The sequence below is a fragment of the Chitinophaga pinensis DSM 2588 genome (assembly GCF_000024005.1).
Classification (GTDB): domain Bacteria; phylum Bacteroidota; class Bacteroidia; order Chitinophagales; family Chitinophagaceae; genus Chitinophaga; species Chitinophaga pinensis.
This window is the reverse complement of record NC_013132.1, coordinates 747,868-805,538: the sequence shown is the minus strand read 5'-3', so window position 1 is coordinate 805,538 and position 57,671 is coordinate 747,868. Positions and strand designations below refer to the sequence as shown.

The window sequence follows — 57,671 nt, the reverse complement described above, 5'->3', positions numbered from 1 at the left end:
ATTCTGTAGTGCCGGCGTCCATGGGATCAGATTTAAGGACTTTTATCTGATAAAGGTAAACCATCACCACCTGAAGACCGTTATTAAGAAAGTGGCCAGCTATTGAGAGCCATAAATTGCCGCTCAGGTAATAGATGGCGCCAAGGAGAAATCCCAGTAGTAAACGGGGTATGAAGTCCATCCATTGCATATGGATGGCGCTGAAACAGGCAGCCGTGATTACTATCGCCAGCCAGGGAACTTTAGGGCGCATTTCGATAAACAGGCGTTGCATGACCCCGCGAAAAAAGAATTCTTCTGCTATTGCGGGCGCGGCAGCAATGATCAGCAGATTGATCAGCAGACTGGCAAAATCCGGCATTGTCAACAGCACGCGGGTGAGCGCTTCTGCTTCCTGTTCCGTCTTTTCCAGGTCCGGAGAAAATGGCCAGGTATGGTTCCAGTCGGCCGTAAAACTGACAAAAGGCAATGCCAGGAACATGATCAAAAGTGCTAATATAATGCCTGTTAAGCGAGGACTACGGTCAATACTTAGCCAGTTTGCCGGGCGTTTAAAGCTAAGCCAGGCAAAAATTACGGGAGGGAATAAATAAACTACTAAAGTGTATAGAAATTGCGTTAATTTCAGATAGCCGAGAACTTTAGGGGATATAGGGACAGACGACTCCTGCGCATATGTCAACGCTTTTTGCATCGAGATCAGGGACGAGCCGCTTATAAGAGGAAATATAGCCACCAGAAAAATCATATAAAGCAGGAAGCATATAAGGAAAATGGCAACAAATGCTGCAAATTGTAGAGAAGGCGGATATTGCTTCAAACGGCCTGTCATAGATTAAATTTGCGTAAATTTACATTGTGAAATCGAGTTGACAATTGCTTTCCGGATTTACCGGAGAGATGGAGGTCAGCCCACAATAGATAAAATGGTAAAGATTGGAAATATAACATTAGGCAATTTTCCGCTATTGCTTGCTCCTATGGAGGATGTTAGTGACCCGCCATTTCGTGCGGTGTGTAAAGAGAAGGGTGCGGACCTGATGTATACGGAGTTTATCTCTTCGGAGGGACTTATACGTGATGCCATAAAAAGCCGGCGGAAGCTGGACATCTTTGATTACGAGCGCCCTGTGGGCATTCAGATATTCGGAGGAGACGAAGAACCTATGGCCATGGCCGCCCAGATTGTGGAGGCTACTAACCCCGACCTGCTGGACATCAACTACGGTTGTCCGGTGAAAAAGGTGGTATGTAAAGGGGCCGGTTCCGGTATCCTGAAAGATATTCCCAAAATGGTGAAACTGACAGCCGCCGTAGTAAAGGCTACCAAGCTGCCGGTAACAGTAAAGACCCGCCTTGGCTGGGACGACGACACTAAAAACATTGAAGAAGTTGCCGAACGTCTGCAGGATGTAGGTATTCAGGCCCTGACTATTCACGGCCGTACCCGTACTCAGATGTATAAAGGCCATGCCGACTGGACACTGATCGGAAAAGTGAAGAACAATCCGCGTATCCACATTCCTATATTCGGTAACGGGGACATATGTACCCCGGAGCAGGCAATCGCTGCCCGCGAAAAATATGGGGTTGATGGTGTGATGATCGGACGTGCCGCGATCGGGTATCCATGGATCTTCAATGAAATAAAGCATTTTATGCAAACGGGTGAACATTTGCCGCCGCCATCTGTTCTTGAACGGGTGGAAGTTTGTAAAAAACACCTGCAGCATTCTGTGCAATGGAAAGGTGACGTAGTGGGAATACTGGAGATGAGAAGGCACTATACCAATTACCTGAAGGGTTTACCTCATATCAAAGAATTCAGACAACAATTAGTAACTTGCAGTACATTGGCAGCTGTAGAAGATGTGTTAGACGCGATAGCATTGCATTACAAAGATCATATTATTGAAAGGACATCCCCCCTTACTGACCAGAGCCTACTGCCAGCAAAGAATGAAGTAGCAGATTGTAACGTTTACGGATAAACCCCAGGTTCAACTATTAAATTTCTTTCACATGGCCACGATTAAAAATCTGAAAAATGAAGTCTGGAAAGACTTGCAGATTAAAAATAAATCTGCCCTGCGTAAAAAGTATGCAGTCTCTAACATGGGAAGAGTGATCAGCTATTATGAAGACATTGAAGACGGGAAGTTGTTGTCAGGGTCCACGGTAGAAGGCTATACGGTATTAAACGTAAAGCCGGCGGACAGTTATCAGTCCCTTTACCTGCACCGGGAAGTAGCAAAGTTATTTAATAAGAAGCCGGGACGTAATTACAAGTTCGTAATTCACATGGATTACGACAAGAAGAACAACAAAGCCACTAATCTGCAATGGGCCACCAAAGAAGAAATGGAAGCCCATCAGCAGTTCAGTCCTGCCAAGCTGGCCTACAAGGAAAAACAGCGTAACAGGGTAAAAGGGCTGAAGCTGAACATTACCAAAGTAAAAAGCATCAAACGTCTGTTGGCTAAACCCGGCAGAAAAACAATGAAACAGATCGCTGAACAATTTGACATCAGCGAAATGCAGCTCTACCGCATAAAAAGCGGAGAAAACTGGAGCCATGTAACATTGGATTAAAGCCTGGCTTACCAAGAATGGTCATATGATGTTGTCTGACATACAGCCATCTGTTTTTGGACAGGTGGCTTTTTCTTTATACGCAACTAGTGACGCTATTCAGCAGTTCTTTATAATGACTGCTGGCTCTCAGTACCGGTTCATATCCCATAATGATCACCTGGTGCCTTGCACGTGACAAGGTGACCAGCAGTTTCCTGTCTACCTCTACCCTGTCCTGCTCCCAGTGAAATACACCCAGGTTTTGCAACAAACCCAGTTGTACCGGATGGTATACCGCCAGTGAGATAATAATGATATCGTTTTCCGCTCCCTGAAATCTTTCTGCCGTGTCAATATTGATGGCCTGTAACTGCTCGTCATTACCGATCATTTCCCGGATAAGACTGATCTGTGTACGCCAGGGCGTTACCACACCAACGGTTTCCTTGCTGAAACGATGCCCGTACCGGTTACGCAGATAGTGTAGCAGCGATACGACCCTGTTGGCCTCTGTCCTGTTCATTTTAGAAGTAGGTTCCAGCGGACTGGGGATGAACAGCGTACGCCCTTTCGACAGTATCTGTGCCCAATTTTCACTACCCGGATGTTCTGTCATATTGTAAGGGACTGACTGTTGCACGCTACCTGCAGAGAGCTGACCGGCATAATAGTGATTGATCAGTGAGGCGATATCCGTATGCATACGGAAGTGTGTATTCAGCATACCCCAGGCATAGTGCCAGTGGTTGTCCTTACAACGCCTGATCAGCCGTTCAAACAAGGTACAACGCAGATCGGAGATCCCTTCTGCATTTAGTAAAGCCTGTGTGGTATGGCAGAAAAAATCGTCCTGGGCTACTACCGGAGGCAGCTGGTTCTGATCACCTATCAGGATAAATTTCCTGAACGGCATCAGTAAACCCAGTAATTGTGGCTCTGTAAGCTGAGAGGCTTCGTCTGCAATCAGGACGTCTGTTTTTACCCCCAGCATCTGTAACAGGTGCAGGCGGGTCGCCATGGTGGCTACAGTACCTACGAATACGCGTTGCTGAAGAATGAACTGCGCAGCGCCCGCGATGTCTCCTTCCAGACAATACTGCCGCAGGCGATTTTCGGTAGCAGAACGGCGGCTACCCATACGCAGGTGAGCAATGCCTTTGGTATCCAGTTTCCGGCAGATCTCTTCCACAGCCCTGTTGGTAAAAGCAACCACGATCGTCTGTGTTTCTGTCTCTGCCAATACGCCCACCAATGCGGTCAGCAAGGCAGAGGTCTTACCGGTGCCGGGTGGTCCCTGTATCAGGTAATAGTCCTCGGCGTCCAGCGCAGCCTGGAGAATGTCCTGCTGGTTGTTATTGAACATCTTTGGTACGGGAATACTTATAGGAGCCGTCTGCGGCGCTCTGCGTCCCAGCAGTAGCTCCATTTTCTCCTGTAACCGGGGCTCCAGTACATGAAACAAAGCGGTTGCCGCTATCCAGTAATTCGATTCATAGATATCGTGTTCGATCGCCCATAACTGTTGCTGTGCAAAGAAGTCATGACCAATCTGCCGGTTATTGAGCGAGAATGTAAGTGTATCTTTTGCAAGGTCATCGATCCTGCCTTTAAGTACCTGGTGACGGAGGGGAAAGAGTCCGTCAGCTGAACGGGGATAGATAATAGCAGTATCTCCCGGACGGAAGTTATGGTTGACCGGAATCTGGACATTAAAGACCACCGTACTGCTGTCGGTATCGAAATGCCGGAATTGCAGACCGGGCATGATATTAAAACGCTCCAGTTTTTCCTGCTCGTGCAGCAGCCATAAGGCGGCAAAACCTTCGGCGTCTTCTTCCCTTTCGGCGGCGGAGTACATGCCGCATTTCGCCAAGAGGTATTCTCTTAACAAAAAGGACAGAAACTGTTGATAGTAAGTCCGTAGTAAAGGGCTGGCATTATGGTATACCTCGTGGAAGGCGGTGAAGTGCACCACGTTAAAAGCCGGTAATCCTTCAGCTGCTTCCTCTGTGATTTTATCCAGTATATCGTATTCACCGGCTGCTAGTCTCAGCAACTGGGATACTATTTCATTTCTGAGTGCCAGCAGTTCGTTTTCTGCCTGCCGGCTGCTGCTGACATTCCGGAGTGGCGTATCTGCTGCTGCGGAGTAAAGGATCGCAGAACTGCCGCGTCTTTCATCGCCAAAAGCGGATTGCAGGAGGAGATTATAGCCGACTACCTGCATTTCGTGATTCTTCCAGGCGCCATATTCCGGACTGCGTCCGCTTTTTAATTCGAAGATTTCTTTGCGCAGGGGATCACTTTCGTCTTCTGCCAGGATATCCAGTCGTCCTTGTAGTCCGTAGTTGGCGGAGAAGAAGGTCGGCTCTATTCTGACGGGTCGGTTATGCATTTCTGCGGCTGATTGCAGCAGGTTGGGCCAGTGCAGACTGCGTATGTCGGCAAACATGCTGTTGAGCGCTTCTCTGCCGTAAGCGGCCGCCTGTAATACGTGATCGGTTACTGCTTCTACAAAGGACTGTCGCAGCTCCATTTTCGGATCGCGCAATACATTGTCCAGCAGGGAGTTGACTACGTTCCCCTTAAAAGCGGCAATGCCTGGCGTCTGCGGCACCAGTTTTCTCACCAGGTAAAGCAGTTTATGCGAGCCGTGTCTTCCGAAACATTCCGCCAGGTCGCTGATGTCGATCAGCAGATCTGGCTCCAGGATGATGCGGGTAACACTTACTGCTTCATATACCTGTGGCGCCTCGCTTTTGCTGCAATAGAGTACGTGTATGGTATCGTAGGCTCTTAACTGCGTATGCAGCGAAGTGGCATGTGTATACACGCTTTCTGAGATCATCAGCTGAAATGGTCCCAGTTCGTCGTTATGACAGCCCAGCATAAAATAAGGGGCATGTCCTGGTTTTTTCTGGAGATTACCCACCTGTGTGACCAGACATTTCAATTGCGGTACCAGTTCTTCCGAAAGCTGTGGCGCATAGGATAATGTTTTTTCTTTCACGTTACAGCACAAGCCCTCCAGTATTTCAGGAATGGGTTCCTCAAAAAAATGACAGATGGTGTCTGCCATTGTGCGGATGCAGATCAGGGCCAGTTCATCGTCTGTTCGCAGATGATGGTTAATGGCTTTATAAGTAAGTATGCGAAGTATGGTTAATTGTTCCTCCAGGTGTGGGGGAACGGTGTATTTATCGAAGTAGAACTGCATCCGGGCAAAGAGATTGCCGAAGCTACGGGGTTCTTCCCGGGTAAGGTGCCGGAACAACTGATCGAGCAGTTGTCTCAGGTGCCGTATGATCTCTACGGGAGATGGTCTGTCGGAAATTTCCAGCAGACGCATATAACAGGCATGACCGGTAAGGTGATGCGGGGATGCATTAGTCTTATTCACTGACATATTAATGGGCTGGGCATCAATCATTCAGCGGGCAGTGATGATGCAAACGGCAAGTTAAGCAAAAACAGCTTAGGCTGCTTTACGAGGCTTTGTATTCCGTTTCTCTCCTCTGAACAGCCATGGCGCTACTGGTTTATTGAGTGCCCACAGGCCCAGTTTCTGACGCTTGGCGGTCGCCTGTGCTGCTGCCAGCGGCGCACTTTCAGAATACTCCGTATAATGCCATGCATATCCGTCAGAGATCATTCTTCCATTCACATACTGCCCGTCGGAGCTGTATACATCCCCAATCCAGCGTTGATATTTGTCTTTCCGCAGTAACTCCACCGTAACCGTTTTATTGAAGCACAAATTGGACAGCGCCTGCTTGCTTTTTTGATAGAAGTCCTGACCTTTTTCAGGCGCATCGATCGCGCTGAGACGTATCTTATAAGTGGTCTTATTGACGAGCAATTCAAAAGTATCACCATCCACAATGCGGACTACTTTTCCCTTTACTTTTTTCGGAGGATTGGCTGCGAAGGAACGTTGAGTAAAAAGGCACAGGATAAGGCATGACACCACACAAATAAAAACTTTCGGCATTACACGGTGTATTTAGGGATGCGAAGTAACAAATTTTTGTTCTACCTTCCGAAGGATTTAAAGTAATAAGTGAACATGTCCAACAAGAAAATAGCCATCATCGGTGGTGGTAATCTGGGTAGCGCGATAGCTCAGGGATTGTTAAAAAGCGGGTTTTCAATGCCTGCGGACCTGACCGTAACAAAACGTAATCTTTCTTCTTTAAGCGAATTACAGTCGTTAGGAGTACAAACAATTTCAGATAATGAAACTGCGATCCGCAATGCCGAAATTATCGTGGTTGCATTAAAGCCATATAATGTAAGGGAAGTGCTGGCGCAGGTTCAGCGTGCTTTTGACCCTTCCAGACAGATTTTGATCAGTGTTATTACCGGTATTTCCATTGCCGATCTGGAAGAGATCGCGGGCGCCGGTATGCCGGTGGTGCGTGCTATGCCGAATACGGCGATTGCCATACAGGAGTCTATGACCTGTATCTGTCACAAGAACGTTTCTGCGGAGCAGGCGGTATATGTAAAGGATATGTTCGATCAGCTGGGCGTTGCTGTCATGATCGATGAAAAACTGATGGACGCAGCGACTGTATTAGGTGCATGCGGTATCGCCTATGCACTGCGCTTTATCAGGGCCAGCATACAGGGTGGTATTGAGATCGGCTTTGATGCACGTACGGCTAACCTGATCGCGGCACAGACCGTGAAAGGGGCAGCACAACTGCTGATCAAGGAAAATCGGCATCCGGAAGAGGAAATAGATAAGGTGACCACTCCAAAAGGCTGCACCATTGCCGGCCTCAATGAAATGGAACATCAGGGTTTCAGCTCTTCACTGATCAAGGGGATTACTGTTTCCTACAATAAGATCGCTAAGGATTAGCTTCAGACAACCTCCTGTTTGGGGTAATCAAAGAACAGGAATGACTTTCGCGCACTGTCAAAGTCTTTCCAGGAGTCTGTATTGGCCTGAACAGCAAAAATACCTGAAGTAGGGATATTATCGATCCTGATTTCCTGGGTTATATAGTTAGCGAAATCAGTAATGCCTGGGTTATGGGCAAAAATGGCTACGGTATCGATATCGTCATCTACTTTGGTAATGACCTTGAGAAAGGTGGAGGCGTAACAGAGGTACAGCTCATCTTCAAACATAATAGCGTCCCTGTCATAATGCCATTCTTTAGCCATCATTCTTGCGGTCGTTTTGGTACGTTTTGCCGGACTCGCAATCAGGAGTTCGGGCATGATACCTCTGGTCGCAAGTCTGGTCGCCATTTCAGGGGCATTCTGTTTACCACGTTTGTTCAATGGCCTGTCAAAGTCGTCTACGTCGGGGTCATTCCAGCTCGATTTGGCATGACGGATTAGTAATAATGTTTTCATAACAACGATGTTATTATGCAGCAGAGGATCTGCTGTGCGAGGTTTGAGTTAGTATTAGCAATTACTGTTACCTAATTTACGGATTTTACTGAAAGTATGTGTGGTATAGGAGCCTCAGCAGGCCCTGTTGGGGTGGATTTAAAGGAAATTTAATAATGGAGATATATAAAAAAGGCCTGTTTTAAAACAGGCCTTTTTATTTGTGTGTGATTAGTATCCTCTTTCGTTTTTGCCTTCCATGTAGTTCATAAAGGCTTTGTTCACTACGCGGTTGCCGCCTGGTGTCGGGAAGTTTCCGGTAAAGTACCAGTCACCCAGGTTGTTAGGACAAGCCTGGTGCAGACCGTCAATTGACTGGTAGATCACATCTACTGTAGCTCCAATGCCACTTGGTGTGATAATTTCAGCGATTTTCGCAGAGATCTCTTCTGTAGTGAATGGTTTGTAGATGTTTCTTACCACGTTCTGTGCGTGCAGGGTATTTGTACGCTGCAACTCCATACAGAGGCCATAAGCTTCCTGCAGGATGTGTTCCTTGCCATGGTCCTTCAGGAGTTCGATCGCCGCCTTAAAGGCAACGAAATCACCGATTTTACTCATGTCGATACCATAACAATCCGGGTAACGGATCTGTGGTGCGGAAGAAACAACGATAATTCGTTTAGGGCCGAGACGGTCCAACATTCTGATAATGCTTTCACGCAGTGTAGTACCGCGCACGATAGAGTCGTCGATTACCACCAGGGTATCGATACCAGGGCGTACGGTACCATAAGTAATATCGTATACGTGCTGTACCATTTCATTACGGCCGGTATCAGCAGTAATGAAGGTGCGCATTTTAACGTCTTTGATAGCGATCTTGTCGATACGGATCCTGCGGTTAATCATTTCCGTCAGTTTCTCTTCATCGAAGTCTTTACCCCATGACGTGATACGTTCTACCTTAATCTTGTTGAGATAATCTTCCAGTCCTTTCAGCATACCATAGAAGGCGATTTCTGCTGTGTTTGGAATAAAAGAGAAGATGGTATTACGCAGGTCATTGTCAATGCTTTTCAGCACTGTTTCAGAGAGGTTGTAACCTAAAGCCGTACGTTCTTTATAGATCTTTTCGTCGTTACCACGGGAGAAATAGATACGTTCGAAGCTACATGCCTTGCGCTCTTTCGGTTGCAGGATCTGTTCAATGCTGTATTCGCCGTTTTCTTTTACGATCAGGGCGTTACCTGGCATCAGTTCCATCACTTCATTTTCGCCTACGTTGAAAGCGGTACGGATAGCAGCACGCTCAGAAGCGGCAACGATCACGTCTTCATTTACGTAGTAGTAAGAAGGACGGATACCGTGTGCATCGCGCATTACGAATGCATCACCACTACCGATTAACCCGCAGACATGGTAGCCTCCGTCAAACATTGAAAATGCTTTCTGAAGAATGCTTTTCACATCCAGTCCGTTACGTTTTTCTTCATCTTCCTGGCTCAGGAAGTGATGAATTACCTCCAGCATTGCGGCCAGGTCACTGTTACGGTGTGTTTCGCCCGGAGTGACGTTAGCGAACTTAAACAGTTCATCTACGTTCACCAGGTTAAAGTTACCTGCAAGTGCGAGGTTGCGTGATGGAATGGTATTATGACGTACGAAGGGGTGGCAGAGTTCTACGTTGTTTTTACCCTGGGTGGCGTAGCGGAGGTGGCCCATTAAGAGTTCTCCCAGGAAACGTATGTGGCCTTTCATAAGGCCGGGGTATTTGGTGATTTCCGGCTGGTACTTCTCGATTTCGTCTACTTCGTCTCTGACCTTGGCAAAAATATCTCCTATTGCTTGCGGGGCACTGCTTCGCAGGCGATGCATGAATGGTACTCCAGGTTCTGTGTTTAACTTCACTGTGGCTATACCTGCTCCGTCCTGTCCGCGGTTATGTTGTTTCTCCATCAGGAGGTACAACTTGTTTAGCCCGTAGAAAACCGATCCGTATTGTTGTTGATAATAAGAAAACGGCTTCCTGAGTCTAATAAATGCTAACCCGCATTCATGTTTTATGGCATCACTCATCCCTATTAGAATTGAAGGCGCAAAGTTACGGGTAAAAAGCGGAACGCCCAACGCTCAATGATAAATGCAGCTACTGCTGAAAATAAGAATCCCCGGTATTGTGTTATACCGGGGATTCCTATTCAATTATATGTGTTATTGTTTTGCTATACCTCCTATCCACTGACTGATGTGTGTACAGTTTCTGAACTCATCATCAACATGGATATAATATGTCGGGATCTTTTCACGCAGCCATTTGTCGCGGGCATCCTGCTGTTTCAGCTGAAGCGTACGTTGCTGGATACGGGCGTAGTCGTCGTTCATATTCTCACGGTGTGGCTGGGTACGGGTTTTCAGATAAACAAGGCGTACACCATTACGGCCGTTTGGCTGATCGTCTACGAAAGGCATTGGTTTAGAGATACCACCTGGTTTCAGGGTGTCGAGCAGCAGTACGATGTCTCTTTCAGAAGGTTCGTCCAGCTGATCGATAGTGATGTAGGTAGTACCATTCATTCTGTTCTGGAGCATACCACCGTCGAATTTAGCGGCCGGCAGGGTACTGTATTTTACTACTGCTTCAGAGAAAGTCATTTTTCCGTTGAGGATAACAGTACGAACGCTGTCCAGCAGTTTTGTTGCGTCAGCCAGGTCGCTACGGGTAACGTTTGGCTTGAGCAGGATATGCTGAACGGTAATGTTATCGCCCTGTCGTTTGATACATTGAATAAGGTGATAACCAAACTGACTTTTGATAGGAGAAGATATTTCATTCTCTTTCAGGCGGAAAGACGCCGCCAGGAAGTCAGCATCCCACTGTTTGTCGTTACGGTTGAGGATATATACCCCTTTATTTTCTTTTGCGCCCGGATCTTCTGAATAGAGGATCGCGAGACGACCGAAGTCACTGGTTTTTTCCTGCACCTGTTTTTTGAATTCCAGCAGGCGGTCGATGGCGTACTGGTCCATTTCTTTGGTCGCTTTCGGCTGGATCACGATCTGACCGATTTCCAGTTCTGATTCGTAGTACTGGAGACTGTCTTTCGGGATGGCGTCGAAGTATTTTTTTACTTCGGAAGGCGTCACTTTTACAGAACTGGTGATTTTATCCTGCATTGCTTTAGCCAGCAAACCTTCTTTGATAGGTTGACGGAAGCGTTCTTTCAGCTGATAAATAGAATAGCCGGTTACTTCTTTCATTTTCTCAGGGCTGCCGTAAACGTCCTGGAAGTAGCGGATACGATTCTCGATCTGTCCATCTACATCAGATTCACTTACCGGCAAACTGTCTCGTTCTGCCTGCATCACCATTACTTTCTGAGAAATGATCTGTTCCATGATCATACATGGTGCATTGGGAGGCAGAGAACCATCCGCATTATTACGCGACAGGTTCACCATTTCTCCTTCCACGTCGGATCTGAGAATGATCTTATCCCCCACTATAGCCGCAATTTTATCGGCTACCATTTTCTGTTGGGCAACGGCTACCTGACAGAGTAGTAGTGTACCCGCAGAAAGTGCAAAAATTCTATTCATGTTAACAAGTGCAGTGAGTTTCAAAAATAGCCAATAAAAAATAAGCCGCATGGTAGCGGCTTATCTTTTTAACAAAAGTTTATACTGATATTATAAAGTTCTCTTTACTTCTACTTCTTCGAAGCCTTCTACGATATCGCCAACTTGCAGGGCGCTGTAGTTCTTGATACTCAGACCACACTCCATGTTGCTGGCTACTTCCTTCACGTCGTCTTTGTAACGTTTCAGGGATTGCAGTTCGCCAGTATAGATTACGATACCATCGCGTACCAGGTTGACACGGGTGTTTCTGGTGATCTTTCCATCGAGTACGAAGCAACCTGCAACGGTAACCTTGTCGAAGCGGTAAGTTTCGCGGATTTCCACGTTGGCCACCACTTTCTTCTCGATTTTTGGTTCCAGCATCCCTTCCATCGCGCTCTTGAGTTCGTCGATAGCGTCGTAGATGATAGAGTAAGTACGGATCTCGATATTCTCTTTCTCTGCCAGTTTGGAAGCCTGGGAAGAAGGACGTACCTGGAAACCTACGATGATCGCATCGGAAGCTGTTGCCAGCAATACGTCTGATTCGGTGATCTGACCTACTGCTTTGTGCACCACGCTCACAACGATTTCTTCGGTAGAGAGTTTCTGCAGGGAGTCGCTCAATGCTTCTACGGAACCGTCAAAGTCACCCTTGATGATGAGGTTGAGCTGTTTAAAGTTACCCAGCGCAAGACGGCGTCCGATTTCATCCAGCGTGATGTGTTTCTTGGTACGGATACCTTGTTCACGGATGATCTGAGCACGGCGGTTAGCCACTTCTTTCGCTTCGGATTCGTTTTCGTACATACGGAATTTCTCACCCGCCTGAGGAGCGCCGTTCAGACCGAGCACCTGTACAGGTGAAGATGGTCCTACGGATTCAACACGCTGTCCGCGTTCGTTGAACATCGCCTTGATCTTACCGAAGTTAGAACCGGAGGCGATTGTATCACCCTGGCGGAGGGTACCGCTTTGTACCAGCAGGGTCGCCACATAACCGCGGCCTTTATCGAGGGATGCTTCGATTACGCTGCCGGAAGCTTCTCTGTTTGGATTGGCTTTCAGTTCGAGTAATTCTGCTTCCAGGAGTATTTTTTCCAGCAGGACGTCTATGTTCAGACCGCTCTTGGCAGAAATTTCCTGGCTCTGGTATTTACCACCCCAGTCTTCTACCAGCAGGTTCATACCGGCCAGCTGTTCTTTGATCTTTTCAGGATTAGCACCGTCTTTATCCACCTTGTTGATAGCGAATACCATTGGCAGACCTGCGGCCTGTGAGTGGGAGATCGCTTCACGAGTTTGTGGCATGATGGCGTCATCCGCAGCGATAACGATGATGGCGATATCCGCTACTTTGGCACCACGGGCACGCATCGCGGTAAACGCTTCGTGACCCGGTGTATCCAGGAAGGTCAGTTTCTTACCGGAAGATGTTACTACCTGGTAAGCACCGATGTGCTGGGTGATACCACCGGCTTCACCGGATACCACATTGGCGTTACGGATATAGTCAAGCAAGGAGGTTTTACCGTGGTCCACGTGACCCATGATAGTCACGATAGGTGCTCTTGGTACAAGATCTTCCTCGTTATCTGTTACTTCTTCTTCCTCCATTTCATCTGCGTCATCCACACCGATGAATTCCACTTCGTAACCGAACTCGCCGGCCACCAGTTCTATCACCTCTGCGTCGAGACGCTGGTTGATAGACACCATGATACCGAGTCCCATACATTTTGAGATTACTTCGGCGAAGCTTACGTCCATCAGGTTAGCGAGTTCACTAACGGAAACGAACTCAGTGACCTGGAGTTTGTTATTTTCAGCGCCTTTGTTGGCCAGTTGCTCAGCGAGCTCGTGGCGTTTCTCACGGCGTTGTTTTGCTTTGACGTTTTTACCACGGTTACCACCACCCATTTTGGCCATGGTTTCCTTGATCTTGTTCTGGATTTCGTTTTTGTCGATTTCCTTATCTTCCGGACGTCTGTTAGCGTTGTTGTCACGGTTACCGTAGCCGCCATGCTGACCACCTGGACGATTACCGAAGTTACCGCCTGGTCTGTTGCCATGCTGACCGCCACCTGGTCTGTTACCTCCGTGTTGGCCTGGTCCACCCGGACGGTTGCCGCCATGCTGGCCGCCACCTGGTCTGTTACCACCGCCACCGTGCTGACCTGGTCCACCTGGACGTCCGTCGCGGTTTGGCGCTGCGTGCGGTCTGTTCTGACCACCACCTGGCCTGTTATTATTATTATCACGATTATCGCGGTTACCGGTATTTCTGTTATCTCTGTTGAAATCGCGGTTACCGGAGTTACGGTTTTCTGTATTACCACCTTTAGAAAGATCGCCTGGTTGAACAGGTTCAGGTTTCTTTTCAACTATGATGCGTTTCCGCTTACGGTTGTTGTCGGCATTGTTGTTATTATTATTGCCGCCGCGGTTGAAATTGTTGTTACCCTTATTATCACGTCTTTCTGAGTGAACAGGCAGTTCGATTTTACCGATCACTTTCGGACCGGTGAGTTTTTCTGCCTGAATGTTTTCGATAACGGCAGTGCTTCCGTTATCGTCCTGCTCTGATGCTGGTGCTGATGCAATATCTGCTGCTGCAACTACGTCCATATGCTGTGCGGCCGGTTTTTGTGTGATTGGTTGTTTCACTTCCGCCGGTTCTTTTGTTTTTTCCTGAGCAGCTGCCGGTTTTTCGGCTGCCGGCGCTTGTTTCTGTTCTACAGCGGGGACAGCAGGTTTTTCAGCAGCGGGTGCAGTTGTTTTTTCTTGTTGTACTGGTGATTCTACTTTTTGTACTGGCTGAACGGGTTGCACTGGTTTCACTTCCGGTTGTGCAGCAGGTTTTGCTGGCTCTACCGGAGCTTGCTGTTGTGCAACGGGTTGTTGCGGTTGTACCGGTGGTTGCGGCGCTGGTTCTTTTACCGGCGCTTTCTCACTGGCTGGAGGTTCCGGTTGTCTTACGGCAGCCGGTTTCTCTTCCTGTTCTGGTTTGGTAACCGGAGGAACAGGTGGTTTCTTTGGTCTGTTCAGCGCATCCAGGTCAATAGTAGCCACGACTTTCGGACCATTGATCCTCGGAGTGTCTGTTTTTATAACTTCCTGAGGCTCCGGTTTCTGCGGCTGTGCTGGCGGCGTTTTCTCGGCAACAGGTTGCTGAGGCGCTGCGACAGGCTCTTTCGGAGCTTCTTCTGTTTTTGCAACAGGGGGTTTGACTTCCGCGACCGGTACCGGCTCGGGCTTAGGTTCAGGCTTAGGCTCCGGTTTGGGTTCGGGCTTCGGCTCGGCCTTAGGTTCCGGCTTCGGTTCAGGTTTTGGTTCGGGTTTGGGTGCTTCAACTGCAACCGCGGGAGTGGGTTCCTCTTTAGGAGCTGCTTCTTTCTTTTTGGCTGCTGCCTCTGCTTCTTCTTTCTCTTTCTTCTTCATTGCATCTAACACGCTTCCTTTAGGCAGGGCTATCTGATCGCTTTTGCGTTTATTAGCCTTGTCCTGCTGGAATTCAGACTGCAAAGCTGCATACATCTGAGACGTCAGGCGCGCGTTGGGCGAGCCAAAGCCGCCCATATCATAGCCCTTATTAGCAAGGAAGTCGATTAACGTTTCCTTACCAATATTGAACTCCTTGGCTGCAGCCAGCAATCGTGGCGTGTTGTTTGTTACTTCAGGCATATTGTAATCTCGGGCCTCCCCATTTTTCCCGTTGGCTAACGGGACTCCTTTTTAACAATTAACAATAACTAAAAAATACTTTCTGGCGAGCAAGCCCACATCCCGGGGAAGTTAGTGGTGCGAACCTACTCTTTATCAAATTCTTCCTGTAGTATTCTTCTTATGTCTTTTACTGTTTCCTCTTCAAGGTCTGAGCGGCGTACCAGTTCCTCTACTGTCAGGTCAAGTACACTGCGGGCAGTGTCACAACCAATACGTTTGAGTTCATCCAGTACCCATTCTTCGATCTCGTCAGAGAATTCTGCCAGGTCAATGTCGTATTCGGCCTGTTCCTGTTCCTCATCACGGAAGACATCAATCTCATAACCTGTCAATTCGCAGGCCAGTTTTATATTGACGCCTTTCTTACCGATTGCCAGAGATACCTGATCTGCCTTGAGGAAAACAGAAGCATATTTATTCTCATTATCTACCTCCATACGGCTGATCCTTGCTGGCGTGAGCGCACGCTGGATAAGCAGCTGAATATTAGCGGTATAGTTAATGATATCTATGTTCTCGTTACGCAGTTCACGCACAATGCCGTGAATACGACTACCTTTCATACCCACGCAGGCACCTACAGGGTCGATGCGGTCGTCATAAGACTCCACAGCTACTTTAGCTCTTTCTCCAGGTTCGCGCACGATTTTCTTAATTACGATAAGGCCGTCAAAGATCTCCGGAACTTCAATTTCCAGCAATTTAGCCAGGAAGGTAGGATGGGTGCGGGATAGTATGATGAGCGGAGCATTATTCTTCATCTCCACTTTTTTAACTACTGCCCTTACATTTTCACCTTTCTTGAAATAATCGGTAGGAATTTGTTCAGATTTAGGTAAAATTAACTCATTCCTTTCATCATCAAGCAATAAAACTTCTTTTTTCCATACCTGGTACACTTCACCGGTTACAATTTCACCGACACGGTCAGCATATTTCTTGACAAGTATATTCTTTTTAAGGTCTCCGATACGGGCAGAAAGAGTCTGCTTTGCAGCCAGGATGGCCCTGCGGCCGAAATCCAGGATCTCTACTTCCTCATAAAGGTCTTCACCTACCTGGTAGTCTGGTTCAACTAAAATGGCTTCCGAATAAGCGATCTGGGCATTATCATCTTCTACCTCTCCATCTGTTACAATGGTACGGCGGCGTAAAATTTCCAGGTCACCCTTCTCAGTATTTACAATCACGTCAAAGTTCTCATCAGAGCCATACTTTTTACGGAGAAGAGTTTTGAACACATCTTCCAACACTTTCATCAACGTCGGGCGGTCAATGTTCTCCGCCTCTTTAAACTCCGTGAATGACTCAATCAGGTTAATACTAGCCATGTTTCGGTTATATTATATTTTAAAACACGATGCACACCTTTGTGTGCTTGATTTCATTTAAATTTATCTCTGTGGTTTTTTTCTCCTTCTTCTTCCCCACCTGCTCCTCAATAGTCACAACCGCTTCTGTCGCAGACAGCAGCGTACCCTCTTTCTCGGAATTATCCAATAAAGTAACAGTTACCTTGCGACCAATATTCTTTACGTATTGACGGAGAAGTTTCAGCGGTTCGTCCAGTCCGGGTGAAGATACTTCCAGGGAAAAATCATTGTCCGGAAACAGCGTTGCCTCTTCCAACCTGCTGTACAGGTTTCGGTTGAATGCTACCAGCTTATCAACCGGCACGCCATTGTCCCCATCTACAAAGAGTTTTATGTTATTCGTGGGTTTTATCCGCACATCTACTACGAAGTATTCCGGATAGGGTGACAGCATCTCTGCAGCCATGTCCCGGATCGTTGTTATCACTTGTTCGTTTGCCATAAAAAAACGAGAAGGGGACCGCTCAGTCCCCTTCGTTAGTATCATTTTCCTATGCAAATTTAGGATTTTATTTTGATCCAAGAACATTTTCTTTAACTTGTAGGGAATAAATTAATAAGAGAAAACTCCCTGTCCGCATAGATTTAAAAAATATTTAATAACTGTTGCCCCCTCTCAGACATGCAAATTAAAGCATACATACAACGCCTTAATTTCGAATTGTTCGTCTGGCCAACAGCGCTGATACTCCTTTATATAATGGATCCCCACAATAATAATGGTCCAGGTTTCTGTGTGTTTAAACGTATCGGTGTCCCCTGGTGCCCGGGCTGTGGACTCGGTCACTCGATTAGTTTTCTGCTGCACGGAGAATGGAAAGCGGCATTTCAAAGTCACTTTCTCGGTCCCTTCGCACTTCTGATACTCGTATACCGGACCATCCAGCTGGGCAGATTACAATGGCAGTCTTTTGCGGAACTTAAAAACCACTATACATGAACGACTATGCATTCTCCTCCCTTCCCGGCATTGAGCAGGAAGAGCTCTTATGGCTACAGGAACTGACCAGAAATTACTCTGCCGAAAACCGCCAGCGTTTTCTGGCCATCTACCAGGGTCGCCGTAAAGAACCTTCCCTGATACTGATCTGCTGCCTTATCGGACTCGTAGGCGCTGCCGGTATTCACCGCTTTATCCTGAACCAGATCGGATTGGGTATACTCTACTTTCTGACAGGTGGTCTCTGTGTGGTGGGTACTATTGTGGATGCGATCAATCACCGTAAATTAGCATGGGAGTACAACAAAAAGGCTGCGCTCGAAAGCGCGGCACTCCTTGGCCTATAAACTTTTAGCTGTTTTCAGGGCTGTTAAAGAAAACCTAAACCCCCTCTTTTTTCCGCCCTGAAAACAGATTAACTGCTAAATTTGCCCTTATGATACTGAAATATGCATTTTTAGCCTTTGTGTTCTGGTTACTGTATAAACTGGTGTTCGATTTCATCGTACCTGTGTATCAGTCCACTAAACACGTACGCAGACAGATGGGAGATATTCAGGAGCATCTTCGCCGTCAGTACCAGCAACAGGAACAGGCACAAAGACAAGCTGCTCAGGCGCAGCAACAACAGCAACAACGTGCTACCGCCCCTAAAGCTGACAAAGGAGATTACCTCGATTTTGAAGAGATCAAGTAGTCCTGACCGTTATTTGAAAATATCTGCCATCGTCTTCGGTGGCAGTAAATGAATTGTTTGCAGGCCAACCACCTTCGCGCCTTCAATGTTCGGCAGGGTGTCATCTATAAATAAGGTCTCGGCCGGATCCAGGCCATTCTCATCCAGCACAAACTGAAACGATTCCTTAAAAGGTTTACGTAACCCAATCTGGTGCGAATAATACGCCTTATCAAAAAACGCAGCCAGTGAAGGTATCCCCCTGCTCTCCTCCAATATTTTATTAAAAGCCTGCATATGAATCTCGTTGGTATTGCTCAGCAAATACAATCCGTAATGCTGCCTTAACTGCTGCAGGATCTGTAACCTGCGTAAAGGGAAATCCAGCAACATCGCATTCCAGGCATCAATAATCTGCTGATGCGTAGTACCTGGCGCGGTATGCTTCTGCATCTCATCCAGGAATACATCCGGGGCTATCTTACCCGTTTCCAGATCGTCAAAGAGTGCGTTCAGTGAGAACTGATTGTACAAACTGGTGAATTCCTTTACACCCAGTGCTTCAAATGCCTTGTAGGTCAGCTGGTAATCCAGGTTGATAATGACTCCGCCCAGATCGAAAATGATATGTTTAATGCCTTTCATCGTATATACTGGTGAATGAGAAAATGCAAATTTATACAGTGCTGTTAAGAAGTCCTATTATTAGAGGTATACTGTATAAATAAAAATGTCAATAGCTTGTTGGTTAATTGAATTGAATGTTTTACTTTTGCGGTCCCTGAAAAGGGAACCCACAAGAAAGTTTCAAAATATTCGTTCTGAAAAGAACAGGTCCTATAGCTCAGTTGGTTAGAGCACCTGACTCATAATCAGGGGGTCCCAGGATCATGCCCTGGTGGGACCACAGAAAGCGGTAACTAAGTTTAGTTGCCGCTTTTATTTTCACCTCCCCGCTATATCATTCTCTCCCCGGACCAAATTAAACGACGGATCATTCATGAAATCAAGTACGTCAGGAGATATTTGCCGGATTGAAATTTATTTTTCAAATAATTACCCCATTCTTCTTGAATAGTCTGTGGTACCTAATTAATTATACACGGTGAAAGGTTAATTCACTGCGAGATTTTGATGTAAACAGACTAAGGATCACCACAGCTGCTATTTATTATTTTTAACAGTTATGTATTACGTTTATGTGTTCGTAACCCTTAATAATTTAGCTTTTGATAAGCTTAGCTATCAGGTATTTGATATATTGTTCAAGAGGCATATTGTTTTGTTCAGCTGAAACTTTCAAATTGTCAAGCATTAACATCTCCTTTTCCGAATCAAACTTTAAGGAAACAACCTTTATATATTGGGTTGCAACGTGAGTATAGTTGCCGGGAGAGGCCCAATAGCAGGTTGAACAAATTTCTTCTGATTTAGCGTCTCTATTAGGACAATGTTCACATTCCCAACTTTTCATTCTTTGGTGAGAACCACATAACAATTGAAACTCATTAATATTCAGCACTTGTTCGTCTCCGCCTACTATATAGGGAATCTTGTGATCGATTTGTAAATATCGAGGAGAATACTGCGTGTTGCAAAGAACGCATTTGAAATTATCCCTTTTTTCAATGGATTGTCGAAATGCTTTAGGGAAAGCAATTCGTCCTCCTAAAGCCACTGAACTGCTTTGATCATCTGCTAGAGAATAGATAACCATTCTTGCACCTGTATTAGGGTGCTTACCAGCTGTAGTCGCCAGCTTAACTCCTGCTTCTTTCAGATCCTGAGCAGCACGTGGTGGCTGATCGTAACCCATAAGTCCAAGCTCATAAGTGCTTACTTGTCCTTTTTCAAGTAAAACACTTAAAACAGTTCTAGGACGTTTGGGTAAGGTGAGTAGTAATGCCTCCAGCCATTGTTTATCTTTGTCAGTCATGTGATATTCTCTAGAAGGGTTGATGGTGTTGTATTTAAAGACTTGGCTAATTTAATGAGGTTTAAAATTGCTACGTTTCTTTCACCTCGTTCAATTCCTCCAACATATGTTCTATCGAGTCCCGCTTCCAGAGCTAATTCCTCCTGGGACATTCCAAGCGCTTGACGAAGGAGTTTAATTTTTAATCCAAGTTTTAATAAGTTTGCTTGCTTTGTTTTCAAATTTGAAAGGGATTAAAGCGGAAAACTATATTTTTGATGTATATTAGTCTACGGACTATAAGTATCATTATGGAAAAAATAAAAGTATTAGATCTTTATTGTGGATACGGCGGACTTAGTATGGGATTTGAGTTCACCAAGGCATTCGAAGTAGTAGGTGGCATCGATTTTTATGATTGGGCTGTAAAGACCTTTTATTATAATCATCCTCAGCTAAATAAGTTGAAAGTTATCAACAAGCCTTGCGATATGACCAATCTTGAAACAAGCGAGGTGTTAAAAGATATAGGCGGTAAACCAGATATTATTGTGGGAGGTCCACCATGTCAGGGATTTAGTTTTGCAGGAAAGCGTCTCGATGAGTATATGCATGACAAACGAAATGAGCAGGTGTTTCACTTTTTGAGATTTATTAAAGAAATAAAACCTAAAGCATTTTTAATGGAAAATGTGGCTGGCATCAGGGTAACAGGCCAACAAAAAAAAGGTCAGCTAATTGATTATTTAATTGAAGAATATGAAAAAATGGGATATGCAACTAGTTGGCAGGTTGTAAATTCTGCTGATTATCGTGTGCCTCAAAATAGAAAACGCTTCATGTTAGTTGGCGTGCTTAAAGGTAAAAAGTTCATTTTCCCAGAGGCCCCTATACAAGACAATAATCTTTTTGGAGGAGAAGAAAGGCTCACTGTTTATGATGCTTTATCAGATCTCCCTTCGCCTAATCACGAAGAACCACAACTTCATACAATACAGCCGCTCACACCATTGCAGAAATTTTTGCGTAATGAAACGGATACTATTGCGAATCATTTAGTGACAGTACATGGTGAAGAAATGATAGAGCGACTTAAAAAGCAGGAAAACGGAACAAGATTGTATCCTAATTGGAATCATTCCTGGTATAAACTTGATCCAAAACGCCCATCTCCGGCAGTTAAAGAAAATCACCGTGCACCATTTGTTCATTTTCGGGAACCAAGGGCAACTTCCCCCAGAGAGTGTGCGAGGCTCCAAACTGTCCCAGATAGTTATGTATTTTTGGGTACCAAAACAGCACAATTAATTATGATCGGTAATGCTGTACCAGCCATACTTTCCGCACATGTGGCTACAGAGATAGCTAGGCAAATATTTAAAGTTGAGCCTAAAACTCCCTGGGATAAACAAAATAATCCGTTAACAAAAAACTGGCTTCCAGAAGCAACAAAAGAGAATTTAGTTAGTAACTGTGCTATCTAGTAGTGTTGTTATTCACTGCCAATAAAGGGATTACAGGATCCTTATTTCATGAAAATAATAATATTGGCCTGTAGGTCCTATAGCTCAGTTTGTTAGAGTGCCTGATTAATAATCAGGGAGTTTAGGATTATGCCCTGGTGGGACCACAAAAAAGGATTCCAGTCTTAAACTGAAATCCTTTCTTTTTTAATAACTTTTTCTATTTGGATAAGCCAACCAATATAAGAGCTCCTTTGAAAGGCGGGGGGTATATGACACGGTTCTTGCTAATATTCGCTACCAAATCAATACCCTTACCTATAAGATTGAGTTATTTAACGCTTACAGTTATACTCCTCCGCCCCAGTTTTCAAAACGTAACCCTGACTTTTATTAGTGAAATTGTAACCGGACCATCCCTCCTCGGCAAAAAAGCTGAAATGGAACTACTGGCGCTAAAACATTCGCAGACAGCACAGTATATGCTATTACGATGAAGAAAGATGGTGTAGACACCTATTCGGGTCTACACAACCAGACAAATAGAGTAAGTTTAAAAATTCCGAGCAGCGGCAACATTACCGTGGAAGTACTGGATATATGAAAGCATCAGGTCCAGGTATCTTTTGTTACAATTCCGGGGACGACAACATCATCTATCCCTGGTTCTGAACCAGGGTTCAGAATAGAATGGATACAGTTTTCTTCCGTCTCTATTATAGTATTGACTCCTTGTATAGATATAACATGTTTAACGACGCGGGGAGCAATGTTAGTAACCTCACAACGAACAATGCGGAGCCAGACTCTTATGCGGGAAAAGTTAGTTTTCCTTCTACCCAGACTCTAGCACAGATTACGCTGTCCATGAAGAGAGTCTCCTTTGGAATATGTTATAACGTATCCAATTTTAACAGTGGCCGTCTGCTTGTGGACTTTGCCCGTCTGATGCCAGCCAAGGCATTCCCGACCACCTGGATTTTTCAAAGCAATTTGTATATACTGCCAATGAACTGCCATCGGTTGATTCAACCCAATCGATTAATGTCGATATAAAATGGGAGAAACCTGATGGAAGCACCGGCAACATTGGTCAGAAACATGCTGCCACTCGATCAAACTGGAAGAAATCTACCATTATAAACATCTGATAAAGTCAGTAAAGTACTCTGACAGAATCACAATAAAAGCCTTGCTGATAAACGGCAGTGAGGCTTTTATTGTTTATATAGACTTTGCATAATATGTTATCGCACAGAAATATCCCTACCTTGCCCCCTCTTTAAACCCTATATCGTAGTCAATGAACAAACTCCCCCTTATCGTAGCCTTGCTGACTGCGCATACCGCATTGGGACAAGTTGGGTATCGCAGCGTACAAAACAATCAGCCAGTAAAAAAAGCCTATGACAGTACCGTCAACGTCGAAAACATCAAGTGCCAGTTCGATCCTGCATCCATGATCGGTCAGGAATTCTATTTCGCACAAAGAAGCCCGTACTTTAAAGGCTATGCAAAACAGGACACTACCTTCCGGGATTTCTTTTCTGACAAACAGACCACCCTTACCGGTGTTGGTACAGGGACGGCAAAAGAGGCCACCAGAAGTGGCCCGTCTATCAGTTATGCAGGCATTCCGATTGCCAAAATAAAATTGCCCGCTGCAACTGCTAAAAAAAACAACGATGTGCTGAGTAATCTGTACAAACCTATTTACATACAGCATAGCGCCTACTCCGGAGAAGCCGTTACGCCTTACAGCGCCCTTGAGAACAAGACATTTACAGTGACCGGCTGGGACGTTCTCAAAGAAGAAGACAATCTTTGCCAGACGCAGGTCACTTTAAAAGATGCTGATGGTGAAAAGGTACAATGGAAAATCTACGGCCGGCGTCAGTCTGGTATTTCCGTTTTCACCAAAGGCTATCTGGAAAAACTGAAACAGACCTGGGTAAATAAACCCGTTTATTTTATCGAGGAAAGATTCGCTCCCACCAGCTTTTATAACCCGCTTGACAAACAAACGCTCGACTATGTACAAGGTAGCAAATGGCAATGCACAGAACTGACATTCCTGTTCGACGAAAGTTTCTTCGGTAAACTGCACCTCATCCTCCGTAATGATGCCCAGCAAGAAATTGCTGTGCAGATAGATGATAGAAGCTCGCTTGATAGACAGCTCTCGCTGTTTTATATCTGGTCGGAAGAAAGGTACCTGGCCTTTAAACAAAAAGAAAAAGCCGCACAGGATGCTGCGCTGGCGAAAGAAGAAGCTGACAAGAAACAGTTGCAGAAAGACCAGAAAGCGTACCGGGAATCAATGATCAAGCAATTTGGAACTACGAACGGGAACATCATCGCTGACGGTAAAGTTAAAATGGGCATGAACCAGAATATGTGTGAAGCTGCTTGGGGCTACCCCAGCGATAGAGTAAAAACGCAGGTAGGCGCGCATGTTATCGAAACCTGGTTTTATTATCCTGCCGGAAACTGGCTGAAATTTCAGGATGGAAAATTAGTCCAGATCAAGGAATAGCTGTCTCCCGCCGGGATTACGAAATATAAGTCCTACCGGCTGTTAGAGGCCGCGTTGCTGTTAATAACAAAATGATTATTATTTAGTTATGAGGTTTCTTCGTTCAGATTACCCCTAAACAGCTGATAATAAGCTAACTATCGCTTCATTCTCCGTTGTACAACGTACAAACACCGTTACTATGCCGTTACCGCTACGTTCATGAACGTAGCGGTAACGGCATAGTAACGGTATAATGGCCTTGTAATGGGAAAAACTGACCTGGAATGACCTCCCAACTGTACATTTACCATTACTATGGGTTTAGATATATTACTTCCACGGGGAACCGTAATCCCTGGTCTTCCTTTCCGGCGTAAAGAAGTGCAATGGGGCGGGATCACCGGTTTTGATGGTCCTCCTAAAGCTACTTATGGGGAGACCTTTACACTCACTGTTTATGAAGGCCCAACACCGGAATTCCTGCTTCATAAAATCCCGGCGCCATATGCGGCGATTGAATGGCAATTAATCAGTATCTGGGGTAAAGGACTCGATGACTTTCTGGCAACGTGTTACAGAACAGCAGATGAGGAAAGCACAACAGATGATGATGAAATGGAAGACGCTCCTCCAACACTGCCTGAATTGCTGCGTCTGCTTTGTGCCAGCGGCAAATGGATCCTCCTGTGGGACCGGGAAGACGGTGGTTTTGCATATATAAAGAATGGTACCGCATCAGATGTATTGGTGGAATTGTACTATTCTCATACTTCATACTATGAAGGATTCATGATCTGCGGAGAAGGCTGTGATCTGCCATAAAAAAATGCTCCGCCTGAGCGGAGCAACCTTTTCCTGTCCTTTATAAAAAGAAGCCCTATTTGCCGTATGTCTCTTTCAGATACGCCTCTACACTGCCGCTCTTACGACCGATCAGTTTTTCCAGATCACCGCTCACTTCTTCAAATTCGCCCTCTTTAACAGCTGTACTGAAGCCTGCAAACAAACCAATATACATCTCCGGCACACCTACTTTGGTCAGTTCCTCTTTAAATGCTTCCACAGTTGGAGATACATAAGTCACCTGTTTGCCGGTAGCTGCACTAATGGCTGCTGCGATGTCTGTATAAGAGATTGCTTTTGAACCCGTGATCACATAATTACGGTTTTCATGCCCCTCTCCTGTCAGTACGGCTACGCCGGCTTCTGCCATATCTTCGCGTAATGCGTAAGCCGTTTTGCCGGCTCCTGCAGGCTGGAAGATAATGCCAGTTTCCAGTACTCTGTCTCCTACAAACATCGGAATCACCTCAGCATATAAGCCATGCTCCATAATGGTATATTGCAGACCGGAAGCTTTCAGCAGGTTTTCTACCAACAGGTGAGTTGATGCTATAAATGCCAGCGAAGAAGTCGCGGATTCGCTCTTACGCTGTACGCTGGTGTAGACTACATGGCCTACTTTGGCAGCAATAGCAGCATTGACTACGTTTTCATGCTGCGGACCGCGATTCGCCACGTCATTGCCGGATACGAAATACAGTTTGTCTGTATCCTGAAAAGCAGCCACCAGGGATGCTTTGTCGTCATAACTGCCTATGGCGATCTCTACGCCCAGTGGTTTGAATGCCTCCGCTTTGGCCGCATCGCGAACCAGGACTTTCACATTTGATGCCGGCACTTTTACCAGCAGTTTATCTAATACGGCACGACCAAGATGTCCTGTTACGCCTGTCACTAGTATTTTACCCATTTTCTTAGATTTAATAGTATTGGTTACCTAATTACCTTAACTTACTTTTGGTAAGTCAAAGGTAATCGCGTACCAGATAGCTGACAAGAAGGCACTTGGGTATCAGCTTGTTACGTGGAAGTAAGTAATTTTGATTATCAACTTGTTATGACAAAAGAAGATTGGAAAAAATATTCGGAAGCAGATAGCGAATGCGCTGTCAGGAACGTCCTGGACCGCCTGGGTGACAAATGGTCAATGTTAGTGATCATTGTGCTGGGAGTAGAAGGCACATTGCGGTTTAACAAACTGCATAGTTTTATAGGGGATATCTCACAGAAAATGCTGACCGTTACCCTCAAATCATTGGAAGCTGACGGACTGATCACCAGAACGGTTTTTCCGGAGATACCGCCACGGGTAGAGTATGCACTCACAGAAAGAGGCGCAAGCCTGTTACCACATATGGAAGCACTGGCCGAATGGGCCGCCACACATATGGAAGGGATCTACGCATCCCGGGAAAAATATGTACGATCGTAACGACTGATTTAATACCTTCAGGAGGTCTTAAATTAACCCGATGAGCTTCTCCGGAATATTCAGTACCCTGATGCTGCTTGGCGCCCTGCAAGGCTTCATTATGAGCGGACTGTTGTTCTTTTCCAAAAAACGTCCGGCGAGAGACCGGCTGCTCGCTATATTGATCCTGCTCATCGCACTGGCCTGCCTGAACCTGCATATTTTCGAGTCCAGCTGGATCAATGAACTACCCTTACTGCAATTCCTGTTGAATTTTGTACCACTCGTGGTGGTCATGCCGTTAGGTCCATTACTTTATTTCTATGTAAAATCAAGTCTGGACCCGGCCTTCCGGGTAAACACAACACACAGACCTCATTTCTACTCAACTATCATTGATATCGTCCCCCAGCTGATCGCTGTAACTTATGTCGGCGGCGTAATGGGTGGCATATTGAAGAATCATCCGCAGCCCTGGGGAATCGCGATCGATACCTACAATGTGTATGCAGATATCCCCCGATGGTTTTCTATGACCATCTACGTCTATCTCTCCTACCGGTATATCTCAAGTGCACAGGTCAACAATGAAAAACACCTTCGCTGGATAAGACAATTCCTGAAAGTCTTCCTGGTCTTTCAGCTGATCTGGTTTGTTTACCTGGTGCCTTACGTCATCCCAAAGTATACAGACAAATTGCTGGATATGGTGGATTGGTACCCGGTATACATTCCCCTGGTGATCCTGATCTATTATCTCGGGATCAAGGGATATATGATGACGGCAGAAGAAGAAACAACGGCTAAAAAATCGGCTACCCCTCCCGCACCTATTCCGGATACAGTTATCGGTGAAGCAGTGCCTTTGCTGATGAAAGCCATGGAACAGGATCAACTGTACCTGAATCCGGAACTGAACCTTGCGCTGGTAGCACAACATACCGGATTGCCTACTAAAACTATCTCCGCAGTGCTAAACCAGCACCTCCAAAAGAGCTTTAATGAGTTTGTAAATGAATACCGGGTTGCCGCCTTTAAACAGAAAATTGCGGAATCCCGGCAGGAGCAATATACCATCATGAGCCTTGCCCTCGAATCAGGGTTTAACTCCCTCCCCACCTTTCAACGTGCCTTCCGGAACAATACCGGTATGTCGCCCAGGGAATACATGAACAATCAGAACAAAATGGCCTGAACCCTGTAAATGCACGCTTTAAAAACTGTTCAAATCCGGATTTGAGTGGATGGAACAAGGTCTGTAGGCTTCTTTTGCTGATAAAAAAGAAGCCATGTATCCACGATTCCTACTCCTTGTCTGTTTACTCCTGAATGCTCTGCCGATCTTCAGCCAGGACCGGTTTATTATCATCAGCGGTATCATTACAGACGCGACCACACATCAACCTATTCCGTCCGCCAACATCCGGCTGAAGCATAGCAGCACAGGTACCATCAGCAATAACCTGGGTACCTTTACTTTCAAGATACCCGAACACCCGGTAGCAGATAGTGTACTGATCTCCTGTATCGGTTACCGCTCCGTGACCAGACTATTCACCACCACTGACCAACAGGTAGAGATCGGACTCACACCTGCTGTCATCTCCTTGCCGGAAGTGGCGATCCATTTGAAAAGCGGACTGGAGATACTGCAAAAGGCGATTGCTGCAATTCCTCAAAACTATGATACTACCGATACCCGGATGACAGCTTTTTACCGGGAGGATATTCACTTTGATAATGATACCCTTAACTATAACGAATCCGTATTAGAGGTCTTCAAGACTTTTCGCAGAGATAAAGAACACCGCGACCAGATAAGGATTATCAAAGGCCGGAAAATACCTTCTCCTCCTAATAATGATCCGCAATTCTATGGATGGATCGGTAATATTACGAATACGGCCTATAGCTCGCTGAGAGAAGATATCATCAAATACAACAATGTCAAAAACAGTATCCTGGCGCCGCAAAATTTTCGCTATTACAATTACACCCTGGCAGAAACGATCGCAGAGGATGATCGTCAGTTGCTGGTTATCCGGATCACGCCTAAGAAAAACACCAGAAAAGGGATTATAAAGGGGACTATTTATATCGACGAGGCAACGCTGGCAATGGTCAGATTTGAAATGGAAACGACCCCTGCGGGGAACGATTATATCAACAAACATGGGAAAGGTGGTCTCCGGTATACAATCATGTCCAAAGTAGTCGGTGGTACCCTGGATTTTACGGGCATTAAAATGACGATCAGTTATCAGGCTTTCCAGGGCAAGTATTACCTGCAGACTGTATTACGGCATTGGGATGTGGTCATTAACAGCCGGAAAAGAAATCTCAGCGATGTTCCATGGACCGGGGATTTCAATTTCCTGGTCACCGGTATCGACAAGGATAGTGTACAGCAGTTTCAGACAGGTGTCAGCAGTCATCAGAATTCTATGAATAACCTCATTGGCAGCAATTACGATGCGGCCTTCTGGGAGAACTATAATATCCTGCAGCCGGAATTACCTGACTCTGTGAAAGGGGCTCCTCCCGTTGTGAAAGTAGTCAGGAAAGTCCCAAATCGTCAGAATGGTTTTACCAGGGCAGATACCCTCCGCGGACAGCTCTCTCCGCTCCGCTCCTGTTACGATGTGACCTTTTACGATCTTGATGTGGATGTTGATCTGGAGCGGCATTTTCTGAAAGGAAATAACAAGATCAGGTATAAGGTGCAGCAAGCCTTTGACAGGATGCAGATAGATCTGTATGCGAACATGCAGATTGAACGGATCCTGTATAAAGGTCAGCCTTTGCCATACACGCGGGAATATGATGCGGTCTTTGTGCAATTTCCCGAAAGACAGACTCCTGGCAATACCGGCGAAATCACCATTTACTACGAAGGCACGCCCCAGGTACCGGATAAAAGTATACCCATGAATGGCGGCGTATTATGGGATAAGGACGAAAAAGGGAATCCCTGGGCGCAGGTAGTATGCCAGGGCTCTGGTGCTAGTCTGTGGTGGCCCTGTAAAGATCATTTGTCAGACGAACCGGACAGTATGCATATCTCGATCACGGTACCCAATGGCTATACTGAAATCTCCAATGGACGATTACTGCAAAAAGTTCCTGTCGGCAATACAAAGACCCGCTTTGAATGGTCGGTAACTTATCCGATCAACAATTACAACGCTACGTTCTGTATCGGGAAGTATGCGCACTATACTGACCTGTATGTGGGCGCTGACAGTCTCACCATCGACTACTACGTGATGCCCTATAATCTTGAGGCAGGAAAGCGGCTTTTCGCCAAAGTAAAACAGATGCTGGCCTGTTATGAGGAAAACTTTGGTCCTTATGCCTTCCGGCGGGATGGATTTACGCTGCTGGAAAGCCCCTACCCTATGGAACACCAGAGTGGTGTCTGTATCGGGAAGATCAACCGGAACCAGGTGCCGGAAATGCCGGCTTTGGTATGGCATGAAGCTGCCCATGAATGGTGGGGAAACGCGATCAGTTGTAAGGATATGGCAGATATGTGGATGCATGAGGCATTTGCTACTTATGCGGAATCTTTGGTGGTAGAGGACTTATTTGATAAACAGCTGGCATCTACTTATCTGAATGACCAGAAAGAGGGTGTTGGCAATAGGGAGCCGATCATCGGGGTGTATGACGTGAACCACATTTTCTATGACATCAATGACATGTATACCAAAGGTAGCCTGATGCTGCATACTTTCCGGAATGTACTGCACAATGACACTCTCTGGTTTGATCTGCTCAGAGGTATCCAGCAGCATTTCCGGTACCAGACGCTTTCTTCGGATAACCTGATCAGCTACATCAACCAGTTTACAAAACATGATTACAGTGCTTTTTTCAACCAATACCTGAAGTACACACATCTGCCCCGGCTGGAATACAGTCTGCAGGAACAGGGAAATAACCTGCTGCTCAGATACCGTTGGGAGGCAGATGTACCTGATTTTAGTATGCCTGTGAAAGTGACAACCGCCAGGGAACAGCTGAGGTTTATCCACCCTACCTGCTCCTGGAAAACGCTGACGCTGAAAAATATGAAAGCAGGAGATTTTGAAGTGGATGAGGAGCATTTTCTCATAGATGTCATTGAGCTGGATGGAGGCCGGACCTCGTTCGTTGAATAAGTGGTATCTTTGCCGATAGTTTTAACTGATTTTAATGCAAAACAACAGCAGGTTTATAGCCATCGAAGGATTGGACGGAGCGGGCAAGTCCACACAGATCAATTTACTTCAACAGTTTTTCAACCAACAGGGTATAGAAACGAGGTTCGTACATTTTCCTATTGTACAGGAAGGCGTTTTTGGTGAAATGATCGCCAAATTCCTCAGGGGCGAGTTCGGAGATGTAAAAGACGTTCACCCGCAACTGGTAGCGCTGTTATTTGCAGAAGACAGAAAGGCTTTTTCACACACCATCAATGAATGGCTGGCCAGCGGATATGTAGTGTTGGTAGATCGCTATGTATTATCCAATATCGCTTTCCAGTGTGCAAAGCTGAAAACGGACAAAGAGAAACAAGAGCTGCGTGATTGGATCAATATGTTTGAATATGAATACAACCGTATTCCTCAGCCGGATCTTTCTGTGTACCTGGATGTTCCTTTCTCCCATACCGAACAGGCATTAGCCCGGCGTCGATCCGGAGAAGACAGGAAATACCTGAATGGAAAAGACGATATACATGAGAAAGATTTTTCCTTACAGCTGGCGGTAAAACGTGAGTATGAAATATTAGCGGATACAGACGCGACCGTGACGAAAATCGTTTGTTACGATCAGGACAATAAAATGCGATCTGTTGAAGAGATCCACGCAGCCATCATTCATAACATTACTAAATAATCAAGGTATGTCAATTACATCCAATGCAGATATTTCCGGTATGGAGGCCGTAAGCGAGGCAGTAGGTATTACACTGAAGAAAATGCGGGAATACGCAGCGCCGGGCATGTCTACGAGAGAACTGGATGAATATGGAGGAAGACTGCTCAGTGAACTGGGAGCAAGATCTGCTCCGAAGCTGACTTACGGTTTCCCTGGATGGACCTGTATCAGCCTGAATAACGAAGTAGCGCATGGTATTCCATCTGAACATAAGATCCTGAAAGAAGGAGATCTGATCAACGTAGATGTATCTGCAGAGCTGAATGGTTACTGGGGTGATAACGGCGGATCATTTGTATTGGGAGAAGATATTCACAATCATAATCCATTGGTGAACGCGTCCAAACTGATCTTACAGAAAGCGATCAATGAAATCAGAGGGGGTGTGAAGATCGCGGATGTGGGTGATCTGATAGAAAGATCTGCAAAAAAAATGGGTTACAGGGTGATTAAGAATCTGGTGGGTCATGGCATTGGCAGAAGCCTGCATGAAGAACCTAAAGAGATCCCTAATTACTACGATCGCAGAAATAAGAACCGCTTCCATAAAAACAGTGTAGTGGCTATAGAAACATTTATCTCTACAAAGGCATCTTATGCCTATGATATGGGAGATGGCTGGACATTGGTGACCAATGACGGCAGCTTTGTAGCGCAGCATGAACACACGATCATTGTAACGGATGGCAAGCCAGTGATACTGACAGCCTCCAACGGCATCTGGTCTTAAAGCGGCAACAGGATATTCATAAAAAGGAAAGAGGCTTATCACCATATGGTGATAAGCCTCTTTCCTTTTTATAAGCGGTTTGATTAGGAACCGTAACCTGGATTCTGAGGTCTCAGATTCGGGTTGTTACGAATTTCCTGGATCGGCAATGGGAACAGCAGGTGTTTATCTGCGAGAGTAGCACCGGAGTTCTTGTTAACGTGTCCTGTGAAGTTGTCGAAACCGTTGGTGTCTTCGTTGTACACTTTTTTCAGACGCACCATGTCAAACCAAACGATGCCTTCATAGGCAAATTCATGCCAACGCTCACGCCATACTGCTTCTTCGAAAGTTGCTTTTGTCAGACCTGATAATGCACCAAGATTAGCTCTGCCACGTACGCGGTTCAGTGCATCATAAGATGTTGCATTTGGTGATCCGTCTGCCTGGTTCTGTGCTTCCGCATAGATCAGCAGTGTTTCTGCGAAACGGATCTGTGGCATGTTCAGGTTACTTCTACCTGTACCTGGTTTACCAGGGGCGCCGTGACAAGCTACGTCAAAGAATTTGAAGAGATAAGGAGCACCCAGTGGGAACACTGCCCCCGAACCATCTACAAAGTAAGAAGTAAAGAAGAACTGCTGTTCGTCGGTACGTTTGTCAGTCGGATTATACTTCTTATAAGAATTGTAGAAAGATACTGTTGGAACAGAGCTACCTACACCACTACCATATGCAGAGATGTTTTTAGCCAGGGAGTTGTTTGGCAGCATCAGGGACTGCATCGGGTTACCCTCGATATCAGCCAGGTACTGTATTTCAAACAGGTGTTCCATTCTGTTGTTCTGTGTTACAGAATGCAGATCGTCATAGTTGGTGAACAGATTTACAACCGTTGGATTTGCTACTGAATAATCCAGTACTTCTTTCGCTTTATCTGCGGCGAGTTTGTAATACTCAGTACCCTTGTTCAGCGGCGCACCGGCCATTGTCAGGTATACTTTTGCCAGCTCAGTTTTGATAGCGGCAAGACCTACCCTTCCGGATGCGTCCATCCATGGCAGACCGGCTGCCTCCGCTGTTTTCAGGTCGGCAATGATCTGGTTGTACACTTCTTCAGTAGAAGTACGTGTAGGATAGAAATCAGGAGAACTTGCTGTTTGTGGTTTCAGGATCAGTGGTGCATCACCCCACAGTCTTACGACATAGAAGTAAGCCCATGCACGCATGAAGCTGGCTTCACCCAGTGTTCTTTTCTTTTGTGCTTCATCCATTGGATTGATGCCAGGGATCTTTTCCAGTGCCAGGTTGGCCTGTGCAATCACTCTGTAAGCGCCAGTCCACCATTGTCTTACATGCAGGTTATCACCATCATATACCAGACCTAACAGGTTGTTCAGATCGGAGTTCTGCGCTGTTGCAGTAGTGATAGTTCCGGTTGGCGCTTCCAGCATCTGGAAGTTGGCAGAGAAGATACCTGCACCGCTACCGATAAAACGGGCACGTGCATAAGCCGCATATACGGCAGCATCTGCGTGTTCCGGTATGGTGTAATAGCTGTCTGGCGACAGGTTGGATGGATCCTGTTCATCCAGGAAGTTGGAGCAACCGGTCATAAACAGGCTGCTTCCGAGTAATATGCCGAATGCGGTTTTCTTAATGTAGTTCTTCATGAGCATCTCTTTTTTCTGATAAATGTTGGATTAGAACGCAACGTTAGCGCCCAGCTGGAACGTGGTTGGTTTGGGATAATCGAAGAAAGTCTGACCCTGTGCGAATGGCTGGGTATAAGTACTAACTTCCGGATCATTACCACTGAACTTCGTAACCAGGAAGAAGTTCTGAACAGATGCATACAGTCTCAGTTTAGAGAGGTGCAGTCTTTTCAGAGATTCTGGTGAGAAGTTGTAACCCAGACCCAGGTTTCTACCACGCAGGAATGAACCATTTTCTACCCAGCGGGTATCAACGTTGGTTACATAACCAGCAGCCGGATCACGTGGAGCGGCGATATCAGTGTTCTGGTGATCTTCTGTCCAGTAGTTCAGTACTGATTTGAAGCTGTTTGCCAGACCTGTACGGTCTTCACCGGAGTGGTGAGTCATGTTCAGTACATCGTTACCGTATACGAACTGTAACTCGATCGTCAGATCCAGGTTTTTGTACTTGAAGGTGTTGAAGAAACCACCCCATCCGTCAGGGTTACCATTACCGATGATCATACGGTCAGCGTCATTGATCGCGTGGTCGCCGTTTACATCACGGTATTTGATATCGCCAGGCAGGATTGGTTTACCACCACGGTAGTCTTTAAACTGTGCTGCTTCAGCTGCTTCTTTAGTGCTCCAGGTACCTTCACGTACCAGGCCCCAGAAGGAACCTACAGGTTGTCCTACACGGAGGATGTTTGTCTGGTTGGTGAAGTTTGGACCACCCACGCCGAATACGTCGGCAGGAGTAGCGAGAGCCAGGATTTTATTTTTGTTGAAAGAGATGTTAAAGGTAGTGGTCCAGGTGAAGTCTTTTGTTTCAACGTTCACGCTGTTGATACCGATTTCAAGACCTTTGTTCTCCATAGAACCGATGTTTTTGCGGATAATGGTATAACCGCTGGTAGTAGGCACCGGTGCTTCGAGCAACATGTCCGTAGTTTTTCTGTAGTATACATCGGCTTCCAGGGAGATTCTGTTTTTCAACAGACCCAGTTCCACACCGAAATCATACTGCGCAGTTTTTTCCCATTTCAGGTCTTCGTTTGCGAGTCTGTTTGTACCAACACCCTGTACTTTCTGACCATTCAGCGGGAAAGCGTAGTCGTTGTTTGCAGCCAGCAGGGACAAAGAGCTATATGGATCGATCTCAGAGTTACCTGTCAGGCCGTAGCTGGTACGTACTTTCAGCGTAGAGATGGTCGGATTACCTTTCAGGAAAGGCTCTTCAGACACACGCCATGCCAATGCACCAGACGGGAAGATCGCATATTTGTTGTTAGGACCAAATTTGGAAGAACCATCCACACGACCTGTAATGGTTGCTAAGTATTTGTCTTTGTAGCTATAGTTTACACGACCGAAGTAGGAATTAAAAGCAAAACCCAGGTTACGTGAAGCAGCGCCGGAAGAAGGGATCAGACCTGCAGAACCGATACTGTTGGTCTGGAAGTAGTCGGTAGAGAAGTTCTCACCACGTACGTTGAAACCAAAGATGTTATCTTTCTGCCAGCCAAGACCAGCGAGTGCGCTGATGGAGTGTACCTGATTGAAACGTTTGTTATAAGTCAGGTAGTTTTCGAAAGACCAGTAAGTTTCTCTGTCATTCGCTACGATCGCAATACCTTTCTGTGTAGCAGAGATATCCAGCAGGGAGCGGCCGTTCCACTCGTTTCTGCCACGGGTCACTACGTTAGCACCTACCACACTGCGGAATTCCAGGCCTTTTGCCAGGGAGATTGTTGCGTAGGCATTACCCAGTACATTCTGCGTCTGGAGAACGTATTTACGGTCAGTCAGGATGTGAACAGGGTTAGAACCACCTTCAGCACCAGGATACAGTTTGTTATTGCTGTATGTGCCGTCCGGCATTTTTACAGGCAGGAAAGGCAGTGCTTCTGTGATCATACGCACGGAGTTCAGACCACCGGTACCGATATCTACCAGGTTTTCATCCTGGTTGGTATAACCCAGTGAACCACCCACTTTCAGCCAAGGTTTCATCTGGCTATCGAATGTGAAGCGAGCAGAATATCTTTTCAGATAAGAGTTCAGGAGCAGACCCTGGTCATTTCTGTAACCCAGGAAGAGACCGAACTGGCTGTTTTCATCACCACCGGTGAAGCCCAGCTGATGGCTGTGAGATACTTTTTTCTGTACTGATTCTTTGAACCAGTCAGTATCGTACAGTGGATTACCATTGCTGTCGAACAACAGTGGATTTGAACGTTTGATCTTTGGATCTTTGGACACGTAGTTACCTGCAGCCCAACCTACCGGATCATAGATCTCAGCATTTTTCCAGGCCAGGTCTTCTACCTGCATATATTCTCTTGCATTGAGCATTTCTACTCTGTGAGGACCAGGAATGTTGTAGGACAGACCTGCGTCATAAGTTACACGGCTACCGCTCGCATTACCTCTTTTAGTAGTAACGAGGATAACACCATTCGCACCTCTCGCACCATAAATTGCGGTAGAAGATGCATCTTTCAGTACTTCCACAGAAGCGATCTCATTCGGGTTAAGGAAGTCAATCGCGTTACTGTTCTGCGTTTGCGCACCTACCGGAATGACTACTCCATCGATCACATACAGTGGGTTACTGGTGGTGTTGATGGAGCTGAAACCGCGGATACGTACGTTGGTCTGACCACCCGGACGACCGGAGTTGGTATTAACCTGTACGCCCGGGATTCTGCCTGCCAGCGCCTGGTTCACAGATGCTGCCGGTCTTTCTTCCAGCTGAGCGGTTTTAACAGATGCTACGGAACCCGTCAGGTCAGAACGTCTCTGGGTACCATAACCTACTACTACAACGTCCTGGAGTGATTTTACGTCAGAGGACATGCTGACGTTAATGGTGCTGGCGCCATTAACCACCTTCTCCTGCGGCAGGTAGCCGATGAAGGAGAATACGATCGTACTTCCACTTGGAGCATCTATACTATACGTACCATCTGCTTTTGTTTGTGTACCAGTCGCCGTGCCTTTAAGTTGTACAGAAACCCCGGGGAGAGGCGAATTGTCCCGGTTGTCGAGGACTTTTCCGGAGATCTTCCGGCTTTGTGAGAACGCCTGCAATGTCATTAGCAATGCTAATGTTCCTTGCACAGCAATCCTCATGAAACGTGTGAATTTAGACTTCATATTCTGGAGGTTTTAGAGAATAGATTGGCTGGCCATGCAAACTTTCGTCCGCATATGCGTTCCTGAGATCAGATTATTGACAACTACACTACATCATTATTTTACGTGGCTCTGTAATGAAATAATTGAATGCTGATCGATATCCGTGGGATAAGGAAGAAGCTACAGTAAATAATTGATGATTCTATAACGTTTTCGGAATTCTACTTTTACTTCAATAGTTAAGTTTTAGATACGATTTCGGTTCTTTAGTATGTTAAGCTCGCGTTAAAAGTATAATATTTTTTAAGTAAAGTAAAACGTTTTTGCAAAAAACTTTTCCTGTCATGGAAACTGCCGTGGTAGTGACTAAAAGCCGGATTTCACGGCCTTACTACAAATATGAGAAACTGCTCTGTAAAAACAAAAAAAGGAAAGTAGCATTTTGGCATACTTTCCTTTAAACTTTATGATTAATGATAAAATAGTATCCCTCTACTCTACTTCAAATATAAAGAACTGTGTTTCCTCTCTTTTGTCGAAGTTATTATCGGCTACAAATATCATACTTCTGTGTCCATTTGGTAATATCGGACCGAAAGTCATACCCTCCACATTGTCTACATAGGTATGTAGGTCGTCGAAATTCAACAAAAGCGTTTTCTTTACTGGTATAAAGTTTTTAGTCGTCTTTAAAGACGCTACATTGTTAATATTAGTAGCATCCAGTATTTCTACTGTGAATACCCTGATCGTATTATTCTTTACACCACTGGAGTAAGAGCGTTCCATTACCAGCAGCTTGTTGGCTGATAAAGCAATTACATCTGAAATACCATTTACCCGGAAGTCATTGGCAGGTACCGGCTCGTGGGCAACAGGCTCCAGCTTGTAAGCATACTGAGCAACTGCCTTACGGTTTTTCATATCATACTTGATCAGTCGTACAAAGGCGCTGGTATCTTTGAAATCTGCTCTCGGACCGTCTTCATAACGAGGCTCTTCCAGGCTGACAAAAAGGTTTTGTCCATCAGGAGTAAGGCTCAGACCTTCAAATACGCCATTGCGTCTCGGACCGCTTTCAGAAGCATGCATCTGAAACTGTCCCGGTAAATAAAAACTATCCTGCAGCAAGCCGTTCATGTCAATTTCATAAACGCCGGGGTCATTGATGATATAGCCGGTCGGAGAAAGCAGGCGCTCCCCTTCACTGCTCCATATCAGTCTTCTGGTACGCGGATTATAACGCATCGCCTCCGGATCAGGTGCAAATTCAGCATTGGAAGGATAGACATTGCCGTTCCGCATACGCAGGGACGTGACGTCTTTAAAGACCACACTGTCGCCTGCTTTACCGGATAGCGGTATCTGCGCCGTATAGAACCTGGCTGGCTGATGTTCTGACCTGTCATCAGAGATGATATAATAGACGTTACGGGCGGTATCGTAATCTATGCCCGATAGTCCTCCGATTGTGGTACGGTTAAATGGCCTGTTGTATGGCACTACATACTTATGCAACAGCTTTAGGGATGAAATAGCCGGTACAGGGGCTTCAGTAACGACCGTTTTTTTGGCGGCAGTACAGGCTCCGAGTAAGACGGCCAATAGTAATAATTTTCTCATAGACGCATTTTTTGCATGTCTGCAAAAGTAGCGAATGAAAATAAGGAACCCTTCTGCATTGGCAGAAGGATTCCCTTTGTGACACCTTTTTGTGGGTACTTTCCCACAAGATATTGAACGGTTAAAGAGATTATTTTTTGATGAAGTTTCCTGCAATAGCAAGTACCGCGTCTTCCGTCAGGAATTCATCAAAGGCTTCTGTCGCAGCAGCTTTATCTACCTGCGTCGCAATACCCGTAATGGTGACGCCTGCCTGAACATCGTTATCTTCTCCGGCATATACCGGTTGGATGATCGCTACATTGTTCTCTGCATTGGTGATCCAGGGCTTTAATGCCGGTTGCGGTGCTGATGTAAGGTTCCTGCGCATATAACGTAAATGTGCTGCATGGCGTGCCTCTACGGAATGAATCTGCAGCGCTACAGTGAGTACCGCCGGATTTTCCATCAACACCGTTGCTTTGCCTTTATAAGCCCGTACACCGGTGTCTTCGAATGCCTGTGCTACTGTTAACAGTGTCGGATAGTCTGTGAACGTAGGCAGATTAAGCGCACCACCGGCGAAGTCGAAAGTAGGCTTAGTAACAGGTGTACCGCCAGCGCCGCTGATCGCTCCTTTTAATAGTGCTACGTGAGCTGCTTCATGGTTGGCAATAGTTGTAAATGCGGCCAGTGCAGCAGGTGTAGGGAATAAAGAGGTTTTAGTAATAGCGGTCGCATAAAATTCAGCTTCCAGGTATTCCAGTGTGAGCGCATAATTCAATACACCCAACACATCCTGCGGAGTGCGTCCGTAAGCCTTTTTCAACATGCTGCCTAATGCAAGCGGAATAGCTGATAATGCCAGTACACGGCCTATATTCCGGAATTGCTTCATCGCATCTCTGCGGGTATCAAGACGTCCGGATAGTTCGGCGTCCTGTTTTTCTAGTTCAGAGAATATATTTTGAAGATTCATTTTGATCAGTTTTACAATGAGGAATGCAGTTGTTATTTCGGCAACGTATTAGTGTCGATCTCTGTCTTGATATACACCTTTGCTGCCGCAAATACATCCTGCGGCGTTTTCGCAAAATCTAATCCGTTGGCATCTGCATCAGATGCGAAAGAACCGTTACTGATAAGGTCCCTGATCAATGCGGCATGTCTTGCTTCAACAGATACTATTTTACCGGCGAGCACCAGATAGTTGGGGGTAGTGATAAATTTCCCTGCTCCGTTATAGGCTGCAACACCCAGATCTTCGAAGGTTTTTGCAGCAGCGAGTACTTTATCCCTGCTGGTAAAATCAATGGTGGAGAAATCTACTGTCAGATTAGGTATTGCATTTGTTCCAAGCGCTTTACGGAAAAATTCTCTGTGCGCTATTTCATGATTCCGGATGTCGGTGAGGAAGATGCGTTCCACATCTGAAATACCTGTGTACGGAGTTGCTACTACCTGCGTATAAAAGGCTGCTTCCAGTTGTTCTAATGCAAAGGCATAATTTAACACTGCAAAGTCACCGCTACCTAGACTTACTCCTGTACCTGGAGCAACATCACCACCGCCATCTTCACTGCTACAGCCAGCTAATGATCCGGCGGTAATAACAGCAGCTCCCATAGCTCCCATACCAGCGTATTTGAGAAAAGTACGACGATGTACATTGGGCATGGCAATACCTTCCTCCTTACCATTACTGGCCACGGAGCGGGTTTTCCGTATGAACATAAAATGAGTTTTAGTGTGAATGAAAACTTATACGTGGTTGGTTAACCGAGAAAGAAAAATGAAAACGATAGAATAGAAATGGAAAGCTTCGCGAGAGCTGAAACACCAGATGCTTCCGGATCACACAGGTGCGTCTGATTGGATATACGGGGACTAAATCTATCTGGTTTTTAAATCCGATAAAAAATTATTCAATTGAAGTGCTTGACTGTAGCGGGTTTTCGTTAAATTACAAAGAGGTAATCAATCGTGCTGATAAGAGTGTTTATGTCTCTTCAGTACGATTGATTACCTTTCATACACAATGGAGCTTGGTTGCCTGGCCTAAACAGCCCGGCCGCGTATAATATTTACAAGAATAGCGATAATAGCCAGTACCAGCAGTGCATGTATAAGACCGCCAGCGGAGTAAACAAACGCACCCAGAACCCATCCGATAATCAGAATAACTGCGATTAAATAAAGTAAGCCGTTCATATCAAAAAGATTTGGTTAAAATTGTAAATAGAAAATTTATGCCAGATAGTGTTAATGGTCCCTGATACCCCAGAAGCCCAGTATGTATAAGCATTTCCAGGTATCACCCCCTTGCAGGAAGAATGTGTACCATCATTTCTGTACCTGTTTTTCATGTGGAACGTATTCCCCAGCAAGGGCAAAATGTCCGTCAGCGCGCTAATCGCAAACAGCCGTGAGCCCCGCTGCTGTTGAATGCAAAGAACTGGTCATATTTTTGAACCCCTACTTTCATATATATAATCATCATAGAATTATTTAAAAACCTACTATCATGCAACTCAATGAAAAATTGTTGGAAGCCCTGAATGACCTGGTCAGGATCAACCGTGATCGCGTGGAAGGATATAGAAAGGCAATTGATCAGACCGATGATGCGGACCTGAAAGCCCTGTTTCAAAGAATGGCAGAAGAAAGTAATACATATATAGAGCAGCTGAATAAATTATTGATCGAAAGTGGTGAAGAGACGCAGGGGCAATCTACTATCTACGGAAAGATTTACAGAACATGGATGGATGTGAAAGCTACTTTCTCCGGACACGACCGTCATTCTATCCTCTCCGCCTGCGAATACGGAGAAGCTGCGGCACAGCGGACTTATGAGGAGATATTACGCTCCAGTATACCGATGCCTTATAGTGTCAGAGAACTGATCGCTAACCAGAAAGGAGCGCTCAGAGGCTCAAGAGAGACTGTAAGAACTTACAGGGACCTGGAGAAGATCCCTCATTGATGAGTCGCCGTTCATTTTGAATAGCGTTGTTCTTTTTGTTCAAGATTGATAGCAACGTGGTTGTTCATTATGAGCATCTTACATTTGAAATGTAAGATTAAGCGGCTACTTATCTCTATAAGTAACAAATTTCAGTAATGGATTTAGGTAAATTCACAGCCCCGCCAAAAAGCGGGGCTGACCTTATTATACTCTTTAATAGCCTTCGTCCCAATCCTTCCAGACCGGCTCATATCCCTGCGCCCGCAGCATACCACCGATGCTCGCCGGACTACGGTCATCCGATATCTCAAATTGCTCCAGGGAAGACAGATCCGTGGCATACCCTCCGGGATTCGTTTTAGAGCCTGCACTGAGCGCTGTAATACCCAGTTTGATAACATTGTCCCGGAACCTCGGCGTTTCGCGGGTAGAGAGGCTTAATTCCACTTCCTGATCCAGTAGCCGGTAGGCACAGATCAGCTGTACCAGTTCCCGGTCGTTCATTTCCACTTTAGGAGGCAATCCGCCTGAACAGGGGCGCAACCTTGGAAATGAAATACTGTACTTTGTTTGCCAGTAGGTCTTTTCCAGGTATTGCAGGTGTAAGGCCGTAAAGAAGCTGTCTGTACGCCAGTCTTCCAGTCCGATCAGCACCCCCAACCCCATTTTGTGGATACCTGCTCTGCCGAGCCTGTCCGGTGTATCCAGCCGGTAGTGGAAGTTGGATTTCTTACCCTTTGGATGATGCAGCTTATAATCTGCCTGATGATAGGTTTCCTGGTAGACGAGCACGCCATGCAAACCATGAGGTTTTAGCGCTGCATAGTCCGCTTCGTCCATGGGTTGTACCTCCATGGAAATGTTCGCAAAATGCGGCCGGATGGTCTCCAGTGCCTCCTGGAAATACTGCAGCCCTACCGTCTGATTTGCCTCTCCGGTTACCAGCAATACATGATCGTATCCCATTGCCTTAATAACGGCTACTTCCCGCAGTATTTCGTCCTTATTCAGCGTCTTTCTGGCAATCTTGTTATCCAGACTGAAACCGCAGTAGGTACAGATATTCTGACATTCATTACTGAGGTACAGCGGTATGTACAATTGCATGGTGTTGCCAAAACGTTGTTGCGTCAGCTGCCGGCTGAGTTGGGCCATCTGTTCAAGATAAGGCGCCGCAGCCGGTGATATCAGCGCCTTAAAGTCCTCCAGCGTCCGTTTGTTACTATAGAGCGCAGCTTCTACATCACGGGCTGTTTTGGCATAAATGGAGACTTTTATATCGTCCCAGTCGTGCTGGTCAAAAATGTCTTTGAATCCTGACATGGTGAATGGATTTATACTTCATCAAGGAAACCTGTCAGCGGACTGGAAGCTACTGCTTCCCGGCGTACGGCAGGGAGTCCTGCTTCATAGGCTTGTCTGCCGGCAATTACAGCCTGTCTGAAAGCACGCGCCATCAATACCGGGTCTTTTGCCACCGCAATAGCTGTGTTGACCAGCACGGCATCCGCACCGATCTCCATGGCTTTTGCCGCATCCGACGGACTGCCAATACCGGCGTCCACCACGACAGGTACATTACTCTGTTCAATGATGATCTCTAAAAAGTCGATTGTTTTCAGACCTTTATTACTACCTATCGGTGCACCAAGCGGCATCACTGCCGCCGTACCTGCTTCTTCCAGCCGCTTACAAAGCACCGGGTCGGCATGTACATAAGGCAATACGATAAAACCGAGTTTTACCAGCTCTTCTGCTGCTTTCAGCGTTTCTATCGGATCGGGAAGTAAATACCGGGGATCAGGATGTATCTCCAGCTTCAGCCAGTTTGTTTCCAGTGCTTCCCTGGCCAGTTGTGCTGCGTAAACAGCTTCTTTTGCTGTTCTTACTCCGGAAGTATTGGGCAATAGTTTTAACTGCGGATGATGTACATGTTGCAGCATGTCGTCTGACTGGTTATGCACATCTACCCTTTTCAATGCTACGGTAACCAATTCGGAGCCCGATTCCAGTAAGGCCGCTTCCATGATACCAGGGGAAGAGAATTTACCCGTACCTGTAAACAGCCGTGAGGAAAAGGTATGTCCTGCTATAACGAGAGGTGTCATATTGTAAGTGATGATACGGTTTGAGATTTATTTGCAGCGTGCGTGATTAATCCACTGACAGCAATACCATGTATACCTGTCGCCATGAGCGCCGGTATATCTTCTGCCAGTATCCCGCCGATCGCAATGACCGGAATATGGATGCCCATATCCTTGAGCGACTGCATGATACCGGCAATACCTTCCAGTCCGAGTATAGGACTGAGTTTTTCTTTTGTCCTGGTAAAGCGGTAAGGGCCGACTCCGACATAATCTGCGCCGTCTTTTACGTGAACGAGAATGTCTTCCAATGTATTGGCTGTGCCACCAATGATAAATGTTTCACCGGTCAGGACACGTGCTTCTGCTACGGTCATATCCAGCTTGCCGACATGTACGCCATGTGCCCCTACTTTCTTTGCAATGTCAGGATGATCATTGATGATCAATGTGGCATTGTACTTCGAACAGATGGCTTTTGCCGTCATGGCTGTGCTGAGTATTGTTTCGGACGCTTCGTTTTTGATGCGGAGCTGTATCCATCTGCAACCGGCCTCACAGGCTTCCTGTATGTTGTCCAGGTGAGTCGCACCGGCCGTTTGCTGTGATATGTAATGCAATGAGCTGATCATGAGTTGTGATAACCTAATAGTGATGAATGACTGGCCAGAAACTTTTCTGTGTACAGTTTGGCCGTTATGCAGGCGGTTGATAAAGGAACACCGGCAGCCAGTTGTGCGGTGATAGCTGCACTCAGCACGCAACCTGATCCGTGTTTCGGATATACCTTTCCTTTGCCGGCAGGTATATCGAGTACTTTATCTGTGTCGTTCTGTGCAGATAAATACAGGCTGTCAATGCCGGGTTTATCTTCCCGGTGTCCGCCTTTCAATAGTACTGCGCAATAAGCCGATAATACGCGGGCTGCGGTTTGTCCCTCCCTTTCTCCGCTTAACAGCAATGCTTCCTGGAGATTGGGCGTCAACAGGTATAACTGCTGTAATACCGATTTCCAGGCACTCAGACGTGTATCATCATGAAAGGTGTATCCGGCACTGGCTTTGAGAACAGGATCCAGTACGATCCGGATATCCGGTGTGATGGCCCTGATAGCATTGATGACTTCCAGCATGGTATGCACATCTTTCATGATACCGATCTTGCAGTATTGTACAGGAAAGCTTTCCAGTAAAGGTTGCGCCTGTGCGATGATCTGTGCAGCAGACTGCCATTCGGCAGATACGAACCGCGTATCCGTTTGTACGGTCAGGGCGGTACACACACCGAGTCCGTAGGTACCCAGTGCCTCAAACGTTTTGATATCTGCCAGTAAACCTGCTCCTGCGGAAGGATCAAGACCGGCGAGGCTTAAGACAAATGGGCGGTGTTGTGCCATAGCTTCCGGATGTGGCGGAACCTGCTGATTGCTGTCGCAGGTTGCTGCCAGATGGCGCCCAGAAGGGCAATCCCGTCAAACTGCATATTGCGGGCTTTTATTGCGGTATTATGATCTATTCCTCCCAGCGCCAGTACCTTACCCTGGTAAGCTCCCTTAGACAGTTTGAAATCTTCCCTGAACAAGCTATTATGACCTGGTTTGGAGATGCTGTCAAAGATAGGCGCCAGCAACTGCTGGCCCCAGTGAACATCAGCTGTCTGTAAAGCGGCTGTTGTATGCACACTGGTGCTGAGCAGCCAGCCTTGCTGCCGGTAGGTAGCGATATCGGCTGCTGTTAGCAGACTGCCCGCATTTTCGCTGAAGTGTATGCCCTGCAAACCATACTTCTCACAAAGCGCCGGATGCCCGGCGATCATGAGTTTACTGTAACAGGAGGCGTCTGCTGCCAGCAACAGCTGTTCATAATCAGCGGCCGACCATCCTGGTTTGCGTAGCAGGATGCTGTCAGCGCCTTCATCGAGCAGCTGTTGCCAGTAAAGCGTTTCTTCCGGCAGCCAGGCAGGAGGTGTGATGATCTGTATCATTAAAAATAGATGGCCCCACCCTGTTCTTTGAATGCGTTCGCCTGTTCCGCCATTCCTGTTTCCAGTGCCAGCGTTTCATCTATCTGTTGAGAAGCGGCATAATCGCGTACTTCCTGTGTGATCTTCATCGAACAGAAATGTGGTCCGCACATGGAGCAGAAGTGAGCCACTTTTGCACCTTCGGCAGGCAGTGTTTCGTCATGATAAGAACGTGCTGTTTCCGGATCGAGAGACAGATTGAACTGGTCTTCCCATCTGAATTCAAAGCGGGCTTTACTCAATGCGTTGTCACGGTGTTGCGCACCAGGATGACCTTTTGCGAGGTCGGCGGCATGAGCGGCAATTTTATAAGTGATAACCCCTTGTCTTACATCTTCTTTATCAGGCAATCCGAGGTGTTCTTTTGGTGTTACGTAACACAGCATAGCGGTACCGAACCAGCCGATCATTGCGGCTCCGATAGCGGATGTGATATGGTCGTAACCTGGGGCGATGTCTGTAGTTAAGGGGCCGAGTGTGTAGAACGGCGCTTCTTTACAATGCTCCAGCTGTTTATCCATGTTCTCCTTGATCAGGTGCATCGGTACGTGTCCTGGTCCTTCGATCATGGTCTGTATATCATGTTTCCAGGCGTGGTGTGTCAGTTCGCCGAGTGTTTCCAGTTCTGCGAATTGTGCTGCATCATTTGCATCGGCGATACTACCCGGACGTAAACCATCTCCCAGAGAAAAGGCGACATCGTATGCCTTCATGATCTCGCAGATTTCTTCAAAATGGGTATAGAGGAAGTTTTCCTTGTGATGTGCCAGACACCATTTTGCGAGGATCGATCCACCACGGGATACGATACCGGTCGTGCGTCGTGCGGTAAGTGGTACATAACGCAGCAGTACGCCGGCATGAATGGTGAAGTAGTCAACACCCTGTTCTGCCTGTTCAATCAGGGTATCACGGAATATTTCCCAGTTCAGCTCTTCTGCTTTTCCGTTCACTTTTTCCAGTGCCTGATAGATTGGTACGGTACCGATAGGCACAGGAGAGTTACGGATGATCCATTCTCTTGTTTCATGAATGTGTTTGCCGGTGCTGAGATCCATGATGGTATCAGCGCCCCAGCGGCAGGCCCATACGGCTTTTTCTACTTCTTCTTCTATGCTGGAGGTAACGGCGGAGTTACCGATGTTGGCATTGATCTTCACCAGGAAATTGCGCCCGATGATCATGGGTTCACTTTCCGGGTGATTGATATTATTGGGAATGATGGCGCGGCCGGCAGCTACTTCCTGTCTGACGAATTCAGGGGTGATGAACTTTACGGGCGTATTAGCGCCGAAGGATTGTCCTTTGTGTTGTTGCCAGAGGGCATTATTTTCCTGGAAGAGTTTTTCTACGCACTGGTTTTCACGCGTGGCGATGTATTCCATCTCCCGGGTGATGATGCCTTTTTTAGCATAGTGCATCTGGGATACGTTATGGCCGGCTTTTGCTCTCATCGGAGAATGCTGATAAGAAAAGCGCAGGGAGTCGAGACGATTGTCTTCCAGTCTTTGTCTGCCATAATCAGAAGTGATACCTGGCAGTTTATCCACATCGTCACGATCGAGGATCCATTTTTCACGCAGTCTGGGCAGACCCTGGCGTACATCGATGTGAGCATCAGGATCGGTGTATGGTCCGCTGGTATCATATACCACTACCGGTGCATTGGGAACTTCCTCCCCTTTAGAACCGTGCAGGCGTGTGTTTGTCAGCGTTATTTCTCTCATGGCGACGCCATCGACGTAGATTTTTCTGGACGCCGGGAATGGCGTACGGGAAATGGAATGCATAATCGTTGAATGATTTACAGATCAGGAATTAAGTTGGAAAAATGTTGAATAGCAGGGTGGCTGGTGTACAATGTGTTCACGTATGGGCATGACAATGCCCTTATGGCAATGCAGGTCCATCAGCAATTCTTTTGTGTACAACAGGTCGTTGGATTATCCTCCCTGCGTGGCACGGATGATCGTGACCTTATCAGCGGACTGCAAGGTCTGATCGGGCCAGGAGGTCTTTGGTATAACCTGGCTGTTGACGGCGATGGCTACGCCTTTTTCTGATGATAGTTGGATAAACTGTAAGAGGGCAGCGACAGTTGTTCCTGGCTGCACCGCATAAAGTTTATTGTTTACAAGCACTTCCATGTTTGCAGGGAATTTAGTTGAACAATAAACTTTAAGGATGGAAAGGATGGAGAATTCAGCTATGTTTACCTGTGATAACGTGTATCAGGTCAGGTAACTTTTTCCTACGGCAGTATGAACTGCATCAGGTCTGAGGGTCTCATCTCAGCTTCCCGGTTGTTTTAGTTCCCGGGAAACACCCCTAAAGTGCCTTAAAGGTAGTTAAAATTGTTAAACTAGTATTCCTATCTTTGGAGCTATGAAAAAAAGTCTGCTTTTGTCAGTGATCTGTACAGTTATAGCTACATCATGTCAGCAGCCTGCTCCTTCTACAACAACTGTTGAAGTGGAAGACAGCAGTCTGATAGATGTACCGGATACTGTAACGCCGGAAACGGTCATTGATTCTGTTGCAATGATAAAGGCAGATACGGTTTCATACAGTGAGGAGCAGTTGCTGGGAAAGTGGCTGCAACCGGTACCTGGGGTTGATAAAGCGACACAGGGTTTTCAGTTAAAGAAGAAGGGGACGATTACGTCTATCAATACTTATTCAATGGTGTATGACAAGTGGAGTGTTTCACATGATACGCTGTTGTTCTGGAGTCACATAGAGGGTACGCGGCAGAAGGATTCTGCCGTTGTCATAGATACTACACTTATCAGGGCGCTGACAGATACTTCGTTAGTGCTGTTTCCTATCAAAGCTGCGGAGGGATACCTCGAAGAATATAAAAAGGCGGACAAAAAAAGGAAGTAAGTCTACCATAGTCCACAGGCAACAAACAGTATCGCGTTATACTGCCTGCTGCCTGTAAACAGATTATAGTAGTCATGAACTTACTAGTTATACATTTGCCACAATGCGACAGCGCATGCTACTACTGCCATGAATACACCGGCAGTGGCTACTTGTGTGTCGTCGATATTTTTGTGGGCTTTTAAGATGGAAAGTCCGCCGATAACTATAGCAGCTACACCAAATACGAGTGCTGTACTTGGGTTCCTTGCGACGAAGGCATATACTGCTGAGAATATACCTGCAAACATGGAAACGAAGCAGGCTATTTTAGTGGGGGTGGACGTGGTGTGCTGTTGCATATGATGATGAATTAAGCGTGATAATAATTTAGTTTATAATCTTTTCCTGCCTGGTTTGTTCCCAGGGCACTTTCAGGAGTGTCCCGATGTGTTGATAATGATCGTCCTGATACTCATCCAGTCCGTAGCGTAGTTGCGTTACATCTTTTACTTTCACGAATGTGCCGAAGAGGCGATCCCAGAACGAGAAAATGTTCGCATAATTGGAGTCGGTTTCCGGCTGATAATGACTGTGATGTACCTTATGCATGTCAGGCGATACAATGACGTAGCTAAGGGTACTATCCAGCCATTTGGGCAGACGGATGTTCGCATGGTTAAACTGTGACATGAACGCTGAGATGGTCTGGTATAACATGACCATCCAGATGGGTATGCCCATTACAACAATGGCGAGCAGTAAGGCGATAACTCTGAAAATGCTTTCCACGGGATGGTGTCTCAGGGCGGTAGTGGTATCTACCGCTGTATCGATATGATGGATCTTATGGAAGTGCCACATCCAGGCTATTTTATGCTGGATGACGTGTACGAGGTAAGCGCCTACCAGATCCATCATCATGACCGCTATCAGGCAGTGTAGCCAGATGGGCAGCGGAAAGGTGTACAACAGGCCAAAATGTGCCTTTGCGGTCCATTCTGATGCGGTGACGATCAGGAATGCGAAACCAAGGTTAACGACGGCTGTGGTTAACGTAAAGAACAAATTGGTACCTGCATGTTTATAACGATCTCCTTTGAATGAGAGGCGGGGTATAGCGCCTTCGATCATCCAGAGAAGTACGAGTCCACCTACGAGAAAGGCGGTGCGATACCACGGAGGAATATTATTAAAAAATTCTTCCATACGGGAATCAGTTTTGTCTGCATGGATGGGTCCCATGCGGTTTATTATTCAACGTGAAATAGTGGTCATCAAACTGGGGCAAATCAAGTCGTTACTGTCCTTATTGCTGCTATTAATTTACGACTTTTTCAAATAACAAATCTTTTGAAAGTGGCTATGGTAAAAGAAAAAAGCAATCTCCTTGTGAGAGATTGCTTTATAAATAAACATTAGTTATTAGTTGTTGGAGCAGCGGCTTAGTTATTCAACATAAGCGGCATTACCAGCATCAGCAGGTCTTCGTTTTCTTCTTTTTCAGAAGGTTTCAGGATACCTGCTTTGGTTGGTGTAGACAATTCGATCGTGATTTCATCACCTTCTGCTGCGTTCAGCATTTCGATCAGGAACTTCGCGTTGAAAGCGATCTGCATATCGTCGCCGGTGTACTGGCAACTCATACGCTCATTACCTTCGAAAGAGAAGTCAACGTCCTGTGCAGATAGTTGCAGTTCGCTACCGGTGATGCTCAGGGCTACCTGGTTGGTGCTCTTGTTGGCAAAAACGCTTACGCGTTTCAGCGCGTTCTGGAAATCACTTTTAGCGACTGTCAGGCGGTACGGGTTATCTTTTGGAATAACCACTTTATAGTCAGGGAATCTTGCGTCGATCAGGCGACAGATCATCTGGGCGCCATCATGCATTACGAAGAAGTGGTTCTGGCTATAGGCGATTTTAATTTCGCTGTCGTTGTCAGGTAATGCGGATTTCAGCAGGTTCAGCGGTTTTTTAGGCACGATGAAGGTTTCTGCTTTCGGGCATTCAACGCCGGTTCTAACGTATTTTACCAGACGGTGAGCGTCGGTTGCTACGAAAGTGAGGCTGGTTGGTGTCAGTTCGAAGAAAACACCTGTCATGGCAGGACGAAGGTCGTCGTTGCTTACGGCAAACAGGGTTTTGTTGATGGCTGTAACCAGGGCTGTTGCTGAAACGGTGAATGAAGTTGTATCATCCGCAGCTGGTTCTTTCGGGAAGTTCTCAGGATTCTCTCCCATCACCTTGTACTTACCGTTGTCGGAAGTAATTTCAACCGCGTATGAGTTAAGATCTATATGAAACGTGAGCGGCTGGTCAGGCAGGTTTTTGAGTGAATCCATCAGGATCTTAGCCGGGATACAGATACGGCCGCTTTCTTTGGCTTCAACCTCCAGCTTTACCTTCATCACAGTCTCGAGATCCGTAGCTACTACAGTCAGTTCGTTCTTATCGATCAGGAAAAGGAAATCTTCCAATATAGGCAACACCGTATTAGAGTTGATCACCCCGCTGATCTGCTGCAATTGTTTTAACAAAGTAGAGGAAGAAACGATAAACTTCATGTGATATATTGTATTTACTTTTTGCTTTATTCAAAAATAGCCGTGTAATGGCCGGTGAGGCGATTGACCGAAATTCGGATTTTGTTAACCGCACTAAAAATAGGCTTTTTAAGAATGCGGACAAAGATAGAAAGAAATGTCAAGTATCGCGCTAATTACAGATATTACCGGAAAATACAATGTTAGATAAAGCGATGATTAGTAGATCTTTTATTGAATGAAATTCAATAAACTGGCAATTTATTAATATGACATGAAAAAATCTGCTCTTTCTTTTAAATGATGTTCATATCATTTAGCTTTGCGGGCGCAAAAAAATATTTTTAAAACTAAAATTCTTTTGGGTTATGAAACTGTCTCATTTAGCCGAAACGTTGATCGGGTCTGAAATTATTAAGCTGGCCGGTGAGATAAAGGAGAAGCAGGCCAAGGGCGAGAAGATCTACAATTTTACCATTGGGGATTTTGACCCCAAGGTATTCCCAATTCCGGCTGAGTTTGAGGAAGAGATCATAACGGCTTACAAGGAAGGATTTACCAACTACCCTCCGGCAGACGGTATTCCTGAACTGAGAAAATCAGTAAGTGAGTTCATCGCTGAACACGAAAACCTGAACTACGATCCGGCGAAGGAAATAGTTATCTCCTGCGGTGGTCGTCCGATTATCTATGCAACTTTCAGAACAATTGTAGACAGAGGTGAGAAGGTAGTTTATGCTACTCCATCCTGGAACAATAACCATTATACACATTTCCTCGAGGCAGAGCACGTTGTACTGGAAACTAAACCGGAAAACGACTTTATGCCGACTGCTGCCGAACTGAAACCACTGCTGAAGGGTGCTACCCTCCTGGCGCTGTGTTCTCCGCAGAACCCAACCGGTACTGCTTTCGGTAAGCAACAGCTGGAAGAGATCTGCGACCTGGTAATTGCTGAAAACAAGAGCCGTGGCGCTGATGAAAAGCCGCTGTACGTAATGTTTGACCAGATGTACTGGGTACTGACTTTCGGTCAGACACAGCACTACACACCGGTTTCCCTGCGTCCGGAACTGAGAGACTATACCATCTTCATCGACGGTATGAGTAAAGCATTCGCTGCAACCGGCGTAAGAGTTGGTTGGGCTTTAGGACCTGCACACGTAATCGGAAAGATGAAATCTATCCTGTCTCACGTAGGTGCATGGAGCCCTATGGCAGAACAGCATGCAGCAGCGCGTTACCTGCGTCGTAAAGACGAAGTGAATGCTTACCTGAAGCAATTCAAAGGCGAAGTAGAAGAGCGTCTGCAGAAGATTTACGAAGGATTTGACGGTCTGAAGAAAGCGGGTCACCCGGTAGAAGCGATCGCTCCACAGGCAGCTATCTACCTGACGCTTAAGATCGATCTGGCAGGTAAAAAGACCGCTGATGGTACCGTACTGGCAGATCAGGCAGCGGTTACCTCCTACATCCTGAACGAAGCGAAACTGGGTCTGGTACCGTTCTATGCATTCGGTGCTCCTAAAACATCTCCATGGTATCGCCTCAGCGTAGGTACCTGCGTAAAAGAGGAGATCCCGGCAATGATCGCTCAGCTGAAAGCTGCGCTGGAAAAGCTGCAATAGGATTTTAAATGGCAAGCAACATAAAAGAAGAAAGGCCGCCCCGTCTCAAACGGAGCGGCCTTCTTCATGATAGGTGTGGTGTTGAAAGAAGGGAACATTTAACTTAGTGTCTGTCCCGGCCACGTCCTCCGCGGTCAGCACGGCCATTATTATGATCGTCACGATGATCTTTCTTCCACTGGCCATGATTCGGGTGGTATTTGTTAGCCCAGTATTTCTCTTCCCTGCTGTCACGGATCGCTATCTGGTCATGTTTACCTCTGTAGCTGTAATATTGCTGACGGTATTTATCATGGGTCATATAAGGTCTGTCTACCCCATTGATCACTACCTTGTGCGCATGGTAAACATCGAAATTGGCATACCTGCCGGGTAATGATCTGGTCCTTACCCAATTATTTCCATTTCTATAAACATATACCTGGGCCGGTACATCGTAATAACATTCTATGTCGGGCAGATAGTAGTAGTCCACATGGTCATAACCAACAGGACCCCATACTGGCTGTCTTCCTATATTGATACTAACATTGATCTGGGCCATGGTTGTAGCTGTAAATCCGGTTACGGCAATCAGCAGAAGCATTAACTTTTTCATAGCGTTTGATTTTACCTATGTAAGGCAAAACAAATGCCCGATCCATGCCAGTCAAGTTATTCCGAGATGTAGGTGTAAAATGTGTCGGCTAAAAGCGTGAAAAATGAGACCATCCCGTCAGAAGGGAAAAGACCTGTTTACTCCCCTGCTAAAAGTGACATTTGCAGGGCAAAAAAGCAGCAAGTGAAGTCTGTTGTATCCGTACAGGCTTCCGGTGCTCCCGGCAGGCAGCTTTTAGATAACCCTTATCAGGATCGAAATGTTTTGAATTTAGTGGAAAAAGATTTGACTAGATGGTTAAAACGATATCTGGCGAGAGGTGATTGACCGGTTGATCCTTAGTCAGACTATACTTCTAATACGTTAGTGCTGCGTCTTTCAAGGTAGGAGTAACGTATTACAAGTATAGTCTGACTATAGTTGAGAGGGCTTTTTGCTGTTTGGCGTCAGATATCTGGGGCAACTGATGCATGTTTTAAGATAATTGGGTGCTGTTGGCTGATCTTGGATTGGGAGTTCTGGCGGGAAGTGTGAGGGGCTGCTTCTGCTATAGTTTCAGATACCTGACGGACTGACGCCCGCTTTTAAGATAATTGGGCGGTGGTGGTAAGGCTGGGCGGGGGAGCTTTGATCAAGGGTAGCTGGATGCAGAGGACGGGCTAAGGTCCGCGCAGGCATCTGAAACCATCGCTGTAAGCGCCTACTGATTGATTAATTGTGAGGCTGAGTGATATGACTGAAAAGTAGGGAGGGAAGAAAAAGTGTGCGGAGTTCGGGTTTGCGCATTAAAAGGGAATATCAGGCACCAAAAAAACTATGTCAAACACAGTTCCGGCAGAGATGCGTCGTATATAAAGCATGTATGAAGCATGTATAAGGTATGTCAACCAAGCCCCGATAGCACATTTAGCCCATCGCATTGTACCCCGATTACCCTCACCTCCCCATTATCTAATCGACCGGCGCTTACAGCGGTGGTTTCAGATGCCTGCGCGGACCTTAGCCCGTCCCCTGCATCCAGCTACAGTCTAGCAAAGCTCCCCTGCCCAGCCAAAGCACCACTGCTTAATCATCTTAAAAGCGGGCGTCAGTCCGTGCAGGTATCTGAAACCATAGCAGAAGCAGCCTTCACACTTCCCCCCAAAACTCATCCCCTCCGCTTCATCGATTCCCTCAAAGAGATTAATATCCAGTCGTTTATGTAAAATAGTAGGACACGCTTGACAATTTCCTCCTAAACTCCTTTCTGCCTCCGCTGCTTTCTAACCTTGCCTACTTGCCTTAAAAACGGTTATTACCAACCATTATATAAAACCAAATCAAGCAACACTCCCGCCAAAGTTCTACATCAACCTTACCATTATTGCCATCCATCTTAAAAGCGAAGATTAGTTTATCAGATATTTGACTCCTTGGCAAAAGAAGTCTAAAACACCTCACTTAAAAACCTCCCTGAGGTACATTTTTTAGGTTTCCGGGTTTTCCAGCGTTCTCTCATCCTTTTTTCTAAAAAAATTTTTAACCCATAATTTTTTGACCCATCGAATAAGTTGGATTTATTGACATATTATAACAGTCTTATTTTTAATTAATTGCATTTTTGACTTTTTGACTTTTCAACTATCTGACTTTTAAAGTCAAAAAGTTAATCAATTGTTAAATGGTAAACATCTTTTACTATTCTAGTAATTCTTACTATTTTTGACTTCGAAACTAAAAAAGTCAAAAAGTTAATGCTTGCTGAGAACAAAGATGAAATGCGGGAGAAAATCCTGGAGGCAGCTTTGAAAAGATTCATGCACTATGGTGCAGGAAAGACAACCATGAATGAGATCGCAGATGACCTGCGTTGTTCAAAGGCATCACTGTATTATTACTTTTCTGATAAGAAGGCATTACACAATGCCGTGCTGATGAAAATCGGGGAAACGTTTTTTCAGGAACTGGAGGTAGAAGCCGACAGAACGGATATAACGTCTGAGGAGATCTTCTTCAACCTGATCGCAATTAAAATACAGTTCGTAGAACGTTTCAGCCGCCTGGAACTGTTTAAGATACTCAATGATAAGTCGGAAGAGATCCAGCAGATCGTCAGGTCTGTGGAAGAGAGAGAGTATGTAATGCTGACCAAAGTAGTTAAGAAAGGAGTTGATACCGGCGAATTCGACGTCGCCAATCCGGAGGAAATAGGCATTCTATATAAAGATGCTATGGAAGGCCTCCGTTTTGCAGGGATGAGCTGTATGCCGGAATCAATTATAGATTTGGATAAAGAAGGATTCGAAAAGATAGTAGCACAGCAGAAATTGCTGACGGAAATATTCGTAAGAGGAATAAAGAAACAATAAACAGGAAACATGCCAGTCAAAGACCGGATTTTGGAAACAGCGCTCAGGATGTTCAGAATGTACGGCATTAAGAGTGTAACAATGTTTGATATATCGAGAGAGAGCGGAGTGTCAAAGAAAACGGTATACGAACATTTCAGGGACAAAGAAGAACTGGTGCAGGAAGGTATAAGAACCATGCTGAACGGTCACGGACAGCATCTCGAAGATTTTCGCCAGCAATCTGCTAACGCTATCGAGGAACTACTGAAAGAGGTGAAATACATGGAGGAAATGGGTAACACCATCAACCCTGTCATGTTATATGAAATGCAGAAATACCATCCTGATCTCTGGCTGGAAGTGGAAACGTTCAAGAAAGATCATCTGATACGTGCCATTACCGCCAATCTCGAAAGAGGAATACAGGAAGGATGTTACCGCAACGATTTTAAGCTGAATATCATGGCTCGTATGCGATTATTACAACTGGAAACGGTTTTTCAGCCGGCACTGTTTCCCGCTACAGAGTTCAGTATGCCTGAAGTCATCAGGGAAATAACAGCGCATTTCTTACTCGGTATAGCCACCGCAGAAGGACGTAAACTAGTAGCAGAATATCTACAAATTAAAGAAGACTAACCACCTTTAAATACTATATCCGCCAACTAAAAAAATCAAAGAAAACATACGGATGAAAAGGATAATGTTAACGCTTATTCTCTTAATGGGAATAGGGGGATATACCTCCTATGCGCAATCGGAACTGTCGTTGCAGGAGTGCCTGAAGTATGCACTCGCTAATAACCAGCAACTGGCACGTACCCGGATGGAAGAAGATATGGGCCGTTTCAAAACCAGCGAAGTAAGAGCCAGAGCCCTGCCACAGGTAAACGCGCAAGGTCAGTATACCAACAATATTAAGAAACAGGTGATCCCCGTTCCCGGCGAATTTGCCGGTGGCGCACCTGGTACCACCCTCCTGCTGGAAGCTGGTGTGACGCACAACGTGACCGCATCTGGAACCGTTACGCAGGAAGTGTATAATCAATCTGTATTCACCGGCTTAAAAGCAGCAAAAGCAGGCGAAGATTATTATCGCATGCAGACAGCGCAAAGCGAAGAAACCGTTATCTATAACGTCACACAGCTGTATTACAGCACATTGGTGTCCCGTGAGAAAACAATCGTACTGGATGCCAATATCGAGAAGATGACAAAACTCGTCGAAACAACTTCTTCTCAGGTAGAAAACGGTCTCGCCCGTAAAATAGACCTGGACCGTATGCGTGTAAACCTGACTAACTATAAAACGCAACGCACACAAGCACAGAACCAGTTCCAACTGCAATCTAACCAGTTGAAACAGATGATGGGCATGGCTGTAACCAATCCGATCAATCTTCCTTCCACTTCTTTTAAAGAAATTGAAAGCAAAGCAACGGCTGCCGATTTTGGAGGCATGAACCTCGACAACAGGATCGAGTATCGCCTCCTGAAAAAACAGGAAGAACTACAGGCATTTCAGAAGAAAGCTTACCTGGCAGAATATTACCCTTCACTGGCCCTCTCCGGTAACTACTCTTATAATGGTATCAGTAACAAGTTTGACATGTTAAAATCCAAATCCAACGGATCAACTGCCAGTTGGTATGATATGGCTGCTGTAAGCCTCACTTTGAAAATTCCGATTTTCGATGGTTGGGCGCGCCGCTCCCGTGTAGGTCAGGCAAATGTAGCCCTGAAACAGATTAAGAAGGATATGGAGGCCACCACCCTCTCCCTGAATACACAATTCGAAAACGCAAAACTACAGGTTCAGAACAACCTCAGTACGATCAAAGCGCAGAAAGAGAACGTAGACCTGGCCAACGAAGTGTACAACTCCACCCAGAATAACTATAACCTGGGCCTGGCCAATCTGACAGACCTGCTGGATGCCGAAACATCCCTGGTCTCTGCTCAGAACAACTACAATGAAGCTTTATTACAATACAAGCTGGCAGAACTGGATATCGTTAAATCGAACGGTAATCTCAAAAGCCTGCTGAACTAACTAAAACCGCTAAAAACCGCATACCGAACTATATGAAAAAGATTCTTATCTGGAGCGCAGTGACCATCGCAGCTGTTGTATTGATCATGT

At 46.0% G+C, this 57,671-nt stretch carries 51 protein-coding genes, 2 tRNA genes and 1 riboswitch (2 of these 54 only partly in view); of the genes, 23 read left to right on the top strand and 30 right to left on the bottom strand.

Going from position 1 to position 57,671, the window contains the following annotated elements:
- Nucleotides 1-481, bottom strand: partial view of a CPBP family intramembrane glutamic endopeptidase gene (locus tag CPIN_RS38880; protein WP_052306727.1) — the 5' portion only. It extends 137 nt beyond the left edge of the window; 481 of the gene's 618 nt are visible here — the first part of the coding sequence; the start codon lies at nt 479-481; its stop codon lies beyond the left edge, outside the window.
- A gap of 445 nt (nt 482-926) precedes the next feature.
- Between CPIN_RS38880 and dusB the strand changes: the two genes are divergently transcribed.
- Both dusB and CPIN_RS03255 read left to right on the top strand, forming a co-directional pair.
- Nucleotides 927-1,991, top strand: coding sequence for a tRNA dihydrouridine synthase DusB (gene dusB, locus CPIN_RS03260; protein WP_012788335.1), 1,065 nt, complete (start codon nt 927-929; stop codon nt 1,989-1,991).
- A 31-nt stretch (nt 1,992-2,022) separates the two neighbouring features.
- Nucleotides 2,023-2,592, top strand: coding sequence for an NUMOD4 domain-containing protein (locus CPIN_RS03255; RefSeq protein WP_012788334.1), 570 nt, complete (start codon nt 2,023-2,025; stop codon nt 2,590-2,592).
- Nucleotides 2,593-2,668: 76 nt separating this feature from the next.
- Here the strand turns inward: CPIN_RS03255 and CPIN_RS03250 are convergent, their stop codons facing one another.
- Both CPIN_RS03250 and CPIN_RS03245 read right to left on the bottom strand, forming a co-directional pair.
- Nucleotides 2,669-5,980, bottom strand: a complete 3,312-nt coding sequence (locus CPIN_RS03250) for a DEAD/DEAH box helicase (RefSeq protein WP_187294734.1) — start codon at nt 5,978-5,980, stop codon at nt 2,669-2,671.
- A 69-nt stretch (nt 5,981-6,049) separates the two neighbouring features.
- Nucleotides 6,050-6,565, bottom strand: coding sequence for a thermonuclease family protein (locus CPIN_RS03245; protein WP_012788332.1), 516 nt, complete (start codon nt 6,563-6,565; stop codon nt 6,050-6,052).
- Nucleotides 6,566-6,640: 75 nt separating this feature from the next.
- On the opposite strand from CPIN_RS03245, the gene proC reads away from it, so the two are divergent.
- Entirely contained in the window at nt 6,641-7,441 is an 801-nt protein-coding gene (gene proC, locus CPIN_RS03240) for a pyrroline-5-carboxylate reductase (RefSeq protein WP_012788331.1), read from the top strand.
- A 2-nt stretch (nt 7,442-7,443) separates the two neighbouring features.
- Here proC and CPIN_RS03235 read toward each other — a convergent pair whose 3' ends face one another.
- The 6 genes from CPIN_RS03235 to CPIN_RS03210 all read right to left on the bottom strand — a co-directional run bounded on the left by CPIN_RS03235 (nt 7,444) and on the right by CPIN_RS03210 (nt 17,085).
- Nucleotides 7,444-7,944: a SixA phosphatase family protein gene (locus CPIN_RS03235; protein ID WP_012788330.1), complete on the bottom strand. Its 501-nt coding sequence runs from the start codon at nt 7,942-7,944 to the stop codon at nt 7,444-7,446.
- 210 nt (nt 7,945-8,154) lie between these two features.
- The gene (locus CPIN_RS03230) at nt 8,155-9,882 is read right to left on the bottom strand and encodes an amidophosphoribosyltransferase (protein WP_245552079.1); all 1,728 of its coding nucleotides are present in this window, start codon (nt 9,880-9,882) and stop codon (nt 8,155-8,157) included.
- Nucleotides 9,883-10,137: 255 nt separating this feature from the next.
- Complete coding sequence (locus CPIN_RS03225; protein WP_044217756.1) at nt 10,138-11,523, bottom strand: peptidylprolyl isomerase; 1,386 nt, start codon at nt 11,521-11,523, stop codon at nt 10,138-10,140.
- 90 nt (nt 11,524-11,613) lie between these two features.
- The gene (infB, locus tag CPIN_RS03220) at nt 11,614-15,228 is read right to left on the bottom strand and encodes a translation initiation factor IF-2 (protein WP_012788327.1); all 3,615 of its coding nucleotides are present in this window, start codon (nt 15,226-15,228) and stop codon (nt 11,614-11,616) included.
- Between the two features lie 125 nt (nt 15,229-15,353).
- Nucleotides 15,354-16,601, bottom strand: coding sequence for a transcription termination factor NusA (gene nusA, locus CPIN_RS03215; protein ID WP_012788326.1), 1,248 nt, complete (start codon nt 16,599-16,601; stop codon nt 15,354-15,356).
- A 19-nt stretch (nt 16,602-16,620) separates the two neighbouring features.
- Complete coding sequence (locus tag CPIN_RS03210) at nt 16,621-17,085, bottom strand: ribosome maturation factor RimP (RefSeq protein WP_044217752.1); 465 nt, start codon at nt 17,083-17,085, stop codon at nt 16,621-16,623.
- 258 nt (nt 17,086-17,343) lie between these two features.
- On the opposite strand from CPIN_RS03210, the gene CPIN_RS03205 reads away from it, so the two are divergent.
- From CPIN_RS03205 to CPIN_RS03195, 3 genes are all read left to right on the top strand, one after another.
- Nucleotides 17,344-17,583, top strand: a complete 240-nt coding sequence (locus CPIN_RS03205; RefSeq protein ID WP_052306726.1) for a DUF2752 domain-containing protein — start codon at nt 17,344-17,346, stop codon at nt 17,581-17,583.
- Nucleotides 17,580-17,930 (top strand): TM2 domain-containing protein, encoded by a 351-nt coding sequence (locus CPIN_RS03200; RefSeq protein ID WP_012788323.1) that lies wholly within the window; start codon nt 17,580-17,582, stop codon nt 17,928-17,930. Before CPIN_RS03205 ends, CPIN_RS03200 begins: the two co-directional genes overlap by 4 nt.
- Before the next feature lie 89 nt (nt 17,931-18,019).
- Entirely contained in the window at nt 18,020-18,280 is a 261-nt protein-coding gene (locus tag CPIN_RS03195; RefSeq protein ID WP_012788322.1) for a DUF4834 family protein, read from the top strand.
- 9 nt (nt 18,281-18,289) lie between these two features.
- On the opposite strand, the gene CPIN_RS03190 is transcribed toward CPIN_RS03195, so the two are convergent.
- Nucleotides 18,290-18,904: an HAD family hydrolase gene (locus tag CPIN_RS03190; RefSeq protein ID WP_012788321.1), complete on the bottom strand. Its 615-nt coding sequence runs from the start codon at nt 18,902-18,904 to the stop codon at nt 18,290-18,292.
- 188 nt (nt 18,905-19,092) lie between these two features.
- On the opposite strand from CPIN_RS03190, the gene CPIN_RS03185 reads away from it, so the two are divergent.
- Nucleotides 19,093-19,166, top strand: a tRNA-Ile gene (locus tag CPIN_RS03185).
- Between the two features lie 315 nt (nt 19,167-19,481).
- On the opposite strand, the gene CPIN_RS36285 is transcribed toward CPIN_RS03185, so the two are convergent.
- A complete protein-coding gene (locus CPIN_RS36285) occupies nt 19,482-20,195 on the bottom strand; it encodes an HNH endonuclease (protein WP_012788320.1) in 714 nt (237 codons plus the stop codon).
- Nucleotides 20,192-20,416, bottom strand: a complete 225-nt coding sequence (locus CPIN_RS03175) for a helix-turn-helix domain-containing protein (RefSeq protein ID WP_012788319.1) — start codon at nt 20,414-20,416, stop codon at nt 20,192-20,194. Before CPIN_RS03175 ends, CPIN_RS36285 begins: the two co-directional genes overlap by 4 nt.
- A 69-nt stretch (nt 20,417-20,485) precedes the next feature.
- Between CPIN_RS03175 and CPIN_RS03170 the strand changes: the two genes are divergently transcribed.
- The 4 genes from CPIN_RS03170 to CPIN_RS03150 all read left to right on the top strand — a co-directional run bounded on the left by CPIN_RS03170 (nt 20,486) and on the right by CPIN_RS03150 (nt 24,977).
- Nucleotides 20,486-21,658 carry a DNA cytosine methyltransferase gene (locus tag CPIN_RS03170; protein WP_012788318.1) on the top strand — a complete coding sequence of 391 codons (1,173 nt, stop codon included), beginning with the start codon at nt 20,486-20,488 and terminating at the stop codon, nt 21,656-21,658.
- A gap of 73 nt (nt 21,659-21,731) precedes the next feature.
- A tRNA-Ile gene (locus CPIN_RS03165) sits at nt 21,732-21,804 on the top strand.
- Between the two features lie 1,136 nt (nt 21,805-22,940).
- Nucleotides 22,941-24,173, top strand: a complete 1,233-nt coding sequence (locus CPIN_RS03155; RefSeq protein WP_012788316.1) for a hypothetical protein — start codon at nt 22,941-22,943, stop codon at nt 24,171-24,173.
- Between the two features lie 297 nt (nt 24,174-24,470).
- A complete protein-coding gene (locus CPIN_RS03150; protein WP_012788315.1) occupies nt 24,471-24,977 on the top strand; it encodes a hypothetical protein in 507 nt (168 codons plus the stop codon).
- A gap of 55 nt (nt 24,978-25,032) precedes the next feature.
- Here the strand turns inward: CPIN_RS03150 and CPIN_RS03145 are convergent, their stop codons facing one another.
- Complete coding sequence (locus CPIN_RS03145) at nt 25,033-25,908, bottom strand: SDR family oxidoreductase (RefSeq protein WP_012788314.1); 876 nt, start codon at nt 25,906-25,908, stop codon at nt 25,033-25,035.
- A 147-nt stretch (nt 25,909-26,055) separates the two neighbouring features.
- Between CPIN_RS03145 and CPIN_RS03140 the strand changes: the two genes are divergently transcribed.
- From CPIN_RS03140 to map, 5 genes are all read left to right on the top strand, one after another.
- Nucleotides 26,056-26,430, top strand: coding sequence for a winged helix-turn-helix transcriptional regulator (locus CPIN_RS03140; RefSeq protein ID WP_012788313.1), 375 nt, complete (start codon nt 26,056-26,058; stop codon nt 26,428-26,430).
- Between the two features lie 40 nt (nt 26,431-26,470).
- Nucleotides 26,471-27,604 (top strand): helix-turn-helix domain-containing protein, encoded by a 1,134-nt coding sequence (locus CPIN_RS03135; RefSeq protein ID WP_012788312.1) that lies wholly within the window; start codon nt 26,471-26,473, stop codon nt 27,602-27,604.
- Nucleotides 27,605-27,698: 94 nt separating this feature from the next.
- On the top strand, nt 27,699-30,572 hold the full coding sequence (locus CPIN_RS37840) for a DUF5686 family protein (protein ID WP_012788311.1): 2,874 nt from the start codon (nt 27,699-27,701) through the stop codon (nt 30,570-30,572).
- 34 nt (nt 30,573-30,606) lie between these two features.
- Entirely contained in the window at nt 30,607-31,293 is a 687-nt protein-coding gene (gene tmk, locus CPIN_RS03125) for a dTMP kinase (protein ID WP_012788310.1), read from the top strand.
- Between the two features lie 7 nt (nt 31,294-31,300).
- A complete protein-coding gene (gene map / locus CPIN_RS03120) occupies nt 31,301-32,065 on the top strand; it encodes a type I methionyl aminopeptidase (protein WP_012788309.1) in 765 nt (254 codons plus the stop codon).
- A gap of 83 nt (nt 32,066-32,148) precedes the next feature.
- Here map and CPIN_RS03115 read toward each other — a convergent pair whose 3' ends face one another.
- The 6 genes from CPIN_RS03115 to CPIN_RS38585 all read right to left on the bottom strand — a co-directional run bounded on the left by CPIN_RS03115 (nt 32,149) and on the right by CPIN_RS38585 (nt 40,698).
- Nucleotides 32,149-33,717, bottom strand: coding sequence for a RagB/SusD family nutrient uptake outer membrane protein (locus CPIN_RS03115; protein WP_012788308.1), 1,569 nt, complete (start codon nt 33,715-33,717; stop codon nt 32,149-32,151).
- Nucleotides 33,718-33,747: 30 nt separating this feature from the next.
- Entirely contained in the window at nt 33,748-36,903 is a 3,156-nt protein-coding gene (locus tag CPIN_RS03110; protein WP_012788307.1) for a SusC/RagA family TonB-linked outer membrane protein, read from the bottom strand.
- A gap of 474 nt (nt 36,904-37,377) precedes the next feature.
- Complete coding sequence (locus CPIN_RS03105; RefSeq protein ID WP_012788305.1) at nt 37,378-38,508, bottom strand: esterase-like activity of phytase family protein; 1,131 nt, start codon at nt 38,506-38,508, stop codon at nt 37,378-37,380.
- 130 nt (nt 38,509-38,638) lie between these two features.
- Nucleotides 38,639-39,466, bottom strand: coding sequence for a ferritin-like domain-containing protein (locus tag CPIN_RS03100; RefSeq protein WP_012788304.1), 828 nt, complete (start codon nt 39,464-39,466; stop codon nt 38,639-38,641).
- A 32-nt stretch (nt 39,467-39,498) separates the two neighbouring features.
- Complete coding sequence (locus tag CPIN_RS03095) at nt 39,499-40,221, bottom strand: ferritin-like domain-containing protein (RefSeq protein ID WP_012788303.1); 723 nt, start codon at nt 40,219-40,221, stop codon at nt 39,499-39,501.
- A 324-nt stretch (nt 40,222-40,545) separates the two neighbouring features.
- The gene (locus CPIN_RS38585) at nt 40,546-40,698 is read right to left on the bottom strand and encodes a lmo0937 family membrane protein (protein ID WP_012788302.1); all 153 of its coding nucleotides are present in this window, start codon (nt 40,696-40,698) and stop codon (nt 40,546-40,548) included.
- Between the two features lie 313 nt (nt 40,699-41,011).
- On the opposite strand from CPIN_RS38585, the gene CPIN_RS03090 reads away from it, so the two are divergent.
- Nucleotides 41,012-41,473 carry a ferritin-like domain-containing protein gene (locus CPIN_RS03090; RefSeq protein WP_012788301.1) on the top strand — a complete coding sequence of 154 codons (462 nt, stop codon included), beginning with the start codon at nt 41,012-41,014 and terminating at the stop codon, nt 41,471-41,473.
- A 195-nt stretch (nt 41,474-41,668) separates the two neighbouring features.
- On the opposite strand, the gene thiH is transcribed toward CPIN_RS03090, so the two are convergent.
- The 7 genes from thiH to thiS form a co-directional block, all read right to left on the bottom strand.
- Nucleotides 41,669-42,778 (bottom strand): 2-iminoacetate synthase ThiH, encoded by a 1,110-nt coding sequence (gene thiH, locus CPIN_RS03085; protein ID WP_012788300.1) that lies wholly within the window; start codon nt 42,776-42,778, stop codon nt 41,669-41,671.
- An 11-nt stretch (nt 42,779-42,789) separates the two neighbouring features.
- Nucleotides 42,790-43,563 (bottom strand): thiazole synthase, encoded by a 774-nt coding sequence (locus CPIN_RS03080; protein ID WP_012788299.1) that lies wholly within the window; start codon nt 43,561-43,563, stop codon nt 42,790-42,792.
- Nucleotides 43,560-44,174, bottom strand: a complete 615-nt coding sequence (locus CPIN_RS03075) for a thiamine phosphate synthase (protein WP_012788298.1) — start codon at nt 44,172-44,174, stop codon at nt 43,560-43,562. Before CPIN_RS03075 ends, CPIN_RS03080 begins: the two co-directional genes overlap by 4 nt.
- Complete coding sequence (locus CPIN_RS03070) at nt 44,171-44,938, bottom strand: hydroxymethylpyrimidine/phosphomethylpyrimidine kinase (protein ID WP_012788297.1); 768 nt, start codon at nt 44,936-44,938, stop codon at nt 44,171-44,173. Before CPIN_RS03070 ends, CPIN_RS03075 begins: the two co-directional genes overlap by 4 nt.
- Nucleotides 44,911-45,525 (bottom strand): thiamine phosphate synthase, encoded by a 615-nt coding sequence (locus CPIN_RS36275; RefSeq protein WP_012788296.1) that lies wholly within the window; start codon nt 45,523-45,525, stop codon nt 44,911-44,913. Before CPIN_RS36275 ends, CPIN_RS03070 begins: the two co-directional genes overlap by 28 nt.
- On the bottom strand, nt 45,525-47,354 hold the full coding sequence (gene thiC / locus CPIN_RS03060) for a phosphomethylpyrimidine synthase ThiC (RefSeq protein WP_012788295.1): 1,830 nt from the start codon (nt 47,352-47,354) through the stop codon (nt 45,525-45,527). Before thiC ends, CPIN_RS36275 begins: the two co-directional genes overlap by 1 nt.
- 153 nt (nt 47,355-47,507) lie before the next feature.
- Complete coding sequence (thiS, locus tag CPIN_RS03055; RefSeq protein WP_012788294.1) at nt 47,508-47,711, bottom strand: sulfur carrier protein ThiS; 204 nt, start codon at nt 47,709-47,711, stop codon at nt 47,508-47,510.
- A gap of 84 nt (nt 47,712-47,795) precedes the next feature.
- Nucleotides 47,796-47,904, bottom strand: a riboswitch (TPP riboswitch).
- 45 nt (nt 47,905-47,949) lie between these two features.
- On the opposite strand from thiS, the gene CPIN_RS03050 reads away from it, so the two are divergent.
- Complete coding sequence (locus CPIN_RS03050) at nt 47,950-48,450, top strand: lipocalin-like domain-containing protein (RefSeq protein ID WP_012788293.1); 501 nt, start codon at nt 47,950-47,952, stop codon at nt 48,448-48,450.
- 83 nt (nt 48,451-48,533) lie between these two features.
- Here CPIN_RS03050 and CPIN_RS03045 read toward each other — a convergent pair whose 3' ends face one another.
- From CPIN_RS03045 to dnaN, 3 genes are all read right to left on the bottom strand, one after another.
- Nucleotides 48,534-48,791: a hypothetical protein gene (locus CPIN_RS03045; RefSeq protein ID WP_012788292.1), complete on the bottom strand. Its 258-nt coding sequence runs from the start codon at nt 48,789-48,791 to the stop codon at nt 48,534-48,536.
- 28 nt (nt 48,792-48,819) lie between these two features.
- Nucleotides 48,820-49,638 (bottom strand): sterol desaturase family protein, encoded by an 819-nt coding sequence (locus tag CPIN_RS03040; protein ID WP_044220767.1) that lies wholly within the window; start codon nt 49,636-49,638, stop codon nt 48,820-48,822.
- A gap of 236 nt (nt 49,639-49,874) precedes the next feature.
- A complete protein-coding gene (dnaN, locus tag CPIN_RS03035) occupies nt 49,875-50,993 on the bottom strand; it encodes a DNA polymerase III subunit beta (protein ID WP_012788290.1) in 1,119 nt (372 codons plus the stop codon).
- A gap of 347 nt (nt 50,994-51,340) precedes the next feature.
- Here dnaN and CPIN_RS03030 point away from each other — a divergent pair, with 347 nt between their 5' ends.
- Entirely contained in the window at nt 51,341-52,600 is a 1,260-nt protein-coding gene (locus tag CPIN_RS03030; protein WP_012788289.1) for a pyridoxal phosphate-dependent aminotransferase, read from the top strand.
- Between the two features lie 103 nt (nt 52,601-52,703).
- On the opposite strand, the gene CPIN_RS03025 is transcribed toward CPIN_RS03030, so the two are convergent.
- Nucleotides 52,704-53,198 carry a hypothetical protein gene (locus CPIN_RS03025; RefSeq protein ID WP_012788288.1) on the bottom strand — a complete coding sequence of 165 codons (495 nt, stop codon included), beginning with the start codon at nt 53,196-53,198 and terminating at the stop codon, nt 52,704-52,706.
- A 1,733-nt stretch (nt 53,199-54,931) separates the two neighbouring features.
- On the opposite strand from CPIN_RS03025, the gene CPIN_RS36270 reads away from it, so the two are divergent.
- The 4 genes in view from CPIN_RS36270 to CPIN_RS03005 are tightly spaced (at most 52 nt apart) and all read left to right on the top strand, a layout consistent with a single transcriptional unit that may run on beyond the window.
- Entirely contained in the window at nt 54,932-55,546 is a 615-nt protein-coding gene (locus CPIN_RS36270) for a TetR/AcrR family transcriptional regulator (protein WP_012788286.1), read from the top strand.
- Nucleotides 55,547-55,555: 9 nt separating this feature from the next.
- A complete protein-coding gene (locus CPIN_RS03015; protein WP_012788285.1) occupies nt 55,556-56,167 on the top strand; it encodes a TetR/AcrR family transcriptional regulator in 612 nt (203 codons plus the stop codon).
- A gap of 52 nt (nt 56,168-56,219) precedes the next feature.
- Entirely contained in the window at nt 56,220-57,581 is a 1,362-nt protein-coding gene (locus CPIN_RS03010; RefSeq protein ID WP_012788284.1) for a TolC family protein, read from the top strand.
- 32 nt (nt 57,582-57,613) lie between these two features.
- Nucleotides 57,614-57,671, top strand: the beginning of a protein-coding gene (locus CPIN_RS03005) for an efflux RND transporter periplasmic adaptor subunit (RefSeq protein WP_012788283.1). The gene runs 1,004 nt beyond the window's last position; only the first 58 of its 1,062 coding nucleotides appear in the window; the start codon lies at nt 57,614-57,616; its stop codon lies beyond the right edge, outside the window.

What these genes read in the sequence shown, in the direction of transcription:
- CPIN_RS03100 (WP_012788304.1), bottom strand. Translation starts at nt 39,466, where the DNA reads ATGAATCTTCAAAATATATTCTCTGAACTAGAAAAACAGGACGCCGAA.
- CPIN_RS03050 (WP_012788293.1), top strand. Translation starts at nt 47,950, where the DNA reads ATGAAAAAAAGTCTGCTTTTGTCAGTGATCTGTACAGTTATAGCTACA.
- thiH (WP_012788300.1), bottom strand. Translation starts at nt 42,778, where the DNA reads ATGTCAGGATTCAAAGACATTTTTGACCAGCACGACTGGGACGATATA.
- CPIN_RS03230 (WP_245552079.1), bottom strand. Translation starts at nt 9,882, where the DNA reads ATGGAGAAACAACATAACCGCGGACAGGACGGAGCAGGTATAGCCACA.
- CPIN_RS03140 (WP_012788313.1), top strand. Translation starts at nt 26,056, where the DNA reads ATGACAAAAGAAGATTGGAAAAAATATTCGGAAGCAGATAGCGAATGC.
- CPIN_RS36275 (WP_012788296.1), bottom strand. Translation starts at nt 45,525, where the DNA reads ATGATACAGATCATCACACCTCCTGCCTGGCTGCCGGAAGAAACGCTT.
- CPIN_RS03255 (WP_012788334.1), top strand. Translation starts at nt 2,023, where the DNA reads ATGGCCACGATTAAAAATCTGAAAAATGAAGTCTGGAAAGACTTGCAG.
- CPIN_RS03090 (WP_012788301.1), top strand. Translation starts at nt 41,012, where the DNA reads ATGCAACTCAATGAAAAATTGTTGGAAGCCCTGAATGACCTGGTCAGG.
- CPIN_RS03195 (WP_012788322.1), top strand. Translation starts at nt 18,020, where the DNA reads ATGATACTGAAATATGCATTTTTAGCCTTTGTGTTCTGGTTACTGTAT.
- infB (WP_012788327.1), bottom strand. Translation starts at nt 15,228, where the DNA reads ATGCCTGAAGTAACAAACAACACGCCACGATTGCTGGCTGCAGCCAAG.
- CPIN_RS03040 (WP_044220767.1), bottom strand. Translation starts at nt 49,638, where the DNA reads ATGGAAGAATTTTTTAATAATATTCCTCCGTGGTATCGCACCGCCTTT.
- CPIN_RS03045 (WP_012788292.1), bottom strand. Translation starts at nt 48,791, where the DNA reads ATGCAACAGCACACCACGTCCACCCCCACTAAAATAGCCTGCTTCGTT.
- CPIN_RS03205 (WP_052306726.1), top strand. Translation starts at nt 17,344, where the DNA reads ATGGATCCCCACAATAATAATGGTCCAGGTTTCTGTGTGTTTAAACGT.
- CPIN_RS03095 (WP_012788303.1), bottom strand. Translation starts at nt 40,221, where the DNA reads ATGTTCATACGGAAAACCCGCTCCGTGGCCAGTAATGGTAAGGAGGAA.
- tmk (WP_012788310.1), top strand. Translation starts at nt 30,607, where the DNA reads ATGCAAAACAACAGCAGGTTTATAGCCATCGAAGGATTGGACGGAGCG.
- CPIN_RS03075 (WP_012788298.1), bottom strand. Translation starts at nt 44,174, where the DNA reads ATGATCAGCTCATTGCATTACATATCACAGCAAACGGCCGGTGCGACT.
- CPIN_RS03110 (WP_012788307.1), bottom strand. Translation starts at nt 36,903, where the DNA reads ATGAAGTCTAAATTCACACGTTTCATGAGGATTGCTGTGCAAGGAACA.
- dusB (WP_012788335.1), top strand. Translation starts at nt 927, where the DNA reads ATGGTAAAGATTGGAAATATAACATTAGGCAATTTTCCGCTATTGCTT.
- CPIN_RS03170 (WP_012788318.1), top strand. Translation starts at nt 20,486, where the DNA reads ATGGAAAAAATAAAAGTATTAGATCTTTATTGTGGATACGGCGGACTT.
- CPIN_RS03235 (WP_012788330.1), bottom strand. Translation starts at nt 7,944, where the DNA reads ATGAAAACATTATTACTAATCCGTCATGCCAAATCGAGCTGGAATGAC.
- CPIN_RS36285 (WP_012788320.1), bottom strand. Translation starts at nt 20,195, where the DNA reads ATGACTGACAAAGATAAACAATGGCTGGAGGCATTACTACTCACCTTA.
- CPIN_RS03225 (WP_044217756.1), bottom strand. Translation starts at nt 11,523, where the DNA reads ATGAATAGAATTTTTGCACTTTCTGCGGGTACACTACTACTCTGTCAG.
- CPIN_RS03135 (WP_012788312.1), top strand. Translation starts at nt 26,471, where the DNA reads ATGAGCTTCTCCGGAATATTCAGTACCCTGATGCTGCTTGGCGCCCTG.
- CPIN_RS03105 (WP_012788305.1), bottom strand. Translation starts at nt 38,508, where the DNA reads ATGAGAAAATTATTACTATTGGCCGTCTTACTCGGAGCCTGTACTGCC.
- CPIN_RS38585 (WP_012788302.1), bottom strand. Translation starts at nt 40,698, where the DNA reads ATGAACGGCTTACTTTATTTAATCGCAGTTATTCTGATTATCGGATGG.
- CPIN_RS03030 (WP_012788289.1), top strand. Translation starts at nt 51,341, where the DNA reads ATGAAACTGTCTCATTTAGCCGAAACGTTGATCGGGTCTGAAATTATT.
- CPIN_RS03015 (WP_012788285.1), top strand. Translation starts at nt 55,556, where the DNA reads ATGCCAGTCAAAGACCGGATTTTGGAAACAGCGCTCAGGATGTTCAGA.
- CPIN_RS37840 (WP_012788311.1), top strand. Translation starts at nt 27,699, where the DNA reads ATGTATCCACGATTCCTACTCCTTGTCTGTTTACTCCTGAATGCTCTG.
- dnaN (WP_012788290.1), bottom strand. Translation starts at nt 50,993, where the DNA reads ATGAAGTTTATCGTTTCTTCCTCTACTTTGTTAAAACAATTGCAGCAG.
- CPIN_RS03070 (WP_012788297.1), bottom strand. Translation starts at nt 44,938, where the DNA reads ATGGCACAACACCGCCCATTTGTCTTAAGCCTCGCCGGTCTTGATCCT.
- nusA (WP_012788326.1), bottom strand. Translation starts at nt 16,601, where the DNA reads ATGGCTAGTATTAACCTGATTGAGTCATTCACGGAGTTTAAAGAGGCG.
- thiS (WP_012788294.1), bottom strand. Translation starts at nt 47,711, where the DNA reads ATGGAAGTGCTTGTAAACAATAAACTTTATGCGGTGCAGCCAGGAACA.
- CPIN_RS03250 (WP_187294734.1), bottom strand. Translation starts at nt 5,980, where the DNA reads ATGTCAGTGAATAAGACTAATGCATCCCCGCATCACCTTACCGGTCAT.
- CPIN_RS03150 (WP_012788315.1), top strand. Translation starts at nt 24,471, where the DNA reads ATGGGTTTAGATATATTACTTCCACGGGGAACCGTAATCCCTGGTCTT.
- proC (WP_012788331.1), top strand. Translation starts at nt 6,641, where the DNA reads ATGTCCAACAAGAAAATAGCCATCATCGGTGGTGGTAATCTGGGTAGC.
- thiC (WP_012788295.1), bottom strand. Translation starts at nt 47,354, where the DNA reads ATGCATTCCATTTCCCGTACGCCATTCCCGGCGTCCAGAAAAATCTAC.
- CPIN_RS03200 (WP_012788323.1), top strand. Translation starts at nt 17,580, where the DNA reads ATGAACGACTATGCATTCTCCTCCCTTCCCGGCATTGAGCAGGAAGAG.
- CPIN_RS03245 (WP_012788332.1), bottom strand. Translation starts at nt 6,565, where the DNA reads ATGCCGAAAGTTTTTATTTGTGTGGTGTCATGCCTTATCCTGTGCCTT.
- map (WP_012788309.1), top strand. Translation starts at nt 31,301, where the DNA reads ATGTCAATTACATCCAATGCAGATATTTCCGGTATGGAGGCCGTAAGC.
- CPIN_RS03010 (WP_012788284.1), top strand. Translation starts at nt 56,220, where the DNA reads ATGAAAAGGATAATGTTAACGCTTATTCTCTTAATGGGAATAGGGGGA.
- CPIN_RS03210 (WP_044217752.1), bottom strand. Translation starts at nt 17,085, where the DNA reads ATGGCAAACGAACAAGTGATAACAACGATCCGGGACATGGCTGCAGAG.
- CPIN_RS03190 (WP_012788321.1), bottom strand. Translation starts at nt 18,904, where the DNA reads ATGAAAGGCATTAAACATATCATTTTCGATCTGGGCGGAGTCATTATC.
- CPIN_RS03025 (WP_012788288.1), bottom strand. Translation starts at nt 53,198, where the DNA reads ATGAAAAAGTTAATGCTTCTGCTGATTGCCGTAACCGGATTTACAGCT.
- CPIN_RS03115 (WP_012788308.1), bottom strand. Translation starts at nt 33,717, where the DNA reads ATGAAGAACTACATTAAGAAAACCGCATTCGGCATATTACTCGGAAGC.
- CPIN_RS03080 (WP_012788299.1), bottom strand. Translation starts at nt 43,563, where the DNA reads ATGACACCTCTCGTTATAGCAGGACATACCTTTTCCTCACGGCTGTTT.
- CPIN_RS03145 (WP_012788314.1), bottom strand. Translation starts at nt 25,908, where the DNA reads ATGGGTAAAATACTAGTGACAGGCGTAACAGGACATCTTGGTCGTGCC.
- CPIN_RS03155 (WP_012788316.1), top strand. Translation starts at nt 22,941, where the DNA reads ATGAACAAACTCCCCCTTATCGTAGCCTTGCTGACTGCGCATACCGCA.
- CPIN_RS36270 (WP_012788286.1), top strand. Translation starts at nt 54,932, where the DNA reads ATGCTTGCTGAGAACAAAGATGAAATGCGGGAGAAAATCCTGGAGGCA.